This window comes from Terribacillus saccharophilus, from assembly GCF_000725365.1.
Classification (GTDB): domain Bacteria; phylum Bacillota; class Bacilli; order Bacillales; family Amphibacillaceae; genus Terribacillus; species Terribacillus saccharophilus.
In genome coordinates this window covers 646,149-701,988 of the sequence record NZ_CP008876.1, presented here as the reverse complement: position 1 = coordinate 701,988, position 55,840 = coordinate 646,149, and the positions used below count along the sequence as shown (strand labels likewise).

Here is a 55,840-nt window from a genome sequence, read left to right as displayed (position 1 = left end):
AGGCAGCAGCTTTTTTTAGTCTTCCTTAGCAGAAATATATTCGTTTTCCGCTTGACCTGGTCCATTGACGTTATTCTTGAACTGGCTCAATCGGCCATTTCGTTTTTCGCCATGGTTCTTGTTTTCTTTGAATTGATGATCATTATTTGGCTTTTTCTTTGGCATGATAGAACCCCCTTTTCGCCTAGTATGCGAAGAAGGACTCTAATTATTCCATCTTACCTGCAAGCAGCTGCTGCTGAGATGCGAATTCCCGATATAGATCATGACGCTCGAACAACTCCTCGTGCGTTCCGACGCCAGTAATCCTGCCTTTTTCAATAAATACGATTTGATCAGCATCTACGATCGTTGATAATCGGTGAGCTATCACGAAGGTAGTTCGATTCTGCATTAAATTCTGCAACGCCTGCTGAACGTAAATCTCAGAGCTGCTATCAAGACTTGAAGTTGCCTCATCCAGCATTAAAATCTGCGGATCGCGCAAGAGCGCCCTCGCAATTGCAATTCGCTGCCGTTGTCCTCCTGATAACTTCACTCCCCGCTCTCCAACCTTCGTTTCATAGCTATCAGGCAACTCTTCTATGAACTGCTTGGCATAAGCCATTTCCGATACACGTTCGAGCTCTTCATCAGATACGTCACGTTCCAAACCATAACAGATATTCTCACGAATCGTACCTGATAATAACGCCGTTTCTTGTGCCACATAGCCAATCTGGCGCCGCCAGTCATGCAATTTGAAATCCTGAATAGGCGTTTTATCAAGCTTGATTGTACCGCTAGTCGGCTCGTAATACCGCTCAAGCAAACCGAAGAGAGTTGATTTCCCGCCACCACTCGGACCGGCAATGGCTGTCACTTTCCCAGCAGGTGCTGTAAAACTAAGATCATGCAAGACCTGTTCTGTTTGATAAGTAAAACTCACTTGCTCGATATGCAAATCTCCATCTACCGAATGTATAGGTACTCCTTTATCGGCGTCCTCTGTATCTTCTCCAAGTACATCATAAATACGCTCCGTTGCTCCCATCGCCTTCTGAAGATGGGTAAAGAACATGGACAGCTGCGTCATCGGCATGATGATCTGGAACAAATACAGAATGAATGCTACCATATCGCCTGCAGATAATGCTCCTGATGCAACACGGACACCACCGTAACCGATAATAGTTACAAGCAAAAGCATCATGATGAAGAGCATAAGCGGCGATAGTAAAGCTTGTATTTTTGCTTCTTTCAGTCCGTACGTAAATAAAGTGCGAATACCTTTGTTACCGCGTTCTAGCTCTACATGCTCTGCATTAGAGGCTTTTACGAGTTTCATTTCCGGCAGTACCTGATTGAGGACTGCAGTGAACTTTGCTGTTTCCTCTTGCATAATTTTCGATACACGATACATCTTACGTCCAAGTATCATGATAATTCCGATTGCAATCGGAACTGCAAGCAGCATAACAATCGTCATTTTCCAGTCAAGAACAAGCAAAATAATAATTGCTCCGACAATGGAAATAATACCAGTAACGAAACTAGTCAAATGATCCGTAATAAGCTCTTTTACAACCGCCGTGTCATTCGTCACTCGGCTAAGCGTTTCACCCGTCTCATTATCGTGATGGAACTTGGTTGGTAGATGCAAAAGCTTCTCCCATAGCCGTTCCCGAAGCTTTGCCACGACATGATGACCGATTTTCGCCAGCAAGTAGATAGACAACCCACTCGCTATTGCTTGCAACACAAAAGCAATAACTAAAATAGCAATTTGCACGCCAGTAATGGATTGCCCAGAAAAACCATCCACTAAATTCTTTGTAAACAATGGTACTGTGAATCCGACTCCCGTCGTCAGCAAACTCATCACCAATGCAATAATGACAATCGCCTTAGGTGGCTTAGTACCTTTGACCAACGCTAGAAATAATCGCCAATCAAATTTTTTCGTTTCTAGTCGATTCTGCTCCATTTTGTACCCCCAAGTTCTAGTAAATGTTTATCTTCTGCAAAAAGCATTGCATAACCTTCATGAGCATTGGTCACGAAATATTCTTCTCCCTTCCTCAAAAAGGATAAATCTTCAGGAAGAGATGGCTGCTGCCAACGGAAAAGACTATCCGCAGCCCGCATAATAACCTGTTTAGGTGCCGGACAAGTACAGTAATAATAATTCGGCACAGATATATGAGAATCAAAAGAGTTGGTTCGTGTACCATTCATATGAACAACTTCGCGCAAGTAAGGCTCCAGCTCTTGCAGCAGACTATGCAGCGTTTGTGTTTGTCCCATCATTTTTTTAGGTAGCACAGCGAAACTGACTGTGTCACAAATATCAAATAATCTATCCAATAACTGTCTATACGCCTCTTGTGTTAAATCGGTTTCCTCTAATTCATACATCGTGGTCCCTCCATAAAAAAGGAGTTCTCATATCGAGAACTCCTTACACTAATGACAGGAATTTTTCTTCTGAAATGATACGAAGTGGCCGTCCGTTCTCTATCATACGCTCCGCCTGGACAAGCTTACTTGTTTTCTTGCCAGCAGCGAATTTCTCATAATCTCTAGCTCCGACAACGAGATAGCGTGTAGACGTGTCCATTTTATCTGTGTGCACGCCGCCTACGTTGACCAGTTTTTGGATAGCATCCTTCCGCTTCAAACTCTTCATTGTCCCTGTGAACATCACTTGTTTCCGATAAAAAGGATGTGCTGTATCAAATTGATTTGTCTGCGGCTTGATATCACCGTATCGTGATCTGCTTCCTGAGGAGCTTTTATCATGAATACTTTTTCTTTGGACCTTTAACGTTTTAGTCAGTTCCTCTATACTCTGAACCCCAGTATCCGCCATCGCATGCAAGAAGATGTTTGCTGCAACTCGTGCATCTTCCATGGCATTATGATGCTCGAAAGTGATCTCCTTGCTGGCAGCTAATGTATTCAGCCGATGGTTTTCCATATCCGGCCACACTTTCTTGCCGATTATCCGCGTACACAGATAATCAAAATCCGGCATTTCCAATCCGTATCGTGCCACCGCTTTACGAATGACACCCATATCAAAACTTGCATTATGCGCAATTACGACATTGCCGGCCAAATAACCACTTAACTCCGGCCAGATTTCCTTGAACGTCGGCGCATCCTCCACGTCCCTCGGAAGAATTCCATGCACATGGATATTCTGTTCTTCGAATTCCATCAATGGATTGATTAAGGTGTACCATTCATCAATAACACCCGTCTCATCTGCTACTGCAACACCTACCGAACAAGCACTTGACCAATATCGATTCGCCGTCTCGAAATCTATACTCACAAACCGCACTACATCGTCCTCCAAATCGACTTTTGTTAAGTAGATTATATCATAGCAATCGGTAGAGTCCGATAATCGTGCTTATGAAAAAATGTTGCCAGTACAGGAAAGAAGCGCTATAATACTTTTGTGACGATACATTACATACGGGGCATTAGCTCAGCTGGGAGAGCGCTTCGCTGGCAGCGAAGAGGTCAGCGGTTCGAGCCCGCTATGCTCCATCTATTAAAAACCCTTAATTTTAAGGGTTTTTTCTTGTTTTCAAGGATAAAATTCCACTGCCCACAACCTTCTATCTCCCTTCCAAGCTACTTTATCTAGTAATAGAAACTATTCTTTTATCCACCCTTCTCCACCTTGCTACCCTATAAATCAAAACACCCTGTAAACGCACATAAAACGATGCCTTCCATACTTCTCTCTAGACAATTCACTCTAGCAGACAAACATACATTTCGACAATTTAGGTATAAAAATCTAGTCCTTCTTTCCGAATTTGAATATACATGTAAAAAACAAGCCAGGGGAGGATCAAGCTTCCGACTTAAAAATAAAAGGAAGGAAAAAGGAGTAGGTGTAAGATGACATTACAAATAGGGATTACTGTATTTACATTCCTAGCTACTATGCTGGTCATCTTTTGGAGACCTCGGGGGCTGAATGAAGCTGTTCCAGCAGCAGTGGGCGCCGCAGTAATCTTATTCACAGGAACAGTATCGGGAACAGATGTGGCTGATATTATAGATAAAATCGGGGGAGCTGCGATAACGATCATGGCCACGATCGTCATGGCGGTCATATTGGAAAGTTTCGGCTTTTTCCACTGGGCTGCCGCCAAGCTAGCAAGCTTAGCTCGAGGTTCAGGATATCGGTTGTATTGGTACATTCAGCTATTGTGCTTTTTGATGACACTCTTATTCAATAATGATGGCAGTATCTTAATCACCACACCAATTCTGATTTTACTCCTCAAAAATCTCAGTTTACCAACACAGCAGCAGATCCCATATTTATTAAGCGGTGCCCTTATCGCTACGGCCTCTAGTGCGCCAATTGGTGTTAGTAACATCGTCAACTTGATTGCCCTGGAAATAATCGATATGTCGCTCTACATGCACACAGCTATGATGTTTGTACCTGCCACATTAGGATTGCTTTTCATGTCTTGGCTAATGTTTATCGTGGTAAAGAAAAAGTTACCTACTTCTTTACCAGCATCAGCAACAGATATAGAAGAAACCTTCTTTACGAAACACTTTAAACCCATTCACGGCAGAAAGATATTTACCGATACCAAGCAAAAACGCACAAGATTCATGCTGATGTTATTATTGTTTGTTTTCTTGATTCGCTGTCTATTGTTTGTCGCCTCTTATCTGTCCATTCCTATCTCAGCTGTAGCAGTTATCGGTTCTCTTTGGTTGTTGGCATGGCGCTGGTATTACTTACGAACAAATCCAATCGACATTATCAAAAAAACACCATGGCATATTCTCGTTTTCGCCTTTTCTATGTATGTCATCATTTACGGACTGAATAATATCGGACTAACAGATATGCTTGTAAAGTTTGGTGAACCAATTGTTAATCAAGGTCTTATGTATGCCAGCTTTGCTATGGGTGGTCTAGTATCCATCCTGTCTAACTTTTTTAATAACCATCCAGCCTTGATGATCGGAACCATCACCTTAACTGAGATGGGACTTGATCCAGTCACATTGAAGACGATTTATCTTGCTAGTATTATCGGCAGTGATTTTGGAGCTTTATTGTTACCAATTGGAACACTGGCTTCCTTGATTTGGTTATATATTTTGAAACAGCATGATATCAAACTGAAATGGATGGACTATTTCAAAGTATCTGTTATTGTCATCCCAATTTCTACAATAGTTGCTTTACTGCTGCTTTATTTCTGGGTGAAAATAATTTTTATTTAAAGGCAGTGATTTAATGAAATATACTCTCGAAAGTAAAGCGATAAGGGATTCCAGCATTATGAAAAATCAAGAATCCCTTATCTAAAACTAATAGGTAAATACTTATGTTCATTTTTACTGTATGCAATAGGAAATAATATTGAGCTAAGCAAAACACCTAAATAGAAAGCATTGAACAAGTGAGCTCCCTGTTACTTTGGTGAAAAATCCTACATTCTTAATACAGCATAATTTACAACAGTTCCAGCAAACTATAGGCATTTTCATAAGAGGTGTCAAAAAAACCCCCTTTCTGCAAGAGGGCTTTTTTGACACTTCTTCACCTATTTGTTGTATAACTGATGCTCCTTAATATACTGATAACAGCTTTCCGGCAGCAAATAACGGGGCTCCCCGCCAACTGCAAACTCATCTCGGATATAAGTGGAGCTGATCTCCATCGCCAGTCCTTTATCAATCAGATGAAAGGTTTGACCGTCGTCGTGATTGCGCAGCAGCGGCGAATGGCTGATTACCTTCAGCATATCAATATCATTACGGGCCATGACTATAAATCGATTATCGCGTACAAGCGCTTCACTGTTGCCCCATTTTCCGGCTCCAATGTCCTCCAACAAATCAGCTCCCATAATGAAGTATATCTCATCATCGGGATAAACTTCCTTGAAATGTGTCAACGTCTGTTCGGTGTAAACATTCCAGGCTTCCTGCTGCATCTCATAATCATCGGCAACATAGCAGTCATTGTCTTTTATAGCCATCTGTACCATCTGCCAGCGATGTTCGTCTGTTGTATGAAGCTTTTTGTCCTTTCGCTTGCTGGAGCATGGCAGGAAAATGACTTTATCCAGCTTACAGCGGTGGGCGACAGTGCTAGCTGTCCATAAATGGACATTTGTGACCGGATCGAAAGAAGAACCATAGATTCCGATTTTCCCCATGCTACTTCGCCTCCAGCTGTGATTTGATGCGCTCAATCAATTCCATTTTATTATTCCAGCAGGCTGTGCTTAAATCGACAGGGTATGCTTCTGGATTATGTGTTCTTTTATATTCATCCCACAGGAAGGTGAGGCTATATGTGACATAGTTTCGTGTTTCCTCCAAGGATGGCAGCTTGTAGATGAGTTCGCCTTTTTGAAAAACTGGCTGCTGAAGCTCCTTCGCTTCAAAATCCGTCACAAATTTACTAATGTACGGATAGGTTGGGTGGAACATTTTGAGTCGTTCTTCTTCCTCAGGGTTCTCATGGGCTAGCGCAATGTAATCTCCTTCTGACTTCTGACTTGCTGTGTTGATGATTCGATAAACGCGTTTAAGTCCTGGGGTAGAAACTTTTTCAGGATTGGCGCTGATTTTGATTGTATCGGCCATATCTCCATTATCATCCTCAATGGAAACTATTTTATATACAGCACCTAATGCCGGCTGATCATATGCAGTGATTAGTTTTGTGCCGATACCCCAATTGGTGATTTTTGCTCCTTGGGCTTTAAGAGCACCAATCGTTTCTTCATCCAAATCATTGGATGCAGTGATTTTGGTTTCTGTAAATCCTGCTTCATCGAGCATCTCCCGCGCACGCTTGGATAAGTAGGCCAAGTCTCCGCTGTCCAGACGAATAGCATTGAACCGGATTTTGTCGCCCATTTCTTTTGCCACTTTGATCGCATTTGGTACGCCTGACTTTAACGTATCGTACGTATCCACTAGAAACGTGCAATCCACATGAGTTTCTGCATATTTACGAAATGCTTCATACTCGTCACGATATGCTTGCACAAGCGCATGTGCATGTGTCCCAGCTACTGGTATGCCGAACTTCTTGCCTGCCCGTACATTGGACGTGGCATGAAAACCGCCGATAAATGCAGCTCTTGTTCCCCAAATAGCCGCATCCATCTCCTGTGCCCGTCTGGAGCCGAATTCCATTGCGGTATCTCCCTCATCTAACACATGCATGATACGAGCTGCCTTCGTAGCGATGAGCGTCTGGTAGTTCACGATATTAAGCAAAGCCGTTTCGATCAGCTGCGCTTCAGCAAGCGGTGCTTCCACCCGAATGATCGGCTCGGTACCGAAAACAAGCTCCCCTTCCTGCATGCTGTACAAATCTCCAGTAAAGCGCAGGTCTCGTAAGTAGGCGATGAACTCCTTCTCATATCCTAGTTCCTGCTCCAGATAGTCCAGATCAGAATCCGAGAAACGGAACTCTTTCAAATAATCGATGACTCGCTCTAAGCCAGCGAAAACAGCAAATCCATTACCGAAAGGCTGTTTGCGGAAAAACAGCTCAAATACTGCTTTGCGATTGTGCTTTCCATCCTTCCAATACGTCTGGGCCATATTGATTTGATAAAGGTCCGTGTGCAATGCCGTGCTATCATCCTGATAATGTGTCATTTTTCCGCTCCTCCTTCTGTAATCTCTGCTCCTAACGCGCTTTTAAAGTGATGCAAGGCGTATGCATGCCCTTCTTGATTGAAACTAGCGACAGCATCTGAGTGAACAACGATTTTGAAGCCATAATTATAGGCATCGACCAGCGTATGGAAAACACAAATATCTGTCGCTACACCAACAGCATGAATCTCCTTGATACCTCGCTCATTCAGTCGCTGCAGCAAATCGGTCCCTGCAAAAGCACTGTATCTTGTTTTATCCATATAATAGACATTCAATTCACGCTTGGCAGACTCATATGCCTCAGACAGCTTGCCATAAAGTGCACGCCCTTCTGTCCCATCTATATTGTGCGGCGGATACAGCTTAGTTTCTGGATGGTATGCATCCTTCTCCTCATGCTTATCGATCGCAAAAACAACATAGTCACCGTTCTCAATAAACTCAGAGGTAATGGCTGTAAGTCTTTCCTCGATCTCCCGTCCTGGCACCCCGCAAGTCAATGCCCCATCTTCTGCTACAAAATCATTCGTATAATCGATATTTATTAATGCTTTCATCTTTCATCCTCCTCTGGATTAATGACGAGCTGTATAAATCGATTGCTTCACTTCTGCATCGATGAACCGATAAAGCTGTGTTGGCAGCTTGGATGTTCGCTGTGTCTTCTGCCCTTCAGCCGCTTCAATGAAAGGCAATGTTTTGATCTTACGTGCAAAAGCTTGCTCATTTTGAATTGCTTTGTCATCCGTTATGGTAAGCAAGACTGCCTGCAGTTCCGAGTAAGTGAACAGCTCTGGTAAGAATTGCTTTGCTACTGTAGTTTGCAGTAAATCTTGTGTTATATGAGTAATAGCATGGCGGATGATACTGGCATGGTCGAATGCTAAAAGATGCTGCTCTAGATTTTGTACAGGGAACAATTCCACTTCTGCGGCATCATCATTCGCTTTTCTCTCAAATAATCTGTGTTCTGGAACAATGGCATAATGTGCATTTGAGATAATCCACCCGCGCGGATCACGTCCAGGCTCATCATATACACCAAAATGCTTCAGATGTATTCCTGCTATTCCCGTCTCCTCTTCCAATTCCCGGCTGGCAGCCTCCATAGCTGTTTCTTCCGGTGTTACAAATCCTCCTGGCAATGCCCATTTCCCTGCTTCGATGTTCGAATTTCCTTCAGTATCCTGCTCGGCACGCTTGATAAGCATCAATTTAAGGTCCATTTTTGGCGGAGCATATGCTTTGGTCTTTTCTGAGGTGATCGTGAATACAGCTATATCCGACGTATAACCATCAGGGGTACGATATCGACTAACATCATAAGCTTTCTCTTTTTTATTCGACTTCAATATGTTAATCTCCTTTTAATTAACATTATGTTAATTGTTAATTGTATTATATGCAAGATACCTTCTCTCTGTCAATGATAAACAAAAAAGCCTTCTCCTATAAGGAGAAGACTTTTAAGTCTGTGTAAAGATCATGACAGTTGCACTTGCTGCAATAACGAAGACGATTAAATATACTCCCGTCAACAGCTTTTTCTTATTTAAAATAGACTCAATTGAGAATAATAGAAACATAACGGACAAAAGAGGCAGCATTAGCTGTGGATTCACTTCATAATCCTGGTCAATATATCGATAGATGCCGAGAGCAATGACTATTATTGCGAGCAGAGCGTTTATTTTACGTAACATTTGCTTTCTTCCCTTCCAAGTCGCATGATACCATAGACAGTATAACAGGACATAGCTCCTTGTTGAATAGAAAGGTTGTATGTATTATGCCAACTTATGATGAATGGCAAGTGACATATAAAGAAACTGCCATCCGCGAGATACAGAAATACTTCCGAATTTATCAAATCGGCAACATTTCCGAAGGAGTTTTGGCAACAGGATCTGCCCGAATAGCTCAGCAGGCTGAGCGCATCGATGATAGCACATTTGCTTCCTTGCTGGAACAAATCAGCCGCAGTCTAGCTGCTAATGAGATACAGGATGTAAGAAATAAATATTATGAATTGGAGCAGCTTCCTATCTAGCCAGCTTGCGAAAGTACGCTCCAACTCGGCTCAAATATTTTTTCTGTTTTCCGTTCTTTTTCTCCATGCCGCCGAACTCGAAGATTTTCACTTTCCGGATCCCTACAAATCGAAACAACGCCCGTTTCATTAATATCTTATGTGCATTTCCTAAATAGAATCGACTGTAAAACCCTGGGCCTTTCATTGTAGAAACACATATTGCTTGCTTGCCTTTTAGCAATCCCTCCGGCAGCAGACCTTCGTGCCGATAGGCAAAATTGGATGAAAAGTTCTGGTCGATAAAACCAAGCAGCATGGCCGGCGGCCTTCCCCAGAAGATAGGGTAAATGAACACAAGCAGATCCGCTCGCTTGATTTTCTCTCGATATATTTCAAAATCCGGATCACTATGCATATCTCTGCGGCGCTTTTTTTCATGGAAAACCAAAGTTGGATTGAAGTCCTCATCATACAGATCAATTACGTCCACTTCAGTGATGGCAGGATTATGTCTGATACCTTCCTGCACTGCCTCGAAAAAGGCGTAGTTAAGCGATGCATGATTCGGATGGGCATATATCAACAATGCGTTCATCAATTTCCTCCTGAAAGTAAGATAACTGTTATACGGTAAGAAATTAAATAAAGTTACAAAAAAAGAATGCAGCGATGTGCTGCATTCTTTTTGCTTCTATTCAGGCTGTCAGGACAAGAATAAGTATAGCTACTATCTGGTAGCCGGCTCCAATGACACTTGTCGCCAAACCACCGATTGCCATACCTTTTCCTGTCCTTTCCCGGTTCTCTGCTTTCCTTATCGTATGTAAAGCAAGGACGAATCCGATAATGCCAAAGAAGATTCCGTATAAAGAAAGAAACAAACTGATGACCCCGAATACGAGCGATATTAGTGCTGTTTTCTGCATGGATCAAAACTCCTTCTTCCAAGTTCTGTCTCTATTGTATCGCTACATATCACCGCTGTCCTGTTTCTTAACTTTTCTAAATTATTTTATCCCTAAACAAAAAAGCGCCCTCTTAATTAGAGGACACTTTAGAATTTCTGCTTGCTTCTGTTGGCCATATGTCTTCATCGACATTGTGGATACCAGGAATACTGTTAGCAGAGAAATGCGGATCTTTACCAGCACGTTTTTGCTGGCGGTAATCACGCAACGCACGGAAGGCAATATTACCTAAAAGAACAATAGCTATTAAGTTAATAAACGCCATGATAGCCATGAAGATATCAGCAATACCCCATACAAGGTCAAGACCTGCCAAGGAACCAACTGCTACTACTGCTACTACCGCAAGACGGTAGATGAACAACCATGTTTTACTTTTCTTAATAAAGTTGATATTCGATTCACCATAGAAATAGTTTCCTACGATAGACGTAAAGGCAAACAGTAGTACCATCAATGCGATGAAAATACCAGCCCATGAACCAACTAAGGATTCAAGCGCGTTTTGCGTCAAAACAATACCATCTGTTCCTTCTGATGTATACAACCCAGACAATAGAACGATGAAAGCAGTTGAAGTACACACACCAAAAGTATCTACATATACGCCAAGCGTTTGGATCAAACCCTGTTTAACTGGGTGAGATACGTTCGCTGTCGCGGCCGCATGCGGTGCACTACCCATACCAGCCTCATTGGAGAACAATCCACGTTTGATACCTTGAATGATAGCAATACCAAATGCACCGCCAGAAATTTCCTTGATACCAAAGGCATCTTGGAAAATAATAGCAAACGCATGCGGAATTTCTGTAATGTTGAAAATGATGATTCCAAGTGCAAGCAGGATATATCCTCCTGCCATGATTGGAACGATAACCTCTGATACTTTTACAATAAGCTTTGTACCACCGAAGATGATGATTGCACTGCCGATTGTCAAAAGAACAGCCATTAATTCTTTGCTTACACCGAAAGAGTTGTGGAAGGCACTTACAATCGTATTTGCCTGAACTGTGTTAAATGCCAATCCAAACGTCAATGCGATAATAACTGCGAATGTAACACCCAACCAACGTGCCCCAAGTGCTTTTTCCATATAATATGCTGGGCCGCCTCGGAAGGAAGCTCCGTCTCTTGTCTTATAAATCTGAGCTAGAGTTGCCTCGACAAATCCTGAAGCAGCTCCAAGAAATGCTATCAGCCACATCCAGAAAACAGCACCTGGACCTCCAACAGCTATCGCGATGGCTACACCTGCCATATTACCAGTTCCAACACGCGCGGCTGCACTGATACAAAAAGCCTGGAATGAGCTTACGCCTTTTCCGTCCACTGTTTTTTCACCGATAAGTTTAAACATTTCTGGTATCATAGTAAGTGTGGTGAATTTCATTCGGAAGGTGAAATACAATCCTACCAACACGAGGATGCCGGCCATGATATATGTCCAAATGAAATCGCCTGTATCTTGTATAATTTCTAGAAACACTTTCTTCTCCCCTTGCTAACTAAAATGCACATGCTAAATAATGTAACAAAATCTGACATGGTATGCAATGTTTATTCCTTCCAGACTGTCAGAAAACCTATAGAAATTAGTAAAAAATATAAGCTGAAAAGGAAGAAAATTAGATGAATAAACAAAAAGATAAGAAACCTTTCCGTTATCCATTAGCGTTTACAGTAGGCATCATCACTGCCATTCTTTTTGGAATAGCTTTTCAGAGCCCTACTGTTGGACTGGCTGCAGGCTGTATGTTAGGCATCATTTTCGGCACTATGCCAAAGGGAACAAAAAAGGAAGATGAATGATGATAATGATACGTCCCTATGAAACAGAAGATTTATCGTCAATTATGAAATTGCTGAAAGATGAAAGCTGGACTACGCTCGCATCAGATCCTGCTAGCTTTGACCAAGCTATGAAAGGATCAGCTCCTGCTCTCGTTGCGTTGCATAACGATGAAATATGCGGCTATATTCGTTGCATCACAGACCAAGTCATCACCCTTCTAGTTGCCGAACTGCTCGTCGATGGAAAACTGCGCGGACAAGGTGTCGGCGGCAGGCTGCTTCAAGCAGCACATGATATCTTCCCTTCAACACGAATGGAGATGCTGGCAACCAGTACATCAAAAACGTATTACGAACAGAAAAAATTCCGACCTTTTTATGGTTTCCGGAAGACATATGCGGAGTAAATCTCCTTAATCTAGTACTTATGATATATTTTTTCGATATGTTGTTTGTCAATATGCACATTGGGAATACATTACTAACTTAACCAAGGAGGTAATGAAAATGGCACATGAAGATCGCGCACAGAATGCTGTGGAAAATCTATCCCAAGAAGATAAAAACGATATTCTGAACAATTTCCAGAACTTCCAAGATTATTTAGGTAATAAAGTAAAACAAGGTGAACGCCTCGGCCTGAGTGAGGAAGCTTTGACAAAAGCTGCTCAGCGCGTCGCTGATTATTTAGCGGATAAAGAGGAACCTCGCAACCGTGAGGAGTATTTGCTCAAACAACTCTGGCTGGCTGCTGATGAAGAGAACAAGAGGCCGCTTGCGAATACACTCGTGAAGCTTGCAGATCAAACAAACTAATACGAAAAAAGCGGATCCAAATTGGATTCGCTTTTTTATTTTTTACGGAATATTGGATTAGGCTTTTCGCTGCTAATCTGACAGGAAAGTCCATTCGTTTCAATACTGATTGTGCCACCCCTGGCTGTTGCATAAAGCACAGCTCCCGCTTTTTGCAGATTGCGTACAACCTCTTTCGTCGGATGTCCTAATTGATTGTCCCGGCCATAGGAAACAACTGCATAATCAGGCTTCACTTTTTTCAGAAAAGCGAATGTATTGCTTGTCCGGGAACCATGATGCGCTACCTTATAGACCTCAGATTCCACTTCATAATTATGTTTCATCTTATACTCCTGCTGTGCTTCAGCGTCACTCATAAGCAGGAAGTCGACTGTACGATAAGTCAGCCTCAAAACGATCGAGGCCTGATTGTTCGTTGCTTTAGGATGATTGGCATTTAATACTTGAAGTGATAGAAGCGGATCAACGGTTATATAGGAACCTTCTTTGGCGATGGTCACCGGGATTTGTTTTTCAGCTAGGATCTCTGTATAGCGCTGATACGTCCTCGTCGTATATAGCTTTCCACTATCCAGCACTTGCTTCACCTTGAATTTCTCGAGTACCGGAAGAAGTCCGCCGATATGGTCGATATCCGGATGCGTGGCAACTAACAGATCCAACTTCTTTACTCCTCTGGCAGAAAGCTCCGATATCACCTTCTCCCCTGACTCTCCGTCCCCTCCGTCTACGAGAATATTATAATGAGATGGTGTTTGTATCAGCATACTATCACCTTGGCCGACATCAAGAAAATGCACCTGCAGCTTCCCTGCTTCGTCGGTCTGCGAAAAAATATAGTCCCATATGCCGCTTCCGCTTTCCGCTGCTGTATTCATCGGGAAGCAAAAAATCAGGCAAATACATATTAAAAACATGTGTTTCTTCATTGCATTCCGCCCCCTTTTTCATAGGATGCAGTCCGCTTACTGTTCGTATGCACCAATACTTGTCTCCTAATTTTAACAATCGATTGGACATGCTATACTAATAACAATTGAAAGGAGCGACGAATCATGTTTACACATCGCATTGACTCAGCCACCTATATGAAGCTTTTGGAACCACAGGACAGCGACAAGCTGTATCAGCTTATCGACAGCTCCCGTGAGCACTTGCGGCAATGGCTGCCTTGGGTAGATCAGAACACGACCGTCGAGCACAGCAGACAATTCATTCAGCATACATTGGATCAGTTCGCATCAAATAACGGATTTACAGCAGGCATCTGGTATCAGGGTGCTTTAGCTGGAGTAATCGGCTTCCATAAGATTGATTGGTCGAACCGCTCTACTAGCTTAGGTTATTGGCTCGGAGAAGAGTATACCGGTCTTGGCCTTATGCAAAAAGCAGTCAGTAAATCCTTGGATTATGCTTTCCTTGAACTTCGATTGAATCGAGTGGAAATACGTTCAGCAATCGGAAATGTAAGAAGTCGGAGAATTCCAGAAAAACTCAACTTCACCCACGAAGGAACAATCCGCCAAGCAGAAAAACTTGTTTATGGTTATGTGAATCACAATGTCTACGGCATGCTTTTGGAAGAATGGGAAGCAAAAGAAAACAGCAAGACAAATGATGATGAGACAAACGGGTAAGCATTTCTTATCAAATTAATTACAATTCCATTACATGTGTTTAGTCTCATCTCCAACCGGCTATATATGCAGTAAGGAGATGAGAAGAACAATGAAGAAGAAAATGCATATTGTATCATCGACAGATGACAACTACGCACAGCACTTGGGTATGACATTGAGTTCTTTACTTGAAAACACTTCAAACCCTAAGGATTTTGTCATTTCAATCATCGATGGAGGAATTAGCCAAGAGAAGAAACAGCTGCTGAAGGAAACTGCAGCTGCCTACAATACACCGCTTGATTTCCTTGATGTTAATTTGGATGCTTACGGAGGCGCAATTGCCAGCCGACATATTTCTAAAGCTGCTTACTACCGTATATCCATACCTGAAATGATGGATCCAGCTATTGAACGGACGCTGTATGTTGATTGCGATATGCTGGTACTAGATGATGTCAAAAAACTTTTCGAGGCCGATATGGAAGGCAATATCGTTGCAGCCGTAGGTGACTACGGGGAACATCGCCGTCTGGAGAAAATGGGAATTACGAAAGAGGATCGTTATTTTAACTCTGGTCTGATTCTAATTGATATGAAGGCATGGCGTGAAAAAGATATTACGAATAAGGTGCTGACATTCATCAACGAAAATCCAGATAAGCTGGCATGGCATGATCAAGATGCCCTTAACGCCATCTTGTGGAATGATTGGCTCATGCTTCATCCGAAATGGAATGCCCAAACTCACGTTATCTTGAAAGAATATAAAGCTAAATCACTCAAGGAAGAACGTGTGCTTCGCACAGTAAGAGAAACACCATCAATTGTACACTTCTGCGGAGAAGAGAAACCATGGCAGGAAGGTTCTATTCACCCTTACACAGATGGCTATTATGAGTACTTAGCGAAGACAGCATTCGCCACTAAAACTAAAAATTCCTTATCTGTATAAAACTGTATGTAAAACCGGAGTTAAGATAACTCCGGTTTTTTCTATGTGCTCTTCTCATATGTTACACTGGTACAAAAGGAGGTGCTTTCCCTGAAAGCTAGACGCACACTGTATGCAGTGCTGCTGCCGATTGGTATCGCTATAATCGCCCTATTCATTTTCCGCTCTTATTTTTATTTCCCCAGTACCGTATATGGCGAATCAATGGCTCCGACTTTGGAAGACCAAAACAAAATCCTCATAAGCCGTGTCGGTAACATCGATCGATTTGATGAAGTTGTTTTTGACGCACCAGATCAAGATGCAAGCTATGTAAAGCGAGTAATTGGAATTCCAGGAGACACGATTGAATACAAGAATGATGTACTTTATGTAAATGGCAAGAAGCACGCAGAGCCCTACCTGAAAGAAATGAAGGATGCTATGCAGAAGGATGCTTTATTTACGAATAACTTTAAGCTTCGGGATGTCATTGGAGAAGATACCATTCCTGATGGTTACCTGTTCGTCATGGGAGATAATCGCAGAAACAGTAAAGACAGCAGGATGTTCGGCTTGATTCCACAAAGTTCCGTCATCGGGGAAGTGAAATTCCGCTATTATCCAATACCTCAAATCGGATTAACTAACTGAATAATTATAAAGTGACGAACAGTGCAGGCTATTGCACTGTTTTTTTATTATCTCCAAATTTTGGTTGACTTCCCACCTTCCCGGTTATATAGTTAGTTACATAAGTAACGAACCAACTACCCTAAACTTTAAAGGAGCATATGCATGCTTGATGATTCGAAGCCGATCTTTATCCAGATCAAAGAACAACTAGAAGATAGCATCCTCAACGGCTCCATACAAATTGGAGAACGGGTGCCCTCCACCAATGAATTTGCTCAACACCACAAGATAAATCCAGCCACAGCAGGAAAAGGTATCAACCAGCTAGTAGACGAAGGTATATTATTCAAGAAAAGAGGCGTAGGTATGTTTGTAACAGAAACAGCATTGGAGATTCTTCTTGATAAGCGGAAGCAGCAGTTTTTTGATGCATATATCATTCCGCTGAAACAGGAAGCAAGTAAACTGCATATCCCCAAAGAAGAGATCATTCGTATGCTTAAGGAGGAAGAGTAAAAATGGCGATAGTAGCTGAGAACCTGATTAAAGAATACCGAACCGCCACAGCTTTGAAAGGTATCGACCTTCAAATTACAGACCCGAAAATCTACGGCCTGCTAGGTAGAAACGGTGCCGGAAAAACCACTTTTATGCAGCTGCTGGCTGGCTACGACAAACCGTCAGGCGGAGAATTAACTATAAATGGTATGAAACCTTTCGATAACCGAGCTGTTACAGAGAATATTTGCTTAATCAAGGAAGCTGATAATTTTAAAAAAGACCTTACTGTTCATCAAGTATTGAAAATATCCTCAATGCTCTATTCCAATTGGGATAAAGAGCTGGCTGCTGACCTACTAGAAGGATTCGACTTAGATAAAAAACGACGAGTAAAAAACCTTTCCAAAGGCATGGAATCTGCACTTGGCATCATTGTTGGTTTGGCAAGCAAAGCACCAGTTACGATGTTGGATGAACCTTATATCGGGCTGGATGCCGCATCTCGCGCTTATTTCTATGAAGTACTGCTAGATGAATTCCAGAACAATCCTCGAATCATAATTCTGTCCACTCATTTAATTGATGAAGTCAGCAATTTGTTCGAAGAAGTGATTATCTTTAATAAAGGCAGTATCCTTCTACATAAAAGTGCTGAAGAACTCAGAGCTCAAAGCTTTTGCATCTCAGGGCCGGCAGCACAAGTCAAAGCCTTTACAGACGGTAAACAAATCATTAAGGAAACCAGCTTTGCAGGAACGTCACAAGCATACCTGCTATCCACAGAAGCTCCTGACTTAACTGGTGACCTGGCAGTTTCAGGGGTGCCACTGCAAGATATGATGGTACATTTAACAGAAAAAAGAGGTGCACGCGCATGATGAAACAAATACAGGCTTTACTTTATTTCTTTGCTGTCGACAGCAGGCGTACCGTTACAATTTTTTGTTCTATCCTGGTCTTAAGTATCACGGTATTAACTGTTCTCGGCGTTACTGTTGCGGACTTTATGTACATCGCCATTACAGCACCAGCATATATCTTTATGATTATATTTGGTTTCAGAACAATTCAAGAAAGTCTCCCATTTGCCATTAAGAGGGGTGTCACCAGGAAGAGTTACCATACAGCTGTTGGTATTTTCATTTTGTTGATCAATCTTGTAATGCTTGCTTTTCTTGCAGGAGTACAATTAGTAGTAAACGGTGTGTTTCAGGTCGCTAATATAACGAACATCCACATCATTCGTCCGATTGGAGCAAGCACCGAGCTAAAAAGTATTTTGTATAGCTTGCCGCTTGATTACGCTCTTCTGATATCTTTCTTTACTGCCGGACTTTTACTTGGTATCATCGCCTATAAATTTGGTTTTCTTGGGGGCGCGATACTCGGAGGCATTGCTTTAATCGGTATAACCGTGTCTTTGACTATCCAAGAACGATTAACTGACTTCATTACTTGGATACTAGATTTAGCTGTATTCCCAGCATTCGGACTGGTATGTGCAGTTGCGATTGTATGCTATTTGATAAGCTGGATCTTTATCCGCACGAGCAACTCCCAGCCTACCACATAAAAAAAGAGACTCAACGCCAAAGGCGTTGAGTCTCTTTTCTATTATTTACTTACTACAGTAATTTGTTCATCAACCAAATCAACTACCATACTGCTTACATTCTCTTCTTCAAGAATATAATCAGTAATTTTATCCTCTACCTGATCCTGAATGACTCGGCGCAATGGTCGTGCACCAAATCGAGGGTCATAGCCTTTTTTCGCAAGGAAGTGTTTCGCTGCTTCTGTCACTTCAAGCTGGTAGCCTTCTTCTTCCATGTTCTTCGTCAAATCTGTAAGCATAAGCTCAACGATTTGCACCAAGTCCTCCTCTTTCAAAGCTTCGAAGCTAATGATAGAGTCGAAGCGGTTCAGGAATTCTGGTTTGAAGTATGCACCCAGCTTTTCAATAACGGATACAGCTTCATTTTTTGATTTCGTAAAGCCGACAGAAATCTGTTTGTCTCCAGTTCCCGCGTTGCTCGTCATAATAATGACGGTCTCCTTAAAGCTCACTTTACGGCCTTGGCTGTCCGTCAAATGACCGTCTTCCATGATTTGCAGGAACATATGCTGTACATCAGGGTGTGCTTTCTCGATTTCATCCAATAGTACAATCGTATAAGGATTACGGCGTACGCGCTCTGTAAGCTGACCTGCTTCTTCATGTCCAACGTATCCTGGAGGAGAACCAATCAGTTTCGCAACTGAGTGACGTTCCATGTACTCACTCATATCCAGACGGATGAAGGATTCACGTGTGCCGAACATCTCTTCAGCCAATGCACGGGTAAGTTCTGTCTTACCAACACCAGTCGGACCGACGAATAGGAAGGAACCGATTGGGCGCTGTTTGGATTTCAAGCCAGCTCGGCTGCGACGAATAGCTTTAGCAACCCGGTCAACTGCCTGCTGCTGTCCAATAACCTTGCTGGACAAGTTAGCAGCTAAGTTTTTCATCTTGTTCTGTTCTTCCGATTGAATCTTCGTCACAGGAATACCTGTTTTTTCTTCAACAATCTGCTGGATAACTTCAACAGTTACTTCAGCTTTATCTTCATTTTTTGGTTCTTCAAGCTTTTGTTCCAGCTGAATTTCTTCCTGGCGAAGATACGCAGCACGTTCGTAATCCTCGCGCCCTGCTGCCTCTTCCTTCTCTTTCGCAATCTGGGCAAGACGAGTTTGAATAGCATCCTCATCAGTCGTTACAGTAAGCAGGTTGATACGGGATCCGGCTTCATCGAGCAAATCAATCGCTTTATCCGGCAAGAAACGATCCTGAATGTAACGTTGAGACAAGCTCACACTCGCTTTAACTGCTTCTTCTGTGTAGGAAACTTGATGATACGCTTCGTATCTCTCCTGCAATCCTTTTAAGATATCCAATGCCTGCTCTGCTGTCGGTTCTTTTACGATGACCGGCTGGAAACGACGTTCAAGCGCTGCGTCTTTTTCAATTTGGCGGTACTCTTTTAATGTGGTTGCACCAATCAGCTGCAGCTCACCGCGAGCAAGTGCTGGTTTTAGGATATTACCTGCATCCATTTGGGAACCTTCAGCAGTACCAGCGCCTACCAATAGATGAATTTCATCCACGAACAGAATGACATTTTTACGCTGCTGCAATTCAGAAATAAGTTGTTTCATCTTTTCCTCGAATTGACCGCGCACACCAGTGTTTGCCACTAGTGAAGCAACATCAAGCAAATAGATTTCTTTATTTTGCAGTTTCACAGGTACATTTCCTTCAACAATCTGTAAAGCTAATCCTTCTGCAATTGCTGTTTTACCTACCCCAGGCTCCCCGATTAGAACTGGGTTATTTTTATTGCGTCGGTTCAGTGTCTCAATGACACGTTTGACCTCTTTTTCACGGCCGATGACTGGATCGATCAGACCAGCACGCGCGCCATCTGTCAGGTTCTTACCAAGTGAATCAAGCAATCCTCCACGCCCGCGACCATTGCCGCCAGCTTGCGCTTGGCTGTTTGCACCAGCCTGGAAGCCGGATTGTGCTCCGCCGAACATATTTTTAAAGAAATCATCCATTGTTCCGCCATTGGATGCGAAACCGGCAGGATTTTTAGACATATTCTTCATTTCATTATAGCAAGTATGACAGAGCTGTAATTGTTGTTTCTGATTGTTGAATTGCATTAACAAGTTCACGTTAGCTTCTCGTTCACCACAATGTTGGCATTTCATAATACAATTACCTCCCCAATAGGTTAGATTCATTTATTGGTCAAGTGTCTTATTTTGACTTTGACTATCTTTGACCTTGTGACTTTATTATAGTCTGACCTTCTTTGACTTTCAAGTGTTATGCTCTCATTTTTTATAATTTTTTAGAAAAGGTATCTATACTAATATTTAAGGAAATACAAAAAAGCACCGCCTGTATAGGCGATGCTTCTAATTAATTTGCATTTTGTTTTTCTTGATTGCGCAGTTCAACCCGTCTGATTTTGCCAGAAGAAGTCTTCGGTAAATCTTTGACGAATTCAATTTTACGCGGGTACTTGTAAGGTGCAGTCGTATTCTTAACATGTGTCTGCAGTTCCTTAACAAGGTTTGGATCGTTTTCGTCTACACCTTCACGCAGAATGACGAATGCTTTAACAATGTTCCCACGAATTTCATCCGGGCTTGCTACAACAGCACATTCTGCTACAGCTGGATGTTTTACTAAAGCATCTTCTACTTCAAATGGTCCAATTGTATAGCCTGAGCTGATAATGATATCATCACTGCGGCCCTCGAACCAGAAGTAGCCATCTTCATCGATAGAAGCTTGGTCACCAGTGACGAAGTAGCCGTTGCGTTCCGCTTGCTGACGGCGTTCTGGCTCACGGAAATATGTTTTAAACAATGCAGGACTGTCGAGCTTCAAGGCGATGTCACCGACTTCACCTGTTTTAACGCGATTACCGTCCTCATCAATTACAACTACTTCATTTCCCGGTGTCGGTTTACCCATAGAACCTGGTCTTGGTTCCATCCCTTTCATAATACCAAGAAGCAATGTGCTCTCTGTCTGACCATAGCCATCACGAACAATAATGTTGAAATTCTTCTGGAAGACATCAATTACTTCCCTGTTCAATGGTTCACCAGCAGATACTGCACTATGCAAAGCACTTAATTTGTAGCTGCCAAGATCAGTTACTTTTGCCATTAGACGATATTCCGTCGGTGTACAGCAAAGTACGTTAATTTTGTAATCCTCTAAAAGAGAGAGATAAGTTTTAGCATCGAAACGTCCCATATATACGAAGCCTGTTGCACCGGTTCCTAAAACAGAAAGGAATGGACTCCATACCCATTTCTGCCAGCCTGGTGCAGCTGTTGCCCATACGATATCTCCCTTGGAAGCAGATAGCCAGTTTTCTGCAGCTGTCCGTAAGTGTGCATATCCCCAGCCATGTGTGTGAACTACACCTTTTGGATTACCTGTTGTACCGCTTGTATAAGACATTAGTGCAATATCTTCTCTGGAAGTTTCCACTGTTTCCAGTTCTGCTGAAGCTGCCGCTTTGAGCTCTCCAAGATCCTTCCAGCCGTCGACTGCTCCACCTACTGCAAGTTTGATTAAGCTATCTTGATTCTCAATATCTTCGAACTGTGCAGTAAAGGCATGATAACTGATGATGCTCTTCACATTTCCATGATCAATTCTATATTGCAAATCTTTCGTTTTCAGCATTTCGGAGCCAGGGATGATCACAAGTCCAAGCTTCAAGGCTGCTGCGTAAATGTGATACGCCTCAACGACACGCGGTACCATTACTAGTATCGCATCTCCTTTTTTTAAGCCCAGTTCTTTCAGAACATTACCTGTGCGGTTTACGTCCTGGAATAACGCTTTATACGTTACTTCCTTCTTATTACCCGCCTCGTCCATCCAAATGAGCGCCTTACGATCTTCATCTGTAACGAATCGCTCCATTTCATCAACGATGTTGTATTGCTCTGGTGCAATCAAATCTTTTCTTTCCATACTTACGCCTCCTAAATGGCTGCCTGTTTTAACTAATGCACTTATTATAGCAGACGAAAGCACGACTTCCCAGTAATAGTTGTTACCAAATTATAAAACTTGATATTAGTATCAGGTCTCAATACTTCTCCAAAGCGTCATAGTCGCATAACTGCGGTAAGGAGCCCATCTTTCTCCTCGCGCATGAATTGCTGCTGGCGTCGGCTTTTCAGTGAGATCGTCATAGATTTTCAGTGCATTTTGTACCCCGATATCAGCAGCTGGTAATAAGTCAGCACGTCCCAAACCAAACAACATCCAGTTTTGCGCAGACCAGCTTCCAAGACCCCTGATTTTCGTCAATTCGTCTGCAATTTCTTCATTAGATGCAGCAGACAGCTGATTGAGATTCAGTTTACCTTCTATAATAAGTCGGCTTGTATCAATTACATATTCTGCTTTCCTTTGTGAAAACTGCATCTTTCGTAAATCATCATAAGTCAGGGAAGCAACGATCTCCGGTGATGGATAAAACCAAACGTCATCCGCTTTTGTTCCGAACGCTTCCACGAACCGATTCGACAATGTATAGGCAAACTTTAAATTCAACTGCTGGTGAATGATAGTCTTCATCAAGCAATAGTATAAGTCAGTGTCTTTAACGATAGGCGTTCCCGCGTGTGCATAAAAAAGTCGTTCCAAATCAGAACCGACAAAATGAGCAGCAACTTCTGCAAGGTCAGTATCCCATTGAAGCCAATCCTCTACCAAGGAAAGTATTTCTTCCCGTTTAGAAGAATCTGCAGAAGACACGATGACTGCGGGTGCAGTAATTGTTCCGCTAAACTGGAGAACGACGATATGCTGGGACCCATCCCCTAATACAACCGGAAGCTTCACCCTATGCTCTTTTGCATCAACTATATTCAGCTGATCCATACTCCACCTTTTCATTAAATAATGATAATCGTATGTATGTGATCCTTTAAGCTGCCTTTCCCACATCAGTAGCATCTCCTATCCTATTTGTTTTGTTGCAAAATCAATTACATCATGCATCACTTTCGTCAAGCGCTTATCCTTATGCCAAAGGAGCTTCGTTGTAGGCTGATTGATTGGTTCATCAAAATCTACAGCGCTTAACTCACCAGATTGTAATTCTTTTTCCACTGTCATGAGCGGTAAGTACGATAAACCCAAACCAGCAATTACACATTGCTTAATCGCTTCTATACTGCCGAATTCAATGACATTCTCCGGATGCAAATTCTGTTTTTGTAATGCTTGTTCTAATTCCGTTCGATAAGCACAGTCCTTCTCCGTCAAGATCAAAGGATGCTGCATCACCTCAGCCAGACTAGCGGAGGGTTGTACTGCCAGCGGATGGCTTGGGGAGCTTATCAGGACGATTTCTTCTTGAAAAAGAGAGACCGACTCCAGTAAAGCATTGTTCTGATCCCGCTCCATAATAAAAGCTAAATCCAACTCGCCTTCCTGAAGCATTTTCTCCGAGGTTTTACTGGATGGAACAGGCTTGAGGATGACCTGCACCTGCGGATACTGTTCGCGTATGAAGCGGAGGAACTCAGGCAATCGGTAGGTGCATTGACTTTCACATGCGCCGATCAGAATTGTGCCTTTCTCTTCTTGCTCCTCTTCAAATTCCTGTTGCATTTCTTCATGTAAAGCCAGGATTCTTTTTGCATAGCTCCGCATTTTAATTCCCGCTTCAGTCAAATAAATCCTCTTTCCAAGACGCTGGAACAAGTCAACTCCATATTCCTTTTCCAGCGCTTTTATTTGTGCTGTCACACTCGACTGGGCGTAATCCAACAGCTGAGCTGTCTTAGTGAAATTAAGTGTTTCGGCCGCTACAGCAAAAGTCTTCAGATGGTTGATCTGCATATATACACTCCTTAAATCGCATTTTCCGATCATAATAATCAAATAATTCAGCTTTTCCTATGTATGAGTGCAGTATACACTTTTTATATAAATATTGGAAAGTAATGCAGCTGGATAGGACTCACTAACCTATCAGTACTAAATGACATATTTGCTGAAAGGAGAGAAAAGGATGAAGGATACATCTAAAAAAACATGGCAGGACTATTTCATGGAAATCGTCCACGCAATCATCCAAACAAAATAAAAAAAGCTGATCCTATTCGGATCAGCTTAAAACTGCGTAATGGCTTTTGGCAGGATATCTTGCTTGACTAGATCATCCAGCGTACGGAAGGAGTATCCTTGCTTCTTCAATTCAATGATCAGTTTTTCCAATGCAACAGCATTATCCTCGGATACAGAATGCAATAAGACGACTGCTCCTGGATGCATTTGAGCCATCACTTGATCATACGCGTACTGCCAGCCTTTTTGTTCACCGGTTTTCCAATCAGCATATGCGAGTGACCAGAATACATTTGTATAGCCAAGATCTTCAGACCATTTCAATGAACGGGCACTAAAGGTACCGCGGGGTGCCCGTAGATAGTGCATGTCGTCCTGATCCGTCAATTCAGCCACAGCATCCTCCAGCATCTCAAGCTCCTGCTGCATCTTTTCTTTAGAAACCTTCGTCAAATCTGGGTGATGATACGAGTGATTACCGACAATATGTCCTTCGTCGACCATCCTTTTCACCAGATCAGGTGCTGATGACACGTAGTGCCCCGTAATAAAGAAAGCAGCCGGTACATCGTGCTTTTTCAATACATCCAGGATATCGCCTGTATATCCTTGTTCATAGCCGTTATCAAATGTGATATATACTGTTTTCTCACCAGAATCATCTAGATAATAGCTGTGATATTCGTCCAAAAGCTGTCCGTATTTGCCAACTTCAGGTATACTGCCATCCTTGCTCTTAACAAATCCCCATCCATAGCTTACAGGGCTTTCTGCGGATGCAAACGATGGCGTGACCAGCAACAGACAAAAAAGCAGCATTATTGATTTCCATCGCATATGACACACTCTCCTTAGAGATAGATTGTGCCAAATCCGCTCCCCCTATGCGGTGAAAAAAATAGAAAAGACCGTGCAGCTGCACGGTCTTACTTTAGTTTATTTTCCATTTCATCAAGCATTCGGAGCATTTCATCGATTTCCTCTAAGGAAGTCTCCTCCGGTTCGATACTATCCAAATAATCCATGAATGCAGACAGACGCTGCTTCAAGTCATCCACTTTACTCGTTGCCAAAGATAAAACCCCTTTACCGCATTATCTGGCTCCAGTATACCACAGCACTGTTACTTATTGTACGTTGAAGGTGAAAGACAGATGATCTTGAATTGGAATCCAAGCACCAATTCCCTGTTTGGTAACATTTTTAACAACTATCTGCTTTCTTGATCCTTTTAACTCCAGGTAAACTTCCCCAAAAGTGATCGTACCCTTTTCATTCACCGCCGGTGCGTACGCAGAAAGAATTCCTGATTTATTCAAAGGTACTCCGTAGGCATTTTCCTTATTTGTACCTTTTCCAATTACTGTTTGGAAGGAAAGCGGAAGCTTTGTATTCTTCTGGGCCTGCTGTAGCATCATGAGCTTGATATCCCTTGGTTTATCAATTTCAGCTGTAAGTCCGCCTTTTACGTAGCGCTCTTCCTGCTGTTCATAATTCATTTGCTTCGCTGATTCCCCACCTGCATTGCTCAGCTGGTTCGTATTTACCTTTTGATATTGCCAATTGATATTTGTTTCTGCAGACTGGTACTCGAGCGGCCAATGCCCCATATAAATCATCCCTCGATACCCAATTGCTAGTGGAGAAGGTTTCAGCGTCGATTCATTGAGTATGCGAATCAGTTCTGGATTCTGGATGACAATAGCACTGTCTTCCGTCAGTTCTCTGACAAGCTCACTAGGTTCTAGCACAATTTGATCTTTGTTTGAGTTCGGATAAGTATTTTCTTTTGAAATATTCAATACGTGATTTGGTATTTCCGTATCCTTCTTCTGTACATTCTCAGCTTTCCCAGCTATGGAGAAAGGAAGAGTCAGCAAAGCCAATGCCATGATTGCTATAAGGATTCTAGCGTATTTCATAAAGAAAAGCCCCTGCCTTTCAGATTTTTTTCTAGTATCTGAAGTCAGGGGCTATCCTATACATTTAATAATGGTTCAAATGAATTACTTCCAATCTTTCTTCGATCTCGATACTATCTTTAACTGTCTGCACCATGGAACAGTTGTTATGTGCAAGCTCGAGGTTCTTCTCCAACTGCGCTTTGTCCAGATGAAAACCGCGTACAACGTAAGTCAACGTAATCTTAGAAATACGGTTAGCTGCCATTTCATCCCGCTCTACCTCTGCCGACACTTCCATGTCATCAATCTCAAGCCGCTGTTTCTCCATAATTTTACGGAAAACAGACGCACTGCAACCTGCTATTGAGGAAACCATTAGCTGATAAGGCCGGATACCGAATAGCTCATTTCCGTCTATATCCAAAGTTTGATGTGGTAGTTCGATACGGAATCCATGCTGCTTCATTGTCAGCTTCAATTTCCTCATCTCCTTGCGATTTCTTTATGCATTATATTCCCTCTTGTATGATTTTCTAACCTTCATTCGTCCGATTGACCAAAACCAGGAAAAACTATACAGTAGGATTGGGAAATCATCTTACATACAGAGGTAATAGACATATGAGAAATGCGTACAGTTTTTGGATTTTAGTCAGTATTGTCGCAGTCTCCGGTTTCAGCCAAGGGCTGCTGCTTCCGCTGATTGCGATCATATTCGAACAAGACGGTGTGTCTTCATCTATGAATGGTCTGAATGCAGTTGCCATTTACATTGGTATTTTGCTCGTATCTCCATTCATGGAAGCTCCGCTGCGTAAATTCGGTTATCGGCCTGTCATTATGGCAGGTGGGCTAATCGTCGTCGCAGCACTTCTCGCTTTTCCATTGTGGAAGTCATTTTGGTTCTGGTTTGTTTTGCGTTTGTTGATTGGAATTGGTGACAATGCCCTTCATTTCGGAACCCAGACATGGATTACATCTTCATCACCTGAAAAAGTACGCGGACGGAATATTTCGATTTATGGACTGTTCTTTGGAATTGGCTTTGCCGTCGGTCCGCTTATGACTTCACTTGTTAAAGTGTCAGAAACTTTGCCCTTCATTTTATCTGGTGCGCTTTGTTTAATCGCTTGGTTCACTCTTTTTCAGCTGCGGAATGAGTTTCCAACGGAAGAAAACACGCAATCCGCACAGCAGCAAGGACTTCTGCAGCGATTCGGTTCGACCTTGAAATATGCATGGGTTGCTTTCCTGCCGCCGCTTGGCTATGGCTTCTTGGAATCTTCCTTGAACGGAAGCTTTCCTATTTACGGCTTACGTCAGGACATAGGTGTGTCGGAAGTATCCATATTGCTTACCGGCTTCGCTATCGGCGGCATCGTTTTTCAGATACCGCTTGGCATGCTTAGCGATAAGTTTGGACGTAAGTATACGCTTTTGACCGTAATACTTCTTGGGACAGTCTTTTTTGGGACTGCTGCATTTACAGAACAGCATTATATAGCCCTGTTCATATGCTTATTTGCAGCCGGTATGTCTTTAGGTTCCACCTTCTCGCTTGGCATAAGCTATATGACAGATTTGACTCCAAGGCATTTGCTGCCCACAGGCAATTTGCTTTGCAGTATTTTCTTTAGTATTGGGAGTCTAGGAGGACCTTATATTAGTGGAGTATTTATTGAGAAAATGCCAGATCTCAGTTTCTTCTTTATTATGACGGTCATTTTCGCCGGTATCTTTACAACACTGCTCGTTCACGCGATTTTTACTAAACGCGCTGTCCTAGCAGAACAGTAAAAGGGATGCGCCCCTGGGCACATCCCTTTTTTTAATTGATATATCTGGAGAATCGCTTTTCCAGACGTTCCTGAAAATAAGAAATAATGATACAAAGCGGCCAATACACGAGCGCCACTGTAATGTACATTGTCATGGAATCAAATGTACGGCCAGCTACAATCTGCGCCTTCTGGAACATTTCCGGTACTGTAATTACCGCTGCCAAACTTGTTGCTTTCACCAAATCAAGGAATACATTTGTAAGCGGCGGCATTGCTACTCGCGCTGCTTGCGGGACAATGACCCTCGTCAATGTCTGCCAATAGTTAAGACCAAGCGCATAGGAGGACTCCCATTGGCCATAAGCAATACTGTTCAGCGCCCCTCTGTTTACCTCAGCAATATAAGCCGCACTATTCAACCCGAAAGCAAGAACAGCACAGGTGAAAGCATCCAGCCTGATTTGTACCACTGGCAATCCTTGATACAGGATGAACAAAAACACCAATATCGGTGTTCCGCGCATAAATGAGATATAAAACCGCGCAGGCAATCGCAGTAAAAAAAATCTGGAACTGCGCCCAATCGCCAGGAAAAATCCAAGGATTAGGCCCATAGCCATACCAGCAAAAGCAACTGCTATTGTCATTGGCAGTCCTTCAAGTATGAACGGAAGGTTCTCCCATGCTAATTCCGCATCAAAGAATTTGCCGATATCCACTAGCTCGAATGGTATCATTTCTCGTCTTCCTGCTGTTGTTTCAAGACTTCATCTATTGTCGGGATATCCTCATCCGGCTGTTTCGAAACGTCTGCACCACCAAAGAATTCCTCTGAAAGCTTCGTTAATGTACCGTCTTCTCTCATCTCACTCAAGACTTTGTCCACTTGTTTCTTCAATTCAGTTGCATCCTTCGGCATGATGGCAGCGTTGGCTGTTTCATCGAATTTAAAATCAGGATGGATCGTGATATTAAGGTTCGAGAAGGCTTGCAGCGCTAGAGATTGAAGGTAATAATCATTGATGATCAAATCTGTCCGTCCATTATCGACATCACGTAAATATACATCATTTGTTGTATTACCGTACGCTACTACTTCAGCTCCTAATTCTTCAGCAATTTTACTATAGCCAGTCGTCGCCTCACCACCAGCCTTTTTACCTTTCAAATCCTCTAATGAATTGATACCAGAAAGGTCATCTTTACGAACAATCATTGTTGTGTAGGAATACTTGTACGGTTCACTATACGCAAACTTTTCTTTCCGCTCATCTGTCACACCAATATCATTGGCTGCAAGATCAACTCGTCCATTTTGGACTGAAGCGAGCATGTTATTGAAATCCGAAGTTTTGAATTCCACTTCCAAATCCAGACGTTTCGCAATTTCCTTGATAACTTCTACATCATATCCAGTAATATCATCCGAACCTTCCGGATAATAGCTTGCCGGATACAAAGTTCCAGACGTTCCAACCGTGATTTTTCCAGAGTCCTGAATAGCTTCCCAAACTTTATCTTCAGATGCTTGCTCAGTACTATCATTAGTAGAAGAACCGCAAGCACTTAAGACAAGGACAGCCAGCAAGCTGCAAAATACAAGTAATCGTTTCTTCATTATAGTGTTTCTCCTTTATCGATTCACTTATTGCCTTCTTGTTCCAGTAATTCATCTACTGTTGGCAATTCTTCATCTGGCTTCTGTGAAACGTCCGCTCCTCCATAGAATTCCTCCGACAACTTAGACAATGTACCATCTTCCTTCATTTCATTAAGAGCCTTGTCCATTTGTTTTTTAAGTTCTGGAGCATCCTTTGAAAGAATTGCGCCTTGTTCAATCTGGTCAAATTTGAAATCCGGGTGAATCATGATATTGAAATCGGGAAAAGCCTGCAATGCCAAAGATTGCAAATAGTAGTCATTGATGATCAGGTCTGTCCGTCCATTGTCCACATCACGTAAGTACACATCATTTGTTGCATTGCTATAAGTCACAACCTCTGCACCAAGCTGCTCTGCAACTTTGCTATGGTTTGTTGAAGCTTCTCCCCCAGCGCGTTTTCCTTTTAGATCTGCCAAGCTGTGAATACCAGACAAATCATCTTTCCGTACAATCATCGATGTATAGGAATACTTATACGGCTCAGAAAAAGCGAATTGCTCTTTTCTTTCGTCGGTAATCTCGATATCATTTGCTGCTACATCTATTCTGCCGTTTTGAACAGAAGCAAGCATGTTATTGAAATCAGAAGTCTTAAATTCCACTTTTAAATCAAGACGCTTAGCAATTTCTCTGATTACTTCCACATCATATCCCGTAAGCTCATCAGAACCATCAGGATAATATGAAGCTGCAAATAAAGTACCGGATGTACCAACGACGAGTTTACCTGACTCCTGAATCTTTTCCCAAGTCTTATCATTGCCAGCGCTTTCAGAGTTGCCGTCACCATTTGTTCCACAAGCTCCCAGAAGAAGTACAATTACAAATAAGCTACATATAATACCTAATCTTTTCCTCACGAAGTCACACACTCTCCCCTTGTTTTATTTTCATATATCCTAAAAGATAACAGGTAATCTCCACTATTTCAATATTTTTCTGAACTGTTTCACTTTTATTTTCAAACTGTTATATATCTATATAAATTTTATTTCTTTTTTATATTGATTTTAATCTAGCTATAGAATATAGTAAAATTACTATTACATTATAATAATTATAAACAAGCTACATATACATTTCTAAGGAGGGTATAAATACATGAAAAAACATTTAGAACTTATTGCCGCTTTAGTTAGTGGTGCCCTGATTCTCATTACCTATTTCAGTTTCCACGGAACAGAAGCTGCACCTTTTCTTTATACTGCTGCATATCTCATCGGAGGATTCTTTAAAGCGAAGGAAGGTATTACAGAAACCATTACGGAACGGAAACTTAACGTGGAAATGCTGATGATTTTCGCAGCTATAGGGGCAAGCTTTATCGGCCATTGGCTGGAAGGTGCCTTACTTATCTTCATTTTCGCCCTTTCTGGTGCTTTAGAAACGTATACGGAGAATAGAAGCAGTCAGGAATTGCGTGCACTGCTAACTCTTCAGCCAGATGAAGCGACCAGAATAATTGCTGGTGGGAAAGAAAGAATCTCTATCGATCAGCTTCGAGTCGAGGATCGTATACTCGTGCTGCCCGGGGAACGTATACCGGCTGATGGAATCATCTTAAAAGGAACAACGAGCATTGACGAAAGTGCCATTACCGGAGAAGGTATACCAGTAACAAAAACTGAAGGTCATGAAGTTTTTGCCAGCACCGTCAATAGCAGTGCAGTATTGGAAATACGCGTCACAAAGCCCGCAAATGAAACATTGTTCCAACGAATCATCACGATGGTGCAAACGGCTCAGGAACAAAAATCACCCGCTCAGCATTTCATAGAGCGATTCGAAGGACCTTATGTCAAAACTGTTCTGCTGCTAGTTCTGCTCGTCATCCTCGTACCACCTTTCATAACAAATTGGTCATTTACCGAGTCCTTTTATCGTGCCATGATCCTGCTTGTCGTCGCTTCTCCATGTGCACTGGTAGCTTCGGTCATGCCAGCGACCTTATCAGCTATTTCAAAAGGAGCAAGAAACGGGATTTTAGTCAAAGGTGGTTCACATCTGGAAACGCTCGGACAAGTAAAAGCTGTTGCATTTGATAAAACAGGCAGTTTAACAATCGGAAAGCCATCTGTTACAGATTTCCTTATCGGTAAAACTGCCGAAGCATCTCATGTGCTGGAGGCGGCTTATGCTATACAATCTCAGTCCTCACATCCTTTAGCTAAAGCTGTAGCAGCTTATGCACATGCTGATAGTATCAAGCAAGCTGAGCAAGTTACCGATACAGCTGGTCAAGGTATGAATGGGATATGGCAGGGACAGAAATGGCGAATCGGAAAAGTCTCTTATATGCAAAATTCGGCTGATCAAGAATTAGCCGATCAAGCTAATTCTTTGGCCGCTTCGGGGAAATCGCTTGTTTATATAGAGAACGAAAACGGATTAGCCGGTGTATTTGCACTGCAAGATACAATAAGACCGGAAGCAAAAGCAGCAATACGTTCCTTATCTAAGCTCGGCATTTCTACTATTATGCTCACAGGTGATAACGACCAGACTGCAAAATCCATTGCCAAAGAAGCAGGTATTACTATGTATCGATCCAACTGCTTGCCAGATGAAAAGGTTGCAGAAATCAAAGAGCTGGAAAATCGCTACGGAACGATAGCCATGGTTGGCGATGGGATCAATGATGCTCCTGCCCTTGCTACTGCTCAAGTTGGAATTGCCATGGGCAATGGAACTGACGCTGCGCTGGAAACAGCTGATATGGTCCTGATTAAAAATGATCTAAGAAAACTTGCCGACGCTATAAAATTATCAAAGCGTATGCGCAGGATCATTAAGCAAAATGTTATCTTTTCAGTCGCTGTCATTATGCTGCTCATCCTGGCTAATATCAGTCAATATCTCGGTTTGCCACTTGGGGTAGTAGGACACGAGGGCAGCACAATTTTAGTCATATTAAACGGTCTTAGACTTTTAAGATAAAAAAAGCGGCGCCTTATCAGGCAGCCGCTTTATTTTTCTTCCGCTCATCCAGCATAGCATTGATCTCACCACCGGTGATTATGATGATGCCGGAAAGATAGAACCAGATCATCAGAACAATGACTGCCCCAAGAGATCCGTATGTCGCAGAGTAATTGCCAAAGTTATCAACATAAAAGGAGAATAACAGGGATGCAATCATCCACCCGATTGCTGCGAAGGCCGCTCCGACCATTGATTCTTTGATCGAGATTTTCTTACTCGGCGCTAACACATACAATGCAAGTAGTACAATGAAGAATATTACAAAGGAAATGACCCATCGCAAAGCTCCCCATACAGTCAGGAAACCATCGTCCAGTCCGAAAAAGGAAAAGATATAAATACCGATTGATTTACCGAATATCGGTAGCAAGAATGCGACTGCGATAACGAGTACCATAGCGATTGTCAGCACCACGGCTACTCCTCTGGCAACGATGAAAGATCGATCCTCATTAACATCGTAAGCCTTATTCAATGCACGAATAATGGCATTAACACCATTTGACGCAGACCAAAGTGTTGCCAAAATACCAATGGACAACAGCCCGCCATTTCGCTCATTGACCAGACCCGTAATATTTTCTTCGAGCAGATCCATGGTTGATTCAGGTGCGAATGTTGATAAAGTACTCATAATATCTTGTTGACTGATCGGCAAGAATGCGATCAAGGACACAAGAAAAATGATAAATGGAAATAGTGATAGCAGTAAAAAATAAGCCAGCTGGGCAGACAAACCAGTCACTTCATCGTTACCGATTCGCTGCCCAAGCTGTTTTAAAAAGCTCCCCATGGTTTCTCCTCCTTCTCTCTCTAAAGCAACCTTTTTATCTGGCTGCTACTGTGTTACCACCGCTTGCCAATTGTTTCGGACGCTGTCCGGCAGGCAATTCGATCTGATCGTCCAGCTTGCTCACCTTCTGCAGTGCATGCTGAACTTCCTCCAGTCCTCTCAAGCCTTTATCGGCTGATGTAGATATACTGGTTGCCACTCGAGCATAGGAAGTTTTGACATCATTCACAAAAACGCCCGGATTGCGGAGGTAAAACACCGCTTCAGAACCTGCACGCGTCAAGTTACCTCGTACATGCTCACGTGTCTGTGCATCACATAAAGAAATCAAGCCGCCGACTGTAGCACCAATCGTTAAACCTAACGTAAATTTACTTTTCATCAAACCGGCTCCTTCCATTGTGTCTGTTGTTTTATTGTCTCGCACAATTCTACACACCCAGCCTCAAGCATCTCAAACACCGCTTCAAATTCATCAGTAAAGAATGGATCCTCAATATCCTCTCCAGCACGCTCTGGAATAAAATCTGAGAAAAGCTGATAACGGTCCGTATAAGCAGGAGCTATAGCTGATAAATCCTGCAAATTAAGCTGGTCCATCACGATAATGTAATCGTAAGCTTCCAAGTGTTCTGCTTGGACTTGCTTTGCCGTATGATTACCCATCGAAATGCCTTTTTGTCCGAGAAGCACACGAGCAGAAGGATGCATCTCCTTTCCTTCGTGCCAGTGACCGATACCAGCTGAGTCGACTGTAACAAACCCTGATAATCCTGCTTCGTCTATACGTTTGCGGAATATCGCTTCAGCCATCGGCGAGCGGCAGATGTTGCCTAAAGAAATAAACAACACGTTTATCATTCACTCAACTCCCTCGTTTTATAAATGTGAAAATGTGCGAATGTCTGGTATTCCATTCCCCTTGGAACAACGATTCAAACGACCTAGTGCTCATGCTATAATATGGAAAAGGAAAGGGTGATTATGTTGACGACCATCTATCCAAGTGCTCTGACTGCCAATTCCACCTTAGCAATCACTGCTCCCTCAAGCGGAGTTCCTGCACCATTGCATCCCAAGATACATAAAGCTAAAAGTCAGCTCGAGAAACTTGGTTCCAATGTAGTCATCGGAGAAACCGTCTGGACTCAGCAAGCAGCCAGAAGCAGCTCTGCTGAAACTAGAGCAATCGAGCTAATGACTTATTTAACTGATTCCGCAATTGATGCCATTATGCCGCCATGGGGTGGAGAACTGCTTGTACAAGTATTGCCTAAGCTGGATTGGGATAAGATATCTAAAAGCAAGCCTACATGGCTGATTGGTTATTCCGACACAAGCACACTTCTATGCAGCTATACACTCCAGACAAATATTGCATCTGCTCATACGACAAACTTCTTTGATTTGAATATGGAAAACCTTGATGATACGACAATGCAATGGCATAAGATATTATCAGCACCCTCTCGCAAGCATGTTGTCCAGCACTCATCTCCTATGTATCAATCATCATGGGATGCGCTATTTGTACAAGAAAATCCTGCGGGCTTTGATTTGGACAGCAAAACGGAATGGAAATCTTCGACAGGTGAAGCCGTTTCCTTTACTGGCCGTTTAATCGGCGGCTGTCTGAATACATTGACTGCAATAGCCGGAACGAGATATGCCCCCATTAAGGAGTGGCGAGAATCTTTTGAAGAAGAAACGATTGTCTACCTAGAATGGTTGGACTGGACTACTGCCGAAGCTTATCGGAATCTTTGGCACCTGAAGGAACACGGCTGGTTCGATGGAGCGAGCGGTTTACTATTTGGCAGACCTTCTCGAAGTGCACCATCTGAGGATTATGACGACGAACAGATGATATATGAATTTGCAGAAGAAATTGGCCTGCCAATTATCTTTGATACTGATATCGGGCACATGCCACCGCAGTTCACAATGATTAATGGCGCCTTAGCTACTGCATCATTTAAAGATGACAAGGGAACTCTAACTTATCTAGAATAGAAAAGAGGAGCTGATGCTCAGCTCCTCTTTCCTTGTTTTGCCGGATGTGCCGCAGCTAGATGCGGGTGTCCGTATAATTTCTCCCTGAATGTTCCTTCTGCATAATCTCTCTTATATAATCCTCGCTCCTGCAAGATAGGAACAACCAATTCGACAAAGTCATTCAAGTCTTTTGGTGTAATATAATGTGTCAGATTGAAGCCATCAACTCCGCTTCGCACAAAGAAATCCTCGATTTTGTCCGCCACCTGTTCCGGACTGCCGATAATAATATCCATTTCAGCTGGTTGACTGAATTTCTCTTGTATCTCTTTGACTGTAAATGGCTTCGCCGCATCCTTCGTCAGATAAGCAGCTCGCGATTGACCTTGTTCTGTGTGCTTGTATGTGAACAGCTCTTCTTCATTATCATAAGAAGCCAAGTCATAACCAGTCGAGCCGCCATATTGTGCCTTGGCAGCATCTGCGCTCCAATATTGCTTAACTTCCTTATATTTTGCAAGAGCTTTCTCTTCTGTTTCAGCCACGACAACATGCAGGAAAGTAAACGCCTTGATTTCATCACGGCTTCTGCCGTACGCCTCCGCCCGAGCTTTAATATCTTCGATGTAATAGTTGATTTTTTCTGGTGTAGGTCCGCCTACGAAGACACATTCAGCGTGTCTTGCTGCAAAATCACGGCCTTTTTCCGAAGTACCTGCTTGGTAAAGCACAGGTGTACGCTGCGGAGAAGGTTCACTCACATGCGGCCCTTCTACTGAGAAATATGTACCTTTATGTTTTATGCGGTGAACCTTTTCCGGATCCACTAGCACTCCTGTTTCCGTGTCAGAGATAACAGCATCTTCTTCCCAGCTATCCTCCAGCAGCTTATAAGAAACCTCGAGGAATTCATCAGCTATTTTATAACGCTCATCATGCTTCACCATCTTCTCCAGTCCAAAATTCTCGGCAGCGTTCGGTAAATAGGACGTAACGATATTCCAAGCAACACGCCCATTTGTCAGGTGATCAAGCGTCGAAAATTTTCGTGCATTATGAAATGGCTGTTCATAAGATGTACTGACAGTGACAGCGAAGGACAAATGCTTCGTCACAGCTGCCATGGCCGGAATAGCGAAGGCAGGATCATTAAGCGGCACCTGCACTCCATCACGCAGGGCAGCCTTTTCATCCCCTCCGTATGCGTCGTAAACACCAAGCACATCAGCAAAGAATACAGCGTCGAACTTCCCTTTTTCTAAGAGGCGTGCAAGCTCCATCCAGTATTCCAGCGATTTATATTCCCGATGCCTTCTGTTTTCCGGATGCTTCCATAAGCCATGGGCGTTATGATTAGCGGCTGTCATATCAAATGCTTGCAGGATAATTTGTTTCGTCATTGTTCTCCACTCCTCTTATTATGTAAAAAAAGCCTCTTCCGTTTTACAGAAGAGGCTCCTTATCCAAGGTAAATGCTCCTCTTATCTGCCAGACTATCGTCTGCTGGAATTGGCACAGTACATTTCTGCCTGCTGCCGAGGCTTCAAAGGGCCAGTCCCTCCACCTCTCGTGATAAGAAAATACTATTTAGTTATGTTAGTTTATGTTCAATTTGTTCCCGATATTGACTGAGAGTGCCTGGCGAATTTCGCTTAAGCTTCTGAAGCAGTGCTTCGTAGTGAATCTCTTTCTCGCTGATCCGCTTCCGGAAAGCTGCCCGCTCTGAGTCATCCGTACAAATACGCAGTAAATCGCGTAGTGCTACAATTTCTTTCTGCAGCTCCATTTCAGGCGGAATATAGCCAGCATTCTTGAGAATTTTGTAGCTCATCCGCATATCCTCCGGTACACCAGATAGATCTTCCAGCTCCAAAGGTTTTCCCGCTCCTGGAAGGTTACGGAACTCTCCATTGGCTTCAGCCTGCTTGATTCGTTCTTCTGCAAGCAGTGAAATCAGATCCATATAATCACTCCTACATACAAGAAAAGCAACCGATTATAATCGGTTGCTTCTCATTATACAATAATCTGAATTATTTACCAATGAATTGCTGTGTCCAGTAGTTACCGTTTTCTACATAACCTACACCGATATTAGTGTAATCAGGGTTAAGGATGTTCTCACGGTGTCCTTGGCTGTTCATCCATGCTTCAACGACTTCTTCTGGAGTCTTTTGTCCTTGAGCGATGTTTTCACCTGCAGTTTTATAAGAAATACCAAAAGATTTCATCATATCGAACGGAGAACCGTAAGTCGGGCTGTTGTGATCGAAGTAACCATTGTCAGCCATATCTTTGGATTTCGCACGTGCTACTTTGCTTAGTTCAGTATCAGCTTTCAAAGCTTTAAGACCAGCTTTTTCACGCTCTTTGTTAGTCAAGTCTACTACTTGCTGTTCGAAAGCACTTAGGCCTTCAGTAGCTTGCTTATCTTCTGTCTTCTTGCTGTCAGAAGCAGTTTCTTGTTTTTGTGCTGGAGCTTGAGCTTTTTGTTCAGTTGCTTGCTCTTCAGCTTTTTCTTCTTTTTGTGGAGCAGCTTTTTGCTCTTCTTTCTGAGCAGCTGGTGCTTTTGCTTCCTCTTGCTTAGGTTGTGCTTGAGCAGGAGTTTGTGCTTGCTCCTGTTGAGATGGCTGCTGAACATTGTATTTTGCTAGCAAGCTATCAGTATTGATGTGAATGTTATAAGCTGATAGATATTCATTCACCCATTTATTCAAATCTTCGATAGAAGAGAAAGATCCGCTTTTCACTACTTGTGCTACGTGCACTTGAGCTTCTTCTTTAGTTGGTTGTGCTGGTGCAGCATTTGCTGTTCCTGCCAAAGCGCCACCTGCTAGGATAGCTGTAGATAGTGTTGTTACTAATACTTTCTTGAACATGATGTTGCTCCTTTCGAGATGTGTGTTTTTTGATGCAGCAACATCATAGCATGGGTTTTTGTGTAATATTGCAGCCTAGAATTTCCAATAGGCACTCATTCCTGAGCAACACTAGTAAAAAGTCGGTTCTTATGCGAAATCGTACCCGCTTTATAAGCTATGAAACTAGCAATAAACAGCCGCCCTTCTATTTTTTGGATGTAATTTAGGATTGACACCTTTTTTTATTCCTAGTTTTTGTAACAATACCTCAGTTTTTGTAATCTATCTGTAAATTGACTTGCTGCTATTCCTTCTATATAATCCTTTTCTCCTATACTTATTAGTTTAATCTACCAAATTAGGATAAAGGTATCTCTTTAACACCTCTATACCAGGTGATAGAATGAATTATGTCGAATTTTAGCGGCTTTTTAGCTCTTTGACAGATCTACCCCCATAAAGCCTTATACGGGGGAGAATAAATATAGTAGAAATATGTCATTATTGGAGGAAATATAATGTTTTCTAATCCCGAAATCGGAATAGACCTTGGCACTGCAAATATACTTGTGTATACAAAACAAAAAGGAATCGTATTGAATGAACCTTCCGTGGTTGCAATTGATATGGAAACAAAAAACGTCGTTGCTGTTGGAGCAGAAGCGAAAGAAATGGTCGGTAAAACTCCTCAGAATATCGTACCGATTCGCCCATTAAAAGATGGCGTAATCGCTGACTATGATGTAACAGCTCAATTATTGAAAGAAATCCTGAAAAAAGTGAGCAAAGTGATGGGATCTTCCCTTCGCAAACCAACTATCGTTGTCTGCACACCGTCTGGAAGTACTTCAGTTGAAAGACGCGCTATACATAATGCGGTCAAATCGTATGGTGCTAAAAACGTCCACTTGATTGAAGAACCAATTGCTGCAGCAATTGGAGCTGACCTCCCAGTAGATGAGCCAGTTGCGAATGTAATTGTCGATATCGGCGGCGGTACAAGTGAAGTTGGTATTATTTCATTCGGCGGCGTTGTTTCTTGCCGTTCTGTCCGCATTGGAGGAGATTCAATGGATGAGGAAATCATCCAATATATCCGTAAGCAGTACAATATCCTCATCGGGGAAAGAACTGCAGAACAGATTAAAATGGAAATCGGCTATGCTTTGATTGACCATGATGAATTGATGATGGATGTCCGCGGCCGTGATATGGTAACTGGATTACCGAAGACTGTCGGAATTTCTTCTAAGGAAGTACAAGTAGCTCTTAAAGAATCATTGGAGCAGATCCTCGAAACAATTCGTATGACATTGGAAGACTGCCCGCCGGAACTAAGCGGAGATATCGTTGACCACGGTGTCATCTTGACTGGCGGAGGCGCATTGCTAAAAGGAATGCAGCAATGGCTCGCTTCTGAGATCTCAGTTCCTGTTCATTTGGCTCCGAATCCCCTAGAATCCGTTGCAATCGGTACAGGTCGTGCCCTGCAGATGATCACTAAACTGCAAAAAGCAGCAAAATAAAAAAAACAGGCGTATCAGTCAGCTGATACGCCTGTTTTTTTATAGAAAAGCGGGAAAGACCGTTTAGAAACGAAGGAGTAAGTGAGAAAGCCTGGAGTGAAGTGCCTTCTCCTCACGCAAGGATTTATCGCTTAAGCCGCAGTTTTTGGTCTTTGGAGATAGACATAAAAAGCGGAAAAGACCGTTTAGAAACGAAGGAATAAGTGGGAAAGCCTGGAATGAGGCGTCTTCTCCTCTCACTAGTCTTTGGAGATAGACTGCACCAGTCCAATTCCGATTCCGACTGGGTCAACTAAATACGCGAGATAGAAAGTATCAAAGTCCATCTTTTCACGAACGACCACTGCCCCTTCTTCTTTAGCAGCTTGAATTGCTTTATCCAGGTCATCCACTTCAATCTGGATTCTTGTCCCATGCGGAAAATCATGCGGCCCTTTACTGATTCCGCCATCAATTCCTCCAGCTGTCTCCACACCATGATAACCCCAATTTGGATTACCCACCTTCCAGCCAAAAACATTAGCGTAGAAGCTCGCTGCCTTGTCCGGATCTTGGCTGTTTAATTCAAATCCTATTACTTTACCGTTGACCTTTTCCATTACATCTCTCCTCATCTGTTCAGAAGTTCGCGAATCTTATAGGCATGCTCTTCAATTACCGGCCGCAGTCCCGGATTGTAAAAAACGGACGCTGGATGGTAAGTCGGGAAGATACGATATATCTTCTCTGAAAGGATAAAAGAATCATCCTCCAAGCTTTTCAATTGCTGAACCGGCTGTTCTATCAGCTTCCCAGCAACTTCTGTGATTTTCTCCTTCGAACCGGTTATCCGTTCCCACCCTATTCGCCCTAGGGTCACAAGAATTTCCGGTTCCGCCTGGGCAATTTCATAATCGAGCACAGGTGCATGGGCGAGAATTTCGGCCTTAGTTGGTGTCCGGTTGTATTTTTTTGTGACAGTTTCACCGCGAATATGCTTTGTCTTATATTGATAAGGTCTGCTTCTGACTGAGCTCGAGATGAATACCTCTGATCTATCCACAGCAGCTCGCTCCAGAAATAGATCCAACTCTTTGCCAGCTCTTCCGCTGAATGGCACCAGGCTATGTATCTCCGTCTCCCCTGGTGCTTCTCCGACAAAGAAAAGAACTGGATGCTTTGGCCCTCTTCCGGGCAGAAAACCTTCACACGGATAAGGAGCCATTCTCTCTTTGGCTAGCTGAACTAACTTCTCCGGCAGCATGTCAGTCCTGCTCCTGCAATAGGTTACGCAGTGCACTGACTTCCTCAGCTGACAACGTAATACCTTTTCCCATCTTCTCATGGTCCGGCGCCCAGTCCCGGATATCATACTTTGGCTCCCTACCGTTCCAGCTGATCAGATTCAGCTCCTTCTGCCACCCCTTCGGTGATACGGATAGCACTCCGAGTTCTTTCACTATCTCATAAGATAATTCTGCCATCGTTACTCCCACCTTTTTTCCTTTTCTAAAGTCTAGCAGAACTTTCTGCTATAATGAAACGAAAATGAGCTAACGGAGGGAAAACACATGCAAAACCCAATCCGATTGAATGATACACAGCGAAATGAAATGATAACTTCCCTGCAGACTTATTTTGAACAAGAAAAAGACGAGCAGCTAGGCGACCTGGCCGCAGGTCTGATGCTCGACTTTATTATCAAAGAACTAGGTCCTATTTTTTATAATGCTGGTATTGAAGCGTCCTATCAGTTTATGAATGAAAAGATTGAGGATCTTTTCGGGATACAGATGAGGGAGCGATGAGTGCTCTCTTTCAACTATCTAATATATCATCCATTTCTTTCTTCACAATAGCCGCCTGTGATCCTATGATAATTTGCAAATTATGATCATCCACCTCCACGATTCCATGAACTCCCATTTGCTTGATCTTAGAATGATTCACTGCTTTCATATCCTTTATTTCCATTCGCAGCCGTGTCATACAATTATCATTAATGAGTATGTTCTGCTTACCACCTAGATTTTCAATCATCTTCTGTGCCATGTATCTGTAATTGTTGTGAGTTAGCTCTAAATCCTTTTCCTCTTCTCCCGCAGCCGCCTCATACACCTTATCCTCTATTTGCCCAATTACCGCAACTTGACGTTTTTTGATGACATAATAGAAAGTGAAGAAATAGAGAAAAAAGAATGCAATTCCAACCGGCAGGATAAGAAGTCCTCCATCACTCAATCCTAAGTTCACAATGTAATCTATCAATCCCGCGCCCCACGAAAATCCATGCCTTATATGCAGTATGTACAGTACTGCTCCAGCTAATCCTGTATAGACGGAATGCAGGAAATATAATAGAGGCGATGTAAACAAGAATGTAAATTCAACAGGTTCTGTGATACCTGTTATGACTGAGGTAGCTGCACCTGATGACATCAGTGTTTTAGTTTCCTGTTTCTTGTATCTAGCCGCTTTCGTGATAGCCAGAGCAATGGCTGGTACCCCGAATAGCATAGTAATATAGAATCCTCCTATGAAGAATCCAGCCATAGGGTCTCCACTTAGGAACCTGGTAATTTCACCAGTGACCACTTCACCTGAAGATGTTGTGTATTCACCAAGTCCAAAATAAACATACGTATTTAATACATGATGCAATCCAAATGGCAGCAGGAACCGATTGAGGAAGCCAAATATGAAGACACCTATAGCTCCCAGATCCATTAATGTCCTACTGAAAGCATCAATCCCCATTTGAGCAAATGGCCATAACAAACTCATCAATCCTGCAACCAGCACCATCGTGAAAATGATGACAGTAATAGGGAATTTCTCTCCACTAAAGAAGGCAAACATATTCGGTAGTTTCGTATCTTTGAATTTGTTATAAACAAAAGCTGCTATTAAACCGGCAAGTACTCCTCCAAAAACACTCATATTCAACTCAGGATTCATTAACGCGAGTCCTTCTTTAAGTACAATAATGGCAAGAAACCCGGTCAGCGCCGGTATTCCTTTATCCTTTGTTTTCGAAAGTCCCATTGCAATACCTATAGCAATCAGCGCATCCATCTGTGTCAAGATGACACCAGCTGCTTGGAATAGGGGGATATCTAGCAAATCTTCAGCAGTAAGTCTGTAAAGAATTCCGGCAATCGGTAAAGCTACAATCGGAATGAGCAATGATTTCCCTAACTTCTGAAAGAAATTGCGCATGCTCTCTCGTCTCCCCCCATTTTATAGACTTTCGAAAGTTGTTAGCTTCACGTCCTTACAATTCTTTAAAACCTGTTCGACTCTATCTGACATTAATAACTCAAGTTCATCCAATCTAGGATAGGTATAGGAAGATCCTCCAACCACTGCCTTATCTAAATAGCCTGGATGACACATTACTTCAACCGTGTCCGCTTCTTGGAAAGCCCCCATTAAACTACTTTCATCGCTTAGTATTTGCTCTACATAATACTCAAATTGATCTGGATGCTTCAGATTGCTTGGTAATTCCATGTTTTTTCTCACCGGCAAGTTGTACTCTGCAGCAAGCTGACAGAAAATATCACGTATTCCTTTATAAGTGTTGATATGATGATGACTGTCAAGATGGGTCGGCTTAAGGCCATATGATAGAAACCTTTCTATTTGTGCTTTCCATTCGTTATAGACTTCATCCAATTCAATATTAAAAGCGCTCTCATAAAAGGCCAGCTTTCTAAACTTTCCACTCACGTCCACAATTGTCTTGTGATTTTCCAGAATAGGTTCTCCGCATGTCAAAACGAGATGTACCCCTACACCCAAACCCGGATTTTGTTTTGCTAAATCAGCAGCATGCTCCGCTCCAGGCATGTTTGCCATAAATGTCGCTGAACTAAGAACACCATATTGAAAGCAATCCATAATCCCATAATTTATTGCTCTAGAGTAACCGAAATCGTCTGCATTGATAATCAACTTCTTCATTTGATTTCCTCCTAATGAAAAGATGGCCAATACTCTTGATTCGCTTTTTGTAAATCATCCAGAATACGTTTCGCTTTATCTGCATCAACTACCGTTCGATTCAGTGTCATCGCTTGTAACAATTTCCTATAGTCCTTTTCAAAATAAGCTTCACAAACAAGACGCTCATACGCATACTGCCCTTCTATCAATCCCTTATGAAATACAGGAATCTCCCCTACAGCAAACGCATGTATACCATTTGCAGTGAGTAAAGCAGGTACTTCTACGATGGCATCAGATGGCAGATTAGGAATTATTCCGTTATTCTCTACCATCACGATGTATCGCTCTTTTAGATTATATGCAAGAGAAGCAGCTGCCCTGATGATGAAAATGCCATGAATATCCTCTTTCAAATCTTCTGATGCAGCAGAACCAGCAGCGACTATCCGTTTACACATATCATGGACCCTCTTTTGTCTACCTTCAATGACCTGTCGGGCTCTCGTGGATATTGGATTTGACTTTTCCACTATCTTGTCTGGGTAAAGATAGTACTGCAAATAAGTATTTGGTAAGTATTCAGGGAAATCCAGTAAAGTCTGGCGAGCTTGCGCAAAAGTCTCCTGCCAGGAAACATCATTGGCTATTTCCTCATCTTCAGGTCTAAATCCTTCTTCAATAATTCGTTCTTTTAGAAGTTCTGTATAATCTGTCCCGTCCTTATGCTCTATTTTGGTAAACCAGCCAAAATGGTTCAAACCAAAATAATCCGCCGTCAAGTCCCAGATATCTACTCCTAATAATTTCGCATAACTGACCATAATGGCAATCGGCATATCACAGATATTCAGTATTCTGTTGTCGTCCGGAAATTGCTGTTTTAACGCATAGGCTACAATGGCTGCCGGATTCGTATAATTCAATATCCATGCATCTTTTGATATAGCTCGGATATCTTTGACTAAGGCTGTCATATCCTTTATGGAACGGATGCCATAAGCCATACCCCCTGGTCCGCAAGTTTCTTGACCTACCACGCCATGAGACAAAGGGATTTTCTCATCCAATTCTCTCATCTCCAAACCGCCTGTGCGTATTTGAATAAATACAGAATCGACATCTTTACACGCTGATTCCAGATTTGTGGTACTTGTAAAAATAAGATCTTCACCATATTGTTCTTTAAGCAAAATAGCAGCTGCATCTGCAATGATTTTTTGTCTTTCTTCGTCTTGATCAAATAACACTAGTTCTTTTAAGGGAAAAGATCCCTTTTCGGCAATTAGACTTTTAATTAATCCCAATGTATACGTACTTCCTCCACCAACAATTGCAATTTTCAGTTTTCTTTGCACTTATCTCCCTCCTTAATTAATACAACTATAATACAAATTTGAAAACCAATCAATATAATGTATTCTAGTTGTGTGTTTTTTTATGATTCATTACAATACAACACAGAGATATAAAACGAGAGGTGATGTCAGGATCATGAAAAGTACGCCCCTCTATCGTCAGATAGCAAATGAAATAAAAAAAGATATTGCCAGAGGTAACATTAAAAAGGATGAGGCCATTCCTACTGAAATGGAACTGGCTTCTTCATTCCAGGCAAGCAGAGTAACCGTGAGACAAGCAATACAGCTGTTAGTAGAAGAAAATCTGCTGTATAAAGTGCATGGCAGCGGTACCTATGTGAAACAGCAGAAGATAGAGCATGATATTTATCGGTTACAGAGCTTTACAGAGGAAATTATCAAACTTGGAAAAGTGCCTACCAATAAATTATTAACCTTTACAATCATGAAACCAGAAGATGAAATAAGACATCGTTTACAACTACCGCCTGAGGCACAAGTCTTTTACGTGAAACGACTTCGATGTGCAGATAATGTTCCGATTATCTTAGAAGAGACTTTCATGCCAATTGCTATGTTCCCTGATCTTACAGAAGAGATTATGCTGAATTCCAAATATGCATATTTAGAAAGCAAAGGATTTCTTATTAAAGAAAGGCAGGGAGAGATTATTCCAGCAATGCCATCAGATGCTCTCATGACACTGCTGCAAATCAAGGATGCTAACCCTATATTATCGATGAACCTTTGGGCCTATCTGGATAACGATATCCCATTTGAATATACAAGATTGTACTATCGCAGTGATCGTTATACTTTTAAATTCAGTTCCAAGCGGTATTAAAAAAAAGAGCACATCTAACTTTGAGATGTGCTCTTCTCACTAAAACAATATCCTGCTCAGCATTTCCTTAAATAGTTCCTCCTGCTTCGTCATCTTCTCCCACGGTATTGCTCCAACCGTCATCGCTATTCAATTTTAAAAATAAAAAACCGAGCAATATCTGCTCGGTCCAGTTAGTTCGGGATATATTCTGGATTAGACTCGGATTCCATTTCGTCTAGTATCTTTAATTCTTCTGTCAGCTGCAAGAACCAATCCTTATCCCCAGAAATAAGGGATAAATCAATAAGGTTTAAAAGATGTGCCCTGCTCGGATCTACACTTGGCGGAAAATACTTGATCTTGCTTTGGAAGGTTTCGATCGTTTTACCGATCGTATTTTTATGATCACTTTCTGTTACGTATACTTTCACCGTGTTCAGTTTCGCATTCACTGCTTCCACGAAGCCGGTAAATAATTCATCGTTTATCGAATGTCCTGTTACCCAGTCACCAACAGTTACAAAGCTTTGATTATCAGACATATCGTTGTCCTCCTTCAGCTTAACCGGCTGGCTAAGCAATGGTGATTGTTGTAGGTTGTTGAATACTATAAAAGATTCAATCCAAAAGCGCAATACTTTTGCATATAAAATTTTAAAATATTCAGACAAATGGTGTTTCAGCAATTTCACAACAGTTACTATGCTTGGTTGTATATTCATTTTATACCCCATAGCCCTTTTCTTTAATCACACTGCTTGTCGTTTTCTCTCTGCCTCCGAATACGTTATAATGTGGCTATATATTGCAGGAGGTTGTACCATGATACGCAGCATAGCGATAACACGTGACAAAAAAATACTAAAAGATCTGCCGTATCAGGAACTAAACAGTCCTGAAATTATCTGGTATTGGGTCGATTTTAGTGTACCAACAGAGGCTGAATCAAATAAGCTAGGCGAGATCTTCCACTTCCATCCATTGGCGATCGAGGATTGTTTTCATTTCCTTCAGCGGCCAAAGCTAGATGAATACGACGGGTACCATTTCCTCGTTCTTCATGAACTGAATCATGATTCATTCGTGTCAGATGAATTGGATATCTTTGTTTCAGAGCGTTATATAGTTACCTTTCATCTAGAAGAATCAATGGCGGCGGACCATGTCTGGCAGCGAGTTATGCAAGAAGGTCCATCTGAACATTCTCCGTCGAAAATTGTCTATCATCTGATTGATAAATTGGTTGATGATTATTTCCCTCCGTTGTATAAAATGGAGGATCGTCTAAACGAGATTGAGGATGAAGAAAGCCATAAATCACCGCAAACTGTAATTAATGAGGTCTTTGATATCCGCAGTGATTTGCTTAGAACCAGACGTACAATTGCACCAATGCGCGATTTGATCTACCGGTTGCTTAGCATCCAAAAATTCGATTTTGTTCAAACTCAAAAGGCCTATTTTAATGATATTTATGATCATTTGCTGAAACTTACGGAAATCGTTGATTCCAACAGGGAACTCACATCGGATATGCGAGACAGCTACGAGTCAATCAATAGCAATCGAATGAATGCTATCATGATGACCCTGACAATTGTATCGACTATTTTTATTCCATTAACCTTTATCGCCGGTGTTTACGGAATGAACTTTGCTAATATGCCTGAGCTGCAATGGAAATACGGATATCCAGTGGCAATGCTGCTGATGGCAATTATTGCCGTTGTAATGCTGTGGCGTTTCAAACGTAAAGGCTGGTTCAATATCTTTAAATGAAAAATGCGTGCAGAATCATCTGCACGCATTTTTCATTGGTCGTCTACTACCTCTTTTAATAATGACATAGCTTTCAGCGAAGGCGGGAACCCATTCAATAATGCACAATGTTGGATTGCCTCCATCATTTCTTGGACAGAGATGCCGGACAGGAGAGCAGCTTCGAATTGCTGGCGAAGTGCACGCTCATCTCCGTTTGTCACGAAAACAGCGATGCTGAGCAATGTCAGAAATTTACCGTTAAGCCCGGTATATCCATTCTCTCCACTCTCAACAGCAAGGTTCTCTTCTTCCTTCATCAGCTTAGCCACCAACGCCCAACCTTGATCTTTTGCTTCCTTCATCGGGAACCCTCCGGTTAATCCTTGGGCAAAACTAGACCTATTTTCCTAGTTGCACATATCTATTATCGGTAGAATCCATAAGTTATGAACAATTCAGAAGAAAAAAAATCATATTTCTAAACAAAGGTAGCATTAAGATTTCGGCCTGTAACTCCACGGCTCGACTGTTCCTACAATATAGCGATGCTGCCACAGTTTAACCGCTTCTCTAACTCCATTTGCTATTTCTTCATTTGTAAGCCACCTGGAAGTGCTTTCGTTCAGCTGGAAGCCTAGAATGACTTCATGATATTGGATAGTAGCTGTATAGCGCGGTGTATAGTTCTGTCGTGGATTATACGCATTGCTCCCTTTTATATGAAAAAGCGCTACCCTCTTTTCTAATTCTCCATAAAGGTTACATAAGGTTTGTATTGCATTGTTTCCGCTGCGGTGAATCCAACTGACAATGATATCCGGCTTCGGAATAGTTTCAAGTTGTTTTTGAAAGTTTTCAAGCTGATGGTAATCTGCTTGTATAGTTCGTAGGTGCTCTGGATGGGGAGCACTTTCGGATAAACGTCGGAGTTTTTCCTCCGTCCTGGCAACGACTGTCACCTCATGTCCCTCTTGGTTCCAGCCAAGGACAGCTGCTTGGAGCATGCCAGTTCCTCCAATCACTAGATAATGATAATGTTTCATAATACTCTCCTTCACTGAATAAGAGCCCGCCAATGGCAGACTCCCTTCAACATCATTTCCATGATTCAGGATACATGTTCAAATCAAGACCCCATAGCGGACCAACAAGCGCAAAGACTCCTAATATGAGAAGAATTAGAGTAAAGATGTTGAGTATGAAACCTGTCCTGACCATTTCTGCTATTGTAATTTTACCAGATGCAAATATGATAGCATTAGGCGGTGTTCCGACCGGCAGCATAAAGGCGCAGTTAGCGGCCATTGCTGCTGGAACCATGATGGCGTATGGATGAACGTCCAAAGCCAATGCCAATGATGCCATTACAGGCAAGATCATTGTGGCAGTTGCTGTATTAGATGTAATCTCGGTCAAGAACAATACTAATGTTGTCGAAATAATGATAATCACAAAAATATTAAGTCCTTCCAAGACTGTAAGCTGATCGCCGATCCATTGGGAAAGCCCTGAGCTAGTGAAGCCAGCTGCGACTGCCAAACCTCCTCCGAATAGAAGCAGAACTCCCCACGGCAGCTCTTTTGAAACGTCCCAATCAAGAATTCTCTGCCCTTTTTTATTCAGACTAGGAATTAAGAATAATAATACACCTGCCAAGACTGCGATAGTCGTATCACTGATACCTGGAATGGCGATGATCTCCAACACAGCATCTTCTTGCCAAAGAAAAGTACGGCTGACCCACATGAAAGCAGCAAATGTGAACACAGCGAGCACGGCTTTCTCTTCGAACGACATCTTGCCCAGATCCCTTTTTTGCTTAAGAATCAGCTCTTTTCCACCAGGCAATTCCTTCATTTTAATTCGGAAAACGAATTTCGTAAGATAAAACCATGTCGAAAACAAAAGGACGATAACAATCGGTACGGCAATCAGCATCCAGCCGCCGAATGAGATCTCTACCCCGAACAAACTACTTGCCATCGCTGCCAGGATAATATTCGGAGGCGTCCCGATCAGCGTACCAAGACCACCTATTGTACCCGCATATCCAATCGCGAAGACAAGGGATTTTTCGAATTTCTTATTGTCTTCCCTAATATCCTGTTTACTGGCTTTGGCAGCTTGACTGGCTTGGTAGATAATAGCTGTCCCAATTGGAAGCATCATCATGACCGCTGCCGTATTAGATACCCACATGGAGAGGAAACCAGTTGCAATCATGAATCCAAGTACGATACGTGATGTACTCGTTCCGACAACACTGATGATATTTAATGCAATCCGTTTATGCAAATTCCATTTTTCCATTGCCATAGCAATTAAGAAGCCGCCAAGGAAAAGGAATACAATCGGATCTCCATAGCTTGAAGCTGCTGTGTCACCATCAAGACCTTGTGTTATTGGCAGGAGAATAAGCGGCAGTAAAGAAGTGGCCGGTATCGGAATGGCTTCCGTGATCCACCATGTCGCTACCCACAATGTCGTAGCCAATACCATTCGTCCTTCATAGCTCAATCCTTCGGGGTAATAAAATAAAATGACAGAGAAAAACAATAGAGGGCCTAATAACAATCCAATTAACTGAGGACGTTTGTACGTTCGAGGTTCTTTGTCGGAAGTGCCTGATCTTTCCGATGACTGATCTGACACTTTATTCTTTGAGGTTGGTACAGCGAAAAGCAGCAACCGCTTGGTTCTATCATGCGCGTGCCATAACCCTTCCCATACCGACAGCATACTAGACTTCATCCAATCGCCTCCTTTTTTATTAAGCGCTTACATATTAATGTAAGCAAGTAAAGAAAAACACATGTTAAGCCTATTCGACTCCGGGTTGTTCTGTCAAATATTTGTACAAAAAAACAGCGGGCATCTGCCCGCTGTCGTACTGTTAACTTGGAATACCTGTCTGGATAGAAAGCTGTTTCTTTAGCTTTCCTCCCTGCATGACTGTTTTGATATTATTCGTATCAGCCAGGGAAGCAATATTTTCCAAAGGATTTTCTTGAACAATGACTAAGTCTGCTAATTTCCCTTCAGTTATTATCCCGATTCTATCTTCCCAGCCTAAGCATTCTGCTGCTATTTTAGTAGATGCAAGAATTGCCTCCATCGGACTCATGCCAATGTCACACATCAGTGCCAGCTCGCGCAAATTAGTACCATGAGCCATTACACCAGCATCAGTTCCCATTGCAATTTTCACACCCGCCTCATATGCTCTCGCTACGCTCTGCTGATGTATCTCCATTACTTCCTTCGCTTTATCCACTGCATAAGCAGGCATGCTTTCATTCGCTTCACTTGCTTCCACGACACTGACAGGAGCAAGCAGCGTTGGAACAAGGTATGTACCGTGTTTTAGCATGAGCTCGATGGCTTCATCATCAAGAAAGATACCATGCTCGATGGAATGGATACCAGCCCTAACCGCTTGCTTCACACCTTCTGCTCCCTGGGCATGCGCCATTACTTTACGGCCTTTTCGATACGCTGCTTCTTCTACAATAATCTGCAGCTCTTCCATAGAGAATTGGGTGAATTCCGGATGATCTGTCGGACTCATGACACCTCCGGTTGCATGAACTTTAATAATATCAGCGCCTGCTCGCAGCATCTCCCTGACCTTCTGACGTACTTGCTCTGGTCCGTCGCAAATACCAGATGGGAATCCTGGATAAGCTTTATTAGTCAGATCCATATCCGACACCATCCAATTGTCACCATGACCACCTGTTATCGTAAGCGGATTGACACTGATTTGCATACGCGGTCCGCTGATCAAGCCATTTTCGATGGCCTGTTTTACGCCTAAATCGGCATATCCGGCATCTCTTACCGTTGTGATGCCCGCGTCAAGTGTTCGCTTCATGTATGTTAATGCTTCATAGAAACGCATAGAGAAAGGTGTGATAAGTGATTCTCGTACGTCCTTAATTTCCATCATCATATGCACATGTGTATCAATCAAACCTGGCAGGATATAGCCGCCTTGCGCGTCGATAACTTCTTCGGCATCGATACCTATGAAGTCAGAAGCAGGTCCAATTGCCGCAATACGATCTCCCTTGATTGCAATAACAGCATCTTCTATCACCTTTCCAGTTCCATCAATCACGACTCCATTGCGAATAAGCTTGTCCATTTTACAGCCTCCTTAAATTGTTCGTACTAGAATATTGGTATGACAACTGAGAAACTAGATACCCTATTCGAGCACCAAGTCTTCAGCAATAGCTAGGAACATATTCGCACCATCTGCCAGCGCTGCTTCGTCGATAAGAAATTTCGGATGGTGATGCGGAGCAGGTGTCTGATTGTTCGGAGCACAAGCACCTACGAATACGAAGCATCCAGGTACAACGTTTGAAAAGGCTGAGAAATCCTCTCCTCCCATAATTGCTTCTCCTTCTGCATATGCTGCCTCACCAAGTTTGCGGCGGATAGCTTCAACAGCAATAGCGGTAGCTTTCGTATCATTCATAACTGAGTCATAGCCGTACGTATAGTTCAATTCGTATTGGCAGCCATTAGCTTCGGAAACACCTTTGATGATCTGCTCAATTGCCTCGACTGCTCGTTTTCGTACATCCTGGCTGAAAGAGCGAACGGACGCTCCAATTTTCACTTGTTCCGGAATGACATTAACAGCATCGCCTGCTTGTAATGTTGTGACAGACACAACCAATTCATCCTTCGGGCTTGTGATGCGGGAAACGACTGTCTGCAGGCTGGTGATGATTTGTGCACTTGTCACGACGGGATCAATTGTGTTTTCCGGCTGAGAAGAATGACCTCCTTTTCCTTTGATTGTGACGTGAAACATATCCGAATTGGAAGTAGCAGCACCCGGAGTAATCGTCAGCTGACCTACCGGCGTAAGAGAAGAAAGATGCAAACCGAATACATAATCCACACCTTCCGTCACGTCGGCTGCAACCATCTCTCTGGCACCACCTGGAAGCATTTCTTCTGCATGCTGGAAGAAGAAGCGAATCTCTCCATGAATTTTATCCTTTTGAGCACTTAATGCTTTTGCAACGCCAAGCAAGATAGCAGTATGACCATCATGTCCACAAGCATGCATGACACCATCGTTTTTGGATGCATAAGGAAGACCTGTTTCTTCCTGTATCGGCAAGGCATCCATATCAGCACGAAAGCCGATTGTCTTACCAGAATACGCGCCCTTAAGTACTGCTAGTACACTCGTTTCTGTAGGTCTTGTCACTTCCAGATTAGGAAATGTGCTCAATGTTTCATAAATAAAGGCTGAAGTCTTATACTCTTGAAAAGACAGCTCAGGGTGCTGATGCAAATACCTTCTCCAGCTGATAATCTCTTCTACTTGATCGTTGGACAGTTCTATTTCAGTCTGTTTCGTTAGCATAAGTTCTCCTCCAATAATTAAAATAATTAAATATTTCAGATAATTTATATGCTAACTATCATAGCACTCCTGCATTGTGCATAAAAGACCCAAGATGGATATACATTCAATATTTCTAATAAAAACATATTTTTTGAATCACCTATAAAATGTTTTTATGTCATAAATAGTTAACGCCAAATGAAGAAAACTATAAAAAAAGAGGAGTACAATGACTCCTCTTTAAAAAACAAGTTCCTCCGCAATACCAAGAAAGAATTGCAAACCATCCTGCATTGCTTCTTCCTCGATTCGGAATTGTGGGTGATGATGAGGTGCAGGAGATGGATTACCATTTTCCTTGGCACCGACAAAAACAAAGCATCCAGGAACGGCATTGGCGAAGGCAGCAAAGTCCTCGCCTCCCATAATCGCACTGCCGTGAAGCACTGCGTCCTCTCCTAGCTTTCGCTTGAGCGCACGCTCTGCTATTACAGTAGCTTTCTCTTCATTGATGACAGAATCATATCCATACGTAACTTCCAGTTCATATGAAGCACCATTTGCTTCCGTAATGCCTTTTACCATACGCTCTATAGCGTTTATCGCATTCTTCCGAACATCTTGCTTAAGCGAACGCAATGATGCTCCGATATGCACTTCATTCGGAATAACGTTTACTGCATCTCCAGCCTGCAAGGTTGTGAGTGAAACGACCAACTCTTCATTTGGACTAGTCATGCGTGAGACAACTGATTGTAAGTTGGTGATAATCTGGCCACTGATAACAATTGGATCTACCGTTTTATCGGGCTGTGAAGAATGGCCGCCTTTTCCCTTTATAGTCAAATGGAACTGATCGGAATTGGACGTGGCTGGCCCATAGATGACACCAACCTTACCGCGCGGCAGTTGCGATGCGACATGCAGTCCAAATACCATATCCACTCCATCGGTAACACCTGCTTCCACCATTTCCTTAGCACCGCCAGGAAACAGCTCTTCCGCGTGCTGGAAGAAGAAGCGGATTTCCCCACTCAATTCTTCCTGTTTGGCACTTAAAATCTCTGCTGCTGTGAGTAAGATGCTAGTATGCGCATCATGACCGCATGCGTGCATCACACCATCAACCTTTGAAGCGTAAGGAAGATTCGTTTCTTCCTGTATCGGCAGGGCATCCATGTCTGCGCGGAAGCCAATTACTTTTCCAGGTTTTGCTCCCGTCAGCTTTGCCATGACACTCGTCTTTGTTGGTCTGCTCAACTCTAGATTTCCGAAACCTGCTAATGTATCATAAACAAATTGTGAGGTGCGCTCCTCCTGAAAAGAAAGCTCTGGGTTCTCATGCAAGTGCCTTCTCCAATTTAAAAGATGCTGTTTGTGCACATCAGTAGCTTCTAATATAACTTCCTTTAATTCCACAACTATCGCCTCCATACTATGTCTTTCAAATACTTTATATAAATGAATTATTCAATTGTATGAATTATGGTGGAAAGCTTCAAGAGACAAAGGATCGAGTACTGACGCACGGGATTATTCCCAATATTTTCATGTAACATCTTATGATTCTCCCCCATAACTAAGAAATGCCCCCTCTAATTATGAGCAGGAATACGGTAAAATTTTATTTATGTAAGCGCTAACAAATAATGTGCTGCAGATGGAGCTGTCTCCACTTACGCACGGAAAGGATTGCTTTATAGCATTATCATCAACCAATCTAAAGGAGGAATCGTATGCAGACCCGGTTTTATCGTCGTATTGTGTTGGTTACCTCACTGCTCCTAGTTCTAACCTCGTTTCTACCCTTTGTTTCCAGCTCTGTAGATGCCAAGAAACAGAAAGCCGAAGTTATTAATCTTTTAACAGATTTCAGTTCAACACCGCTTGGTTTGGACAATCCAAATCCTACCTTCAGCTGGCAAATGAAAGCCAACCACCAAGGCGCCAAACAAAAAGCTTATCAGCTTGTAGTGAAGGATCCAGAAGGAAAAACTGTTTGGAATACAAAGAAACAGCATTCTGATGAGTCTGTTGCCATCCAATACGATGGAAAAGAACTAAAACCTTCTACTCGTTATAAATGGGCAGTGTCTGTGTGGAACGAAGACGGCAAGAAGTCAACAACCGACAGCTGGTTTGAAACAGGACTATTGAATACAGATATTTCTGCTTGGGACGGCGCTGAATGGATCGGTACCGAAGCAGATGACATGGTACTCCAAGCACATTATTTTAATGTGTATAAAGTACATTACAGCTTACAGCTGGACAAAAAGACCAACACAGAAAAAGCCAGCTTCATCCTCGGTGCCAATGATCCAAGAATGATGGATGAAAATAAAAATATGTACAATCTCGAGAATGATGTGAATGAAAGCTATGTAGAATTCGAATTGGATGTTTCCGATGTAAAGAAAAACTCTGGAAATGCCAAGCTGCTAATCTATCG

The 55,840-nt window shown here is 42.5% G+C and carries 62 protein-coding genes, 1 tRNA gene and 1 riboswitch (1 of these 64 running past the window's edge); of the genes, 20 read left to right on the top strand and 43 right to left on the bottom strand.

From position 1 onward, the window contains the following. Positions 1-15: 15 nt before the first annotated feature. From GZ22_RS18535 to GZ22_RS18150, 4 genes are read right to left on the bottom strand one after another with little or no spacing between them, the layout of a single operon-like run. The gene (locus tag GZ22_RS18535; RefSeq protein WP_164072018.1) at positions 16-165 is read right to left on the bottom strand and encodes a hypothetical protein; all 150 of its coding nucleotides are present in this window, start codon (positions 163-165) and stop codon (positions 16-18) included. A 43-nt stretch (positions 166-208) separates the two neighbouring features. Further along, the gene (locus GZ22_RS03660; protein WP_038558784.1) at positions 209-1,966 is read right to left on the bottom strand and encodes an ABC transporter ATP-binding protein; all 1,758 of its coding nucleotides are present in this window, start codon (positions 1,964-1,966) and stop codon (positions 209-211) included. Next, entirely contained in the window at positions 1,948-2,397 is a 450-nt protein-coding gene (locus GZ22_RS03655; RefSeq protein ID WP_051748008.1) for a hypothetical protein, read from the bottom strand. The genes GZ22_RS03660 and GZ22_RS03655 overlap by 19 nt, the downstream gene beginning before the upstream one ends. A gap of 43 nt (positions 2,398-2,440) precedes the next feature. Then, positions 2,441-3,328, bottom strand: a complete 888-nt coding sequence (locus tag GZ22_RS18150; RefSeq protein WP_084160641.1) for an exonuclease domain-containing protein — start codon at positions 3,326-3,328, stop codon at positions 2,441-2,443. Positions 3,329-3,467: 139 nt separating this feature from the next. Here GZ22_RS18150 and GZ22_RS03645 point away from each other — a divergent pair. Both GZ22_RS03645 and GZ22_RS03640 read left to right on the top strand, forming a co-directional pair. Next, positions 3,468-3,540 (top strand) — tRNA-Ala (locus tag GZ22_RS03645). Positions 3,541-3,900: 360 nt separating this feature from the next. Next, positions 3,901-5,259 carry an arsenic transporter gene (locus tag GZ22_RS03640; protein ID WP_038558781.1) on the top strand — a complete coding sequence of 453 codons (1,359 nt, stop codon included), beginning with the start codon at positions 3,901-3,903 and terminating at the stop codon, positions 5,257-5,259. 323 nt (positions 5,260-5,582) lie between these two features. Here GZ22_RS03640 and nadD read toward each other — a convergent pair whose 3' ends face one another. The 5 genes from nadD to GZ22_RS03615 form a co-directional block, all read right to left on the bottom strand. Beyond that, the gene (gene nadD / locus GZ22_RS03635; protein ID WP_038558779.1) at positions 5,583-6,200 is read right to left on the bottom strand and encodes a nicotinate (nicotinamide) nucleotide adenylyltransferase; all 618 of its coding nucleotides are present in this window, start codon (positions 6,198-6,200) and stop codon (positions 5,583-5,585) included. Between the two features lies 1 nt (position 6,201). Further along, the gene (locus GZ22_RS03630) at positions 6,202-7,662 is read right to left on the bottom strand and encodes a nicotinate phosphoribosyltransferase (protein WP_038558776.1); all 1,461 of its coding nucleotides are present in this window, start codon (positions 7,660-7,662) and stop codon (positions 6,202-6,204) included. Then, positions 7,659-8,222: a cysteine hydrolase family protein gene (locus tag GZ22_RS03625; protein WP_038558773.1), complete on the bottom strand. Its 564-nt coding sequence runs from the start codon at positions 8,220-8,222 to the stop codon at positions 7,659-7,661. Before GZ22_RS03625 ends, GZ22_RS03630 begins: the two co-directional genes overlap by 4 nt. A gap of 18 nt (positions 8,223-8,240) precedes the next feature. After that, on the bottom strand, positions 8,241-9,017 hold the full coding sequence (locus GZ22_RS03620; RefSeq protein WP_038558770.1) for an NUDIX domain-containing protein: 777 nt from the start codon (positions 9,015-9,017) through the stop codon (positions 8,241-8,243). A gap of 114 nt (positions 9,018-9,131) precedes the next feature. Then, positions 9,132-9,368 carry a hypothetical protein gene (locus GZ22_RS03615; protein WP_038558767.1) on the bottom strand — a complete coding sequence of 79 codons (237 nt, stop codon included), beginning with the start codon at positions 9,366-9,368 and terminating at the stop codon, positions 9,132-9,134. 86 nt (positions 9,369-9,454) lie between these two features. Between GZ22_RS03615 and GZ22_RS03610 the strand changes: the two genes are divergently transcribed. Next, complete coding sequence (locus GZ22_RS03610) at positions 9,455-9,715, top strand: hypothetical protein (protein ID WP_038558764.1); 261 nt, start codon at positions 9,455-9,457, stop codon at positions 9,713-9,715. Here GZ22_RS03610 and GZ22_RS03605 read toward each other — a convergent pair. The 3 genes from GZ22_RS03605 to GZ22_RS03595 form a co-directional block, all read right to left on the bottom strand. Beyond that, positions 9,708-10,292 (bottom strand): NAD(P)H-dependent oxidoreductase, encoded by a 585-nt coding sequence (locus GZ22_RS03605; protein ID WP_038558761.1) that lies wholly within the window; start codon positions 10,290-10,292, stop codon positions 9,708-9,710. The genes GZ22_RS03610 and GZ22_RS03605 overlap by 8 nt on opposite strands. Before the next feature lie 100 nt (positions 10,293-10,392). Further along, on the bottom strand, positions 10,393-10,623 hold the full coding sequence (locus GZ22_RS03600) for a DUF4190 domain-containing protein (protein ID WP_038558758.1): 231 nt from the start codon (positions 10,621-10,623) through the stop codon (positions 10,393-10,395). A gap of 112 nt (positions 10,624-10,735) precedes the next feature. Next, positions 10,736-12,106: an alanine/glycine:cation symporter family protein gene (locus GZ22_RS03595; protein ID WP_051748445.1), complete on the bottom strand. Its 1,371-nt coding sequence runs from the start codon at positions 12,104-12,106 to the stop codon at positions 10,736-10,738. 194 nt (positions 12,107-12,300) lie between these two features. On the opposite strand from GZ22_RS03595, the gene GZ22_RS03590 reads away from it, so the two are divergent. From GZ22_RS03590 to GZ22_RS03580, 3 genes are all read left to right on the top strand, one after another. After that, positions 12,301-12,480, top strand: coding sequence for a hypothetical protein (locus tag GZ22_RS03590; protein ID WP_038558753.1), 180 nt, complete (start codon positions 12,301-12,303; stop codon positions 12,478-12,480). After that, entirely contained in the window at positions 12,477-12,869 is a 393-nt protein-coding gene (locus tag GZ22_RS03585) for a GNAT family N-acetyltransferase (protein WP_038558750.1), read from the top strand. The genes GZ22_RS03590 and GZ22_RS03585 overlap by 4 nt, the downstream gene beginning before the upstream one ends. A gap of 100 nt (positions 12,870-12,969) precedes the next feature. Beyond that, entirely contained in the window at positions 12,970-13,278 is a 309-nt protein-coding gene (locus tag GZ22_RS03580) for a DUF3243 domain-containing protein (protein ID WP_245609699.1), read from the top strand. 35 nt (positions 13,279-13,313) lie between these two features. On the opposite strand, the gene GZ22_RS03575 is transcribed toward GZ22_RS03580, so the two are convergent. After that, entirely contained in the window at positions 13,314-14,210 is an 897-nt protein-coding gene (locus GZ22_RS03575) for a ComEC/Rec2 family competence protein (protein WP_038558743.1), read from the bottom strand. A gap of 126 nt (positions 14,211-14,336) precedes the next feature. Between GZ22_RS03575 and GZ22_RS03570 the strand changes: the two genes are divergently transcribed. From GZ22_RS03570 to GZ22_RS03545, 6 genes are all read left to right on the top strand, one after another. Continuing rightward, positions 14,337-14,918 (top strand): GNAT family N-acetyltransferase, encoded by a 582-nt coding sequence (locus GZ22_RS03570; protein WP_038558741.1) that lies wholly within the window; start codon positions 14,337-14,339, stop codon positions 14,916-14,918. 91 nt (positions 14,919-15,009) lie between these two features. Beyond that, a complete protein-coding gene (locus tag GZ22_RS03565) occupies positions 15,010-15,855 on the top strand; it encodes a glycosyltransferase family 8 protein (RefSeq protein WP_038558738.1) in 846 nt (281 codons plus the stop codon). Positions 15,856-15,936: 81 nt separating this feature from the next. Then, a complete protein-coding gene (gene lepB, locus GZ22_RS03560; protein ID WP_084160800.1) occupies positions 15,937-16,488 on the top strand; it encodes a signal peptidase I in 552 nt (183 codons plus the stop codon). Positions 16,489-16,632: 144 nt separating this feature from the next. Then, positions 16,633-16,986: a GntR family transcriptional regulator gene (locus tag GZ22_RS03555; protein WP_038558735.1), complete on the top strand. Its 354-nt coding sequence runs from the start codon at positions 16,633-16,635 to the stop codon at positions 16,984-16,986. Positions 16,987-16,988: 2 nt separating this feature from the next. Beyond that, the gene (locus GZ22_RS03550; protein WP_038558732.1) at positions 16,989-17,849 is read left to right on the top strand and encodes an ABC transporter ATP-binding protein; all 861 of its coding nucleotides are present in this window, start codon (positions 16,989-16,991) and stop codon (positions 17,847-17,849) included. Beyond that, entirely contained in the window at positions 17,846-18,544 is a 699-nt protein-coding gene (locus GZ22_RS03545) for a hypothetical protein (RefSeq protein ID WP_038558728.1), read from the top strand. Before GZ22_RS03550 ends, GZ22_RS03545 begins: the two co-directional genes overlap by 4 nt. 41 nt (positions 18,545-18,585) lie before the next feature. Here the strand turns inward: GZ22_RS03545 and GZ22_RS03540 are convergent, their stop codons facing one another. From GZ22_RS03540 to GZ22_RS03510, 8 genes are all read right to left on the bottom strand, one after another. Continuing rightward, positions 18,586-20,727, bottom strand: coding sequence for an ATP-dependent Clp protease ATP-binding subunit (locus GZ22_RS03540; RefSeq protein WP_038558725.1), 2,142 nt, complete (start codon positions 20,725-20,727; stop codon positions 18,586-18,588). Positions 20,728-20,941: 214 nt separating this feature from the next. After that, positions 20,942-22,522, bottom strand: a complete 1,581-nt coding sequence (gene mbcS / locus GZ22_RS03535) for an acyl-CoA synthetase MbcS (RefSeq protein ID WP_038558722.1) — start codon at positions 22,520-22,522, stop codon at positions 20,942-20,944. A gap of 111 nt (positions 22,523-22,633) precedes the next feature. Further along, positions 22,634-23,506, bottom strand: coding sequence for a DNA-3-methyladenine glycosylase family protein (locus GZ22_RS03530; RefSeq protein ID WP_038558719.1), 873 nt, complete (start codon positions 23,504-23,506; stop codon positions 22,634-22,636). 12 nt (positions 23,507-23,518) lie between these two features. Beyond that, a complete protein-coding gene (locus GZ22_RS03525) occupies positions 23,519-24,406 on the bottom strand; it encodes a LysR family transcriptional regulator (RefSeq protein WP_038558716.1) in 888 nt (295 codons plus the stop codon). 273 nt (positions 24,407-24,679) lie between these two features. Continuing rightward, positions 24,680-25,471, bottom strand: coding sequence for a delta-lactam-biosynthetic de-N-acetylase (pdaA, locus tag GZ22_RS03520; RefSeq protein ID WP_038558713.1), 792 nt, complete (start codon positions 25,469-25,471; stop codon positions 24,680-24,682). A gap of 89 nt (positions 25,472-25,560) precedes the next feature. Next, the gene (locus GZ22_RS18530) at positions 25,561-25,707 is read right to left on the bottom strand and encodes an SE1561 family protein (RefSeq protein ID WP_164072015.1); all 147 of its coding nucleotides are present in this window, start codon (positions 25,705-25,707) and stop codon (positions 25,561-25,563) included. 54 nt (positions 25,708-25,761) lie between these two features. After that, complete coding sequence (locus GZ22_RS03515; protein WP_038558710.1) at positions 25,762-26,556, bottom strand: YfkD famly protein; 795 nt, start codon at positions 26,554-26,556, stop codon at positions 25,762-25,764. Between the two features lie 64 nt (positions 26,557-26,620). Then, positions 26,621-27,025, bottom strand: a complete 405-nt coding sequence (locus tag GZ22_RS03510) for an OsmC family protein (RefSeq protein ID WP_038558707.1) — start codon at positions 27,023-27,025, stop codon at positions 26,621-26,623. 134 nt (positions 27,026-27,159) lie between these two features. Between GZ22_RS03510 and GZ22_RS03505 the strand changes: the two genes are divergently transcribed. Further along, positions 27,160-28,335, top strand: a complete 1,176-nt coding sequence (locus GZ22_RS03505) for an MFS transporter (RefSeq protein ID WP_038558704.1) — start codon at positions 27,160-27,162, stop codon at positions 28,333-28,335. A gap of 31 nt (positions 28,336-28,366) precedes the next feature. Here the strand turns inward: GZ22_RS03505 and GZ22_RS03500 are convergent, their stop codons facing one another. The 3 genes from GZ22_RS03500 to GZ22_RS03490 are packed head-to-tail and all read right to left on the bottom strand — an operon-like array spanning position 28,367 to position 30,842. After that, positions 28,367-29,056, bottom strand: coding sequence for an amino acid ABC transporter permease (locus tag GZ22_RS03500; protein ID WP_038558701.1), 690 nt, complete (start codon positions 29,054-29,056; stop codon positions 28,367-28,369). Beyond that, positions 29,053-29,937 (bottom strand): transporter substrate-binding domain-containing protein, encoded by an 885-nt coding sequence (locus GZ22_RS03495; RefSeq protein ID WP_038558698.1) that lies wholly within the window; start codon positions 29,935-29,937, stop codon positions 29,053-29,055. Before GZ22_RS03495 ends, GZ22_RS03500 begins: the two co-directional genes overlap by 4 nt. A 23-nt stretch (positions 29,938-29,960) precedes the next feature. Continuing rightward, entirely contained in the window at positions 29,961-30,842 is an 882-nt protein-coding gene (locus GZ22_RS03490) for a transporter substrate-binding domain-containing protein (protein ID WP_051748007.1), read from the bottom strand. Between the two features lie 241 nt (positions 30,843-31,083). On the opposite strand from GZ22_RS03490, the gene GZ22_RS03485 reads away from it, so the two are divergent. Then, positions 31,084-32,919, top strand: coding sequence for a heavy metal translocating P-type ATPase (locus GZ22_RS03485; RefSeq protein WP_084160639.1), 1,836 nt, complete (start codon positions 31,084-31,086; stop codon positions 32,917-32,919). A 16-nt stretch (positions 32,920-32,935) separates the two neighbouring features. Here the strand turns inward: GZ22_RS03485 and GZ22_RS03480 are convergent, their stop codons facing one another. From GZ22_RS03480 to GZ22_RS03470, 3 genes are read right to left on the bottom strand one after another with little or no spacing between them, the layout of a single operon-like run. Beyond that, a complete protein-coding gene (locus GZ22_RS03480) occupies positions 32,936-33,757 on the bottom strand; it encodes a YihY/virulence factor BrkB family protein (protein ID WP_038558693.1) in 822 nt (273 codons plus the stop codon). Between the two features lie 34 nt (positions 33,758-33,791). Beyond that, positions 33,792-34,139, bottom strand: a complete 348-nt coding sequence (locus GZ22_RS03475) for a hypothetical protein (protein ID WP_038558691.1) — start codon at positions 34,137-34,139, stop codon at positions 33,792-33,794. Further along, on the bottom strand, positions 34,139-34,618 hold the full coding sequence (locus GZ22_RS03470) for a low molecular weight protein-tyrosine-phosphatase (protein ID WP_038558688.1): 480 nt from the start codon (positions 34,616-34,618) through the stop codon (positions 34,139-34,141). The genes GZ22_RS03475 and GZ22_RS03470 overlap by 1 nt, the downstream gene beginning before the upstream one ends. A gap of 123 nt (positions 34,619-34,741) precedes the next feature. Between GZ22_RS03470 and GZ22_RS03465 the strand changes: the two genes are divergently transcribed. Next, positions 34,742-35,770: a S66 family peptidase gene (locus GZ22_RS03465; RefSeq protein WP_051748006.1), complete on the top strand. Its 1,029-nt coding sequence runs from the start codon at positions 34,742-34,744 to the stop codon at positions 35,768-35,770. A 17-nt stretch (positions 35,771-35,787) separates the two neighbouring features. On the opposite strand, the gene GZ22_RS03460 is transcribed toward GZ22_RS03465, so the two are convergent. From GZ22_RS03460 to GZ22_RS03450, 3 genes are all read right to left on the bottom strand, one after another. Next, positions 35,788-37,152: an LLM class flavin-dependent oxidoreductase gene (locus GZ22_RS03460; protein ID WP_038558686.1), complete on the bottom strand. Its 1,365-nt coding sequence runs from the start codon at positions 37,150-37,152 to the stop codon at positions 35,788-35,790. A gap of 78 nt (positions 37,153-37,230) precedes the next feature. After that, positions 37,231-37,331: riboswitch (SAM riboswitch) on the bottom strand. Positions 37,332-37,343: 12 nt separating this feature from the next. Continuing rightward, positions 37,344-37,715 carry a DnaJ family domain-containing protein gene (locus tag GZ22_RS03455; protein ID WP_038558683.1) on the bottom strand — a complete coding sequence of 124 codons (372 nt, stop codon included), beginning with the start codon at positions 37,713-37,715 and terminating at the stop codon, positions 37,344-37,346. Positions 37,716-37,785: 70 nt separating this feature from the next. After that, positions 37,786-38,631, bottom strand: coding sequence for a CAP domain-containing protein (locus GZ22_RS03450; protein WP_038558681.1), 846 nt, complete (start codon positions 38,629-38,631; stop codon positions 37,786-37,788). A gap of 500 nt (positions 38,632-39,131) precedes the next feature. On the opposite strand from GZ22_RS03450, the gene mreBH reads away from it, so the two are divergent. Further along, positions 39,132-40,139 carry a rod-share determining protein MreBH gene (gene mreBH, locus GZ22_RS03445; protein ID WP_038558678.1) on the top strand — a complete coding sequence of 336 codons (1,008 nt, stop codon included), beginning with the start codon at positions 39,132-39,134 and terminating at the stop codon, positions 40,137-40,139. A 239-nt stretch (positions 40,140-40,378) separates the two neighbouring features. Here the strand turns inward: mreBH and GZ22_RS03440 are convergent, their stop codons facing one another. From GZ22_RS03440 to GZ22_RS03430, 3 genes are read right to left on the bottom strand one after another with little or no spacing between them, the layout of a single operon-like run. Beyond that, positions 40,379-40,738, bottom strand: coding sequence for a VOC family protein (locus GZ22_RS03440; RefSeq protein ID WP_038558675.1), 360 nt, complete (start codon positions 40,736-40,738; stop codon positions 40,379-40,381). 11 nt (positions 40,739-40,749) lie between these two features. Beyond that, a complete protein-coding gene (locus GZ22_RS03435) occupies positions 40,750-41,382 on the bottom strand; it encodes a uracil-DNA glycosylase (RefSeq protein WP_038558673.1) in 633 nt (210 codons plus the stop codon). 1 nt (position 41,383) lies between these two features. Then, positions 41,384-41,602 carry a YdbC family protein gene (locus GZ22_RS03430; RefSeq protein ID WP_038558670.1) on the bottom strand — a complete coding sequence of 73 codons (219 nt, stop codon included), beginning with the start codon at positions 41,600-41,602 and terminating at the stop codon, positions 41,384-41,386. Between the two features lie 87 nt (positions 41,603-41,689). Between GZ22_RS03430 and GZ22_RS03425 the strand changes: the two genes are divergently transcribed. Beyond that, the gene (locus GZ22_RS03425; protein ID WP_038558667.1) at positions 41,690-41,926 is read left to right on the top strand and encodes a DUF2164 domain-containing protein; all 237 of its coding nucleotides are present in this window, start codon (positions 41,690-41,692) and stop codon (positions 41,924-41,926) included. 10 nt (positions 41,927-41,936) lie between these two features. On the opposite strand, the gene GZ22_RS03420 is transcribed toward GZ22_RS03425, so the two are convergent. From GZ22_RS03420 to GZ22_RS03410, 3 genes are read right to left on the bottom strand one after another with little or no spacing between them, the layout of a single operon-like run. Further along, positions 41,937-43,337: a PTS transporter subunit EIIC gene (locus tag GZ22_RS03420; RefSeq protein WP_038558665.1), complete on the bottom strand. Its 1,401-nt coding sequence runs from the start codon at positions 43,335-43,337 to the stop codon at positions 41,937-41,939. A gap of 21 nt (positions 43,338-43,358) precedes the next feature. After that, positions 43,359-44,084, bottom strand: a complete 726-nt coding sequence (chbG, locus tag GZ22_RS03415) for a chitin disaccharide deacetylase (protein WP_038558662.1) — start codon at positions 44,082-44,084, stop codon at positions 43,359-43,361. 11 nt (positions 44,085-44,095) lie between these two features. Then, complete coding sequence (locus GZ22_RS03410) at positions 44,096-45,424, bottom strand: family 4 glycosyl hydrolase (protein ID WP_038558659.1); 1,329 nt, start codon at positions 45,422-45,424, stop codon at positions 44,096-44,098. Between the two features lie 136 nt (positions 45,425-45,560). On the opposite strand from GZ22_RS03410, the gene GZ22_RS03405 reads away from it, so the two are divergent. Then, entirely contained in the window at positions 45,561-46,271 is a 711-nt protein-coding gene (locus GZ22_RS03405) for a GntR family transcriptional regulator (protein ID WP_038558656.1), read from the top strand. Between the two features lie 173 nt (positions 46,272-46,444). Here GZ22_RS03405 and GZ22_RS18525 read toward each other — a convergent pair whose 3' ends face one another. Continuing rightward, the gene (locus GZ22_RS18525; RefSeq protein ID WP_164072014.1) at positions 46,445-46,795 is read right to left on the bottom strand and encodes an IDEAL domain-containing protein; all 351 of its coding nucleotides are present in this window, start codon (positions 46,793-46,795) and stop codon (positions 46,445-46,447) included. A gap of 280 nt (positions 46,796-47,075) precedes the next feature. Here GZ22_RS18525 and corA point away from each other — a divergent pair, with 280 nt between their 5' ends. Continuing rightward, positions 47,076-48,032, top strand: a complete 957-nt coding sequence (gene corA / locus GZ22_RS03395; RefSeq protein WP_038558653.1) for a magnesium/cobalt transporter CorA — start codon at positions 47,076-47,078, stop codon at positions 48,030-48,032. A gap of 32 nt (positions 48,033-48,064) precedes the next feature. On the opposite strand, the gene GZ22_RS03390 is transcribed toward corA, so the two are convergent. The 6 genes from GZ22_RS03390 to GZ22_RS03365 form a co-directional block, all read right to left on the bottom strand. Next, complete coding sequence (locus GZ22_RS03390; RefSeq protein ID WP_038558650.1) at positions 48,065-48,376, bottom strand: carboxymuconolactone decarboxylase family protein; 312 nt, start codon at positions 48,374-48,376, stop codon at positions 48,065-48,067. Positions 48,377-48,508: 132 nt separating this feature from the next. Beyond that, positions 48,509-49,057: a Rossmann-fold NAD(P)-binding domain-containing protein gene (locus GZ22_RS03385; protein ID WP_038558647.1), complete on the bottom strand. Its 549-nt coding sequence runs from the start codon at positions 49,055-49,057 to the stop codon at positions 48,509-48,511. Between the two features lie 52 nt (positions 49,058-49,109). Next, positions 49,110-50,765, bottom strand: a complete 1,656-nt coding sequence (locus GZ22_RS03380; protein WP_084160636.1) for an SLC13 family permease — start codon at positions 50,763-50,765, stop codon at positions 49,110-49,112. Positions 50,766-50,907: 142 nt separating this feature from the next. Beyond that, a complete protein-coding gene (locus GZ22_RS03375; protein ID WP_038558644.1) occupies positions 50,908-52,161 on the bottom strand; it encodes a metal-dependent hydrolase family protein in 1,254 nt (417 codons plus the stop codon). Positions 52,162-52,224: 63 nt separating this feature from the next. Continuing rightward, on the bottom strand, positions 52,225-53,406 hold the full coding sequence (locus GZ22_RS03370; protein WP_038558641.1) for a M20 metallopeptidase family protein: 1,182 nt from the start codon (positions 53,404-53,406) through the stop codon (positions 52,225-52,227). 222 nt (positions 53,407-53,628) lie between these two features. Next, positions 53,629-54,822, bottom strand: a complete 1,194-nt coding sequence (locus GZ22_RS03365) for a M20 metallopeptidase family protein (protein WP_051748004.1) — start codon at positions 54,820-54,822, stop codon at positions 53,629-53,631. A 302-nt stretch (positions 54,823-55,124) separates the two neighbouring features. Here GZ22_RS03365 and GZ22_RS03360 point away from each other — a divergent pair, with 302 nt between their 5' ends. Then, positions 55,125-55,840 carry the 5' end (the start) of a family 78 glycoside hydrolase catalytic domain gene (locus GZ22_RS03360; protein WP_051748003.1) on the top strand. 2,821 nt of this gene lie beyond the right edge of the window, so only the first 716 of its 3,537 coding nucleotides appear in the window; its start codon is at positions 55,125-55,127; the stop codon falls past the right edge of the window.

Excerpts from the sequence above, each read along its gene's own strand:
- GZ22_RS18535 (WP_164072018.1), bottom strand. The coding sequence starts at position 165 with ATGCCAAAGAAAAAGCCAAATAATGATCATCAATTCAAAGAAAACAAG.
- GZ22_RS03660 (WP_038558784.1), bottom strand. The coding sequence starts at position 1,966 with ATGGAGCAGAATCGACTAGAAACGAAAAAATTTGATTGGCGATTATTT.
- GZ22_RS03655 (WP_051748008.1), bottom strand. The coding sequence starts at position 2,397 with ATGTATGAATTAGAGGAAACCGATTTAACACAAGAGGCGTATAGACAG.
- GZ22_RS03640 (WP_038558781.1), top strand. The coding sequence starts at position 3,901 with ATGACATTACAAATAGGGATTACTGTATTTACATTCCTAGCTACTATG.
- nadD (WP_038558779.1), bottom strand. The coding sequence starts at position 6,200 with ATGGGGAAAATCGGAATCTATGGTTCTTCTTTCGATCCGGTCACAAAT.
- GZ22_RS03630 (WP_038558776.1), bottom strand. The coding sequence starts at position 7,662 with ATGACACATTATCAGGATGATAGCACGGCATTGCACACGGACCTTTAT.
- GZ22_RS03625 (WP_038558773.1), bottom strand. The coding sequence starts at position 8,222 with ATGAAAGCATTAATAAATATCGATTATACGAATGATTTTGTAGCAGAA.
- GZ22_RS03615 (WP_038558767.1), bottom strand. The coding sequence starts at position 9,368 with ATGTTACGTAAAATAAACGCTCTGCTCGCAATAATAGTCATTGCTCTC.
- GZ22_RS03610 (WP_038558764.1), top strand. The coding sequence starts at position 9,455 with ATGCCAACTTATGATGAATGGCAAGTGACATATAAAGAAACTGCCATC.
- GZ22_RS03605 (WP_038558761.1), bottom strand. The coding sequence starts at position 10,292 with ATGAACGCATTGTTGATATATGCCCATCCGAATCATGCATCGCTTAAC.
- GZ22_RS03600 (WP_038558758.1), bottom strand. The coding sequence starts at position 10,623 with ATGCAGAAAACAGCACTAATATCGCTCGTATTCGGGGTCATCAGTTTG.
- GZ22_RS03595 (WP_051748445.1), bottom strand. The coding sequence starts at position 12,106 with ATGGCCGGCATCCTCGTGTTGGTAGGATTGTATTTCACCTTCCGAATG.
- GZ22_RS03590 (WP_038558753.1), top strand. The coding sequence starts at position 12,301 with ATGAATAAACAAAAAGATAAGAAACCTTTCCGTTATCCATTAGCGTTT.
- GZ22_RS03585 (WP_038558750.1), top strand. The coding sequence starts at position 12,477 with ATGATGATAATGATACGTCCCTATGAAACAGAAGATTTATCGTCAATT.
- GZ22_RS03580 (WP_245609699.1), top strand. The coding sequence starts at position 12,970 with ATGGCACATGAAGATCGCGCACAGAATGCTGTGGAAAATCTATCCCAA.
- GZ22_RS03575 (WP_038558743.1), bottom strand. The coding sequence starts at position 14,210 with ATGAAGAAACACATGTTTTTAATATGTATTTGCCTGATTTTTTGCTTC.
- GZ22_RS03570 (WP_038558741.1), top strand. The coding sequence starts at position 14,337 with ATGTTTACACATCGCATTGACTCAGCCACCTATATGAAGCTTTTGGAA.
- GZ22_RS03565 (WP_038558738.1), top strand. The coding sequence starts at position 15,010 with ATGAAGAAGAAAATGCATATTGTATCATCGACAGATGACAACTACGCA.
- GZ22_RS03555 (WP_038558735.1), top strand. The coding sequence starts at position 16,633 with ATGCTTGATGATTCGAAGCCGATCTTTATCCAGATCAAAGAACAACTA.
- GZ22_RS03550 (WP_038558732.1), top strand. The coding sequence starts at position 16,989 with ATGGCGATAGTAGCTGAGAACCTGATTAAAGAATACCGAACCGCCACA.
- GZ22_RS03545 (WP_038558728.1), top strand. The coding sequence starts at position 17,846 with ATGATGAAACAAATACAGGCTTTACTTTATTTCTTTGCTGTCGACAGC.
- GZ22_RS03540 (WP_038558725.1), bottom strand. The coding sequence starts at position 20,727 with ATGAAATGCCAACATTGTGGTGAACGAGAAGCTAACGTGAACTTGTTA.
- mbcS (WP_038558722.1), bottom strand. The coding sequence starts at position 22,522 with ATGGAAAGAAAAGATTTGATTGCACCAGAGCAATACAACATCGTTGAT.
- GZ22_RS03530 (WP_038558719.1), bottom strand. The coding sequence starts at position 23,506 with ATGTGGGAAAGGCAGCTTAAAGGATCACATACATACGATTATCATTAT.
- GZ22_RS03525 (WP_038558716.1), bottom strand. The coding sequence starts at position 24,406 with ATGCAGATCAACCATCTGAAGACTTTTGCTGTAGCGGCCGAAACACTT.
- pdaA (WP_038558713.1), bottom strand. The coding sequence starts at position 25,471 with ATGCGATGGAAATCAATAATGCTGCTTTTTTGTCTGTTGCTGGTCACG.
- GZ22_RS03515 (WP_038558710.1), bottom strand. The coding sequence starts at position 26,556 with ATGAAATACGCTAGAATCCTTATAGCAATCATGGCATTGGCTTTGCTG.
- GZ22_RS03510 (WP_038558707.1), bottom strand. The coding sequence starts at position 27,025 with ATGAGGAAATTGAAGCTGACAATGAAGCAGCATGGATTCCGTATCGAA.
- GZ22_RS03505 (WP_038558704.1), top strand. The coding sequence starts at position 27,160 with ATGAGAAATGCGTACAGTTTTTGGATTTTAGTCAGTATTGTCGCAGTC.
- GZ22_RS03500 (WP_038558701.1), bottom strand. The coding sequence starts at position 29,056 with ATGATACCATTCGAGCTAGTGGATATCGGCAAATTCTTTGATGCGGAA.
- GZ22_RS03495 (WP_038558698.1), bottom strand. The coding sequence starts at position 29,937 with ATGAAGAAACGATTACTTGTATTTTGCAGCTTGCTGGCTGTCCTTGTC.
- GZ22_RS03485 (WP_084160639.1), top strand. The coding sequence starts at position 31,084 with ATGAAAAAACATTTAGAACTTATTGCCGCTTTAGTTAGTGGTGCCCTG.
- GZ22_RS03480 (WP_038558693.1), bottom strand. The coding sequence starts at position 33,757 with ATGGGGAGCTTTTTAAAACAGCTTGGGCAGCGAATCGGTAACGATGAA.
- GZ22_RS03475 (WP_038558691.1), bottom strand. The coding sequence starts at position 34,139 with ATGAAAAGTAAATTTACGTTAGGTTTAACGATTGGTGCTACAGTCGGC.
- GZ22_RS03470 (WP_038558688.1), bottom strand. The coding sequence starts at position 34,618 with ATGATAAACGTGTTGTTTATTTCTTTAGGCAACATCTGCCGCTCGCCG.
- GZ22_RS03465 (WP_051748006.1), top strand. The coding sequence starts at position 34,742 with ATGTTGACGACCATCTATCCAAGTGCTCTGACTGCCAATTCCACCTTA.
- GZ22_RS03460 (WP_038558686.1), bottom strand. The coding sequence starts at position 37,152 with ATGACGAAACAAATTATCCTGCAAGCATTTGATATGACAGCCGCTAAT.
- GZ22_RS03455 (WP_038558683.1), bottom strand. The coding sequence starts at position 37,715 with ATGGATCTGATTTCACTGCTTGCAGAAGAACGAATCAAGCAGGCTGAA.
- GZ22_RS03450 (WP_038558681.1), bottom strand. The coding sequence starts at position 38,631 with ATGTTCAAGAAAGTATTAGTAACAACACTATCTACAGCTATCCTAGCA.
- mreBH (WP_038558678.1), top strand. The coding sequence starts at position 39,132 with ATGTTTTCTAATCCCGAAATCGGAATAGACCTTGGCACTGCAAATATA.
- GZ22_RS03440 (WP_038558675.1), bottom strand. The coding sequence starts at position 40,738 with ATGGAAAAGGTCAACGGTAAAGTAATAGGATTTGAATTAAACAGCCAA.
- GZ22_RS03435 (WP_038558673.1), bottom strand. The coding sequence starts at position 41,382 with ATGCTGCCGGAGAAGTTAGTTCAGCTAGCCAAAGAGAGAATGGCTCCT.
- GZ22_RS03430 (WP_038558670.1), bottom strand. The coding sequence starts at position 41,602 with ATGGCAGAATTATCTTATGAGATAGTGAAAGAACTCGGAGTGCTATCC.
- GZ22_RS03425 (WP_038558667.1), top strand. The coding sequence starts at position 41,690 with ATGCAAAACCCAATCCGATTGAATGATACACAGCGAAATGAAATGATA.
- GZ22_RS03420 (WP_038558665.1), bottom strand. The coding sequence starts at position 43,337 with ATGCGCAATTTCTTTCAGAAGTTAGGGAAATCATTGCTCATTCCGATT.
- chbG (WP_038558662.1), bottom strand. The coding sequence starts at position 44,084 with ATGAAGAAGTTGATTATCAATGCAGACGATTTCGGTTACTCTAGAGCA.
- GZ22_RS03405 (WP_038558656.1), top strand. The coding sequence starts at position 45,561 with ATGAAAAGTACGCCCCTCTATCGTCAGATAGCAAATGAAATAAAAAAA.
- GZ22_RS18525 (WP_164072014.1), bottom strand. The coding sequence starts at position 46,795 with ATGTCTGATAATCAAAGCTTTGTAACTGTTGGTGACTGGGTAACAGGA.
- corA (WP_038558653.1), top strand. The coding sequence starts at position 47,076 with ATGATACGCAGCATAGCGATAACACGTGACAAAAAAATACTAAAAGAT.
- GZ22_RS03390 (WP_038558650.1), bottom strand. The coding sequence starts at position 48,376 with ATGAAGGAAGCAAAAGATCAAGGTTGGGCGTTGGTGGCTAAGCTGATG.
- GZ22_RS03385 (WP_038558647.1), bottom strand. The coding sequence starts at position 49,057 with ATGAAACATTATCATTATCTAGTGATTGGAGGAACTGGCATGCTCCAA.
- GZ22_RS03380 (WP_084160636.1), bottom strand. The coding sequence starts at position 50,765 with ATGAAGTCTAGTATGCTGTCGGTATGGGAAGGGTTATGGCACGCGCAT.
- GZ22_RS03375 (WP_038558644.1), bottom strand. The coding sequence starts at position 52,161 with ATGGACAAGCTTATTCGCAATGGAGTCGTGATTGATGGAACTGGAAAG.
- GZ22_RS03370 (WP_038558641.1), bottom strand. The coding sequence starts at position 53,406 with ATGCTAACGAAACAGACTGAAATAGAACTGTCCAACGATCAAGTAGAA.
- GZ22_RS03365 (WP_051748004.1), bottom strand. The coding sequence starts at position 54,822 with ATGGAGGCGATAGTTGTGGAATTAAAGGAAGTTATATTAGAAGCTACT.